The 55,508-nt window shown below is 55.5% G+C and carries 60 protein-coding genes, 2 pseudogenes and 1 riboswitch (2 of these 63 only partly in view); of the genes and pseudogenes, 38 read left to right on the plus strand and 24 right to left on the minus strand.

Translation table 11 applies throughout. The features are described from left to right. Positions 1 to 91: the 5' portion of a TorF family putative porin gene (locus ACXADJ_RS14845; protein WP_028292267.1), read on the minus strand. The gene continues 557 nt to the left of window position 1, outside the view; the window shows 91 of its 648 coding nt (coding positions 1-91); it begins with the start codon at positions 89 to 91; its stop codon lies off the left edge, out of view. 338 nt (positions 92 to 429) lie between these two features. Here ACXADJ_RS14845 and ACXADJ_RS14850 point away from each other — a divergent pair, with 338 nt between their 5' ends. Further along, complete coding sequence (locus tag ACXADJ_RS14850; protein WP_475067314.1) at positions 430 to 660, plus strand: accessory factor UbiK family protein; 231 nt, start codon at positions 430 to 432, stop codon at positions 658 to 660. A 327-nt stretch (positions 661 to 987) separates the two neighbouring features. Here ACXADJ_RS14850 and ACXADJ_RS14855 read toward each other — a convergent pair whose 3' ends face one another. From ACXADJ_RS14855 to ACXADJ_RS14865, 3 genes are all read right to left on the minus strand, one after another. Next, positions 988 to 1,179, minus strand: coding sequence for a hypothetical protein (locus ACXADJ_RS14855; RefSeq protein WP_475067315.1), 192 nt, complete (start codon positions 1,177 to 1,179; stop codon positions 988 to 990). A 97-nt stretch (positions 1,180 to 1,276) separates the two neighbouring features. After that, positions 1,277 to 1,447 (minus strand): hypothetical protein, encoded by a 171-nt coding sequence (locus ACXADJ_RS14860; protein ID WP_169449486.1) that lies wholly within the window; start codon positions 1,445 to 1,447, stop codon positions 1,277 to 1,279. Positions 1,448 to 1,517: 70 nt separating this feature from the next. Next, positions 1,518 to 2,873, minus strand: coding sequence for an ammonium transporter (locus ACXADJ_RS14865; protein ID WP_475067316.1), 1,356 nt, complete (start codon positions 2,871 to 2,873; stop codon positions 1,518 to 1,520). A gap of 549 nt (positions 2,874 to 3,422) precedes the next feature. Between ACXADJ_RS14865 and pyk the strand changes: the two genes are divergently transcribed. The 9 genes from pyk to ACXADJ_RS14910 all read left to right on the plus strand — a co-directional run bounded on the left by pyk (position 3,423) and on the right by ACXADJ_RS14910 (position 10,986). Beyond that, positions 3,423 to 4,859, plus strand: a complete 1,437-nt coding sequence (gene pyk, locus ACXADJ_RS14870; protein WP_475067317.1) for a pyruvate kinase — start codon at positions 3,423 to 3,425, stop codon at positions 4,857 to 4,859. 414 nt (positions 4,860 to 5,273) lie between these two features. After that, a riboswitch (molybdenum cofactor riboswitch) is annotated at positions 5,274 to 5,472 on the plus strand. Then, positions 5,461 to 6,450 carry a GTP 3',8-cyclase MoaA gene (gene moaA / locus ACXADJ_RS14875; protein WP_475067319.1) on the plus strand — a complete coding sequence of 330 codons (990 nt, stop codon included), beginning with the start codon at positions 5,461 to 5,463 and terminating at the stop codon, positions 6,448 to 6,450. (Overlaps the previous riboswitch by 12 nt.) Before the next feature lie 2 nt (positions 6,451 to 6,452). After that, entirely contained in the window at positions 6,453 to 7,124 is a 672-nt protein-coding gene (locus tag ACXADJ_RS14880; protein WP_475067321.1) for a molybdenum cofactor guanylyltransferase, read from the plus strand. 9 nt (positions 7,125 to 7,133) lie between these two features. Next, a complete protein-coding gene (gene moaB / locus ACXADJ_RS14885) occupies positions 7,134 to 7,679 on the plus strand; it encodes a molybdenum cofactor biosynthesis protein B (RefSeq protein WP_475067324.1) in 546 nt (181 codons plus the stop codon). Positions 7,680 to 7,698: 19 nt separating this feature from the next. Continuing rightward, positions 7,699 to 8,229, plus strand: coding sequence for a cyclic pyranopterin monophosphate synthase MoaC (gene moaC, locus ACXADJ_RS14890; RefSeq protein ID WP_475067325.1), 531 nt, complete (start codon positions 7,699 to 7,701; stop codon positions 8,227 to 8,229). After that, positions 8,226 to 8,477 (plus strand): MoaD/ThiS family protein, encoded by a 252-nt coding sequence (locus ACXADJ_RS14895; protein WP_475067327.1) that lies wholly within the window; start codon positions 8,226 to 8,228, stop codon positions 8,475 to 8,477. The genes moaC and ACXADJ_RS14895 overlap by 4 nt, the downstream gene beginning before the upstream one ends. 31 nt (positions 8,478 to 8,508) lie before the next feature. Next, positions 8,509 to 8,997, plus strand: coding sequence for a molybdopterin synthase catalytic subunit MoaE (gene moaE / locus ACXADJ_RS14900; RefSeq protein ID WP_475067330.1), 489 nt, complete (start codon positions 8,509 to 8,511; stop codon positions 8,995 to 8,997). A 310-nt stretch (positions 8,998 to 9,307) separates the two neighbouring features. Beyond that, positions 9,308 to 9,772, plus strand: coding sequence for a methyltransferase family protein (locus ACXADJ_RS14905; protein ID WP_475067332.1), 465 nt, complete (start codon positions 9,308 to 9,310; stop codon positions 9,770 to 9,772). A 383-nt stretch (positions 9,773 to 10,155) separates the two neighbouring features. Next, complete coding sequence (locus ACXADJ_RS14910; RefSeq protein WP_475067334.1) at positions 10,156 to 10,986, plus strand: DODA-type extradiol aromatic ring-opening family dioxygenase; 831 nt, start codon at positions 10,156 to 10,158, stop codon at positions 10,984 to 10,986. A 65-nt stretch (positions 10,987 to 11,051) separates the two neighbouring features. Here ACXADJ_RS14910 and ACXADJ_RS14915 read toward each other — a convergent pair whose 3' ends face one another. Then, the gene (locus ACXADJ_RS14915; protein ID WP_028292255.1) at positions 11,052 to 12,173 is read right to left on the minus strand and encodes a PilT/PilU family type 4a pilus ATPase; all 1,122 of its coding nucleotides are present in this window, start codon (positions 12,171 to 12,173) and stop codon (positions 11,052 to 11,054) included. A gap of 40 nt (positions 12,174 to 12,213) precedes the next feature. Further along, positions 12,214 to 13,248, minus strand: a complete 1,035-nt coding sequence (locus tag ACXADJ_RS14920; protein ID WP_028292254.1) for a type IV pilus twitching motility protein PilT — start codon at positions 13,246 to 13,248, stop codon at positions 12,214 to 12,216. A 151-nt stretch (positions 13,249 to 13,399) separates the two neighbouring features. Here ACXADJ_RS14920 and ACXADJ_RS14925 point away from each other — a divergent pair, with 151 nt between their 5' ends. The 18 genes from ACXADJ_RS14925 to hemW all read left to right on the plus strand — a co-directional run bounded on the left by ACXADJ_RS14925 (position 13,400) and on the right by hemW (position 26,543). Further along, positions 13,400 to 14,104, plus strand: a complete 705-nt coding sequence (locus tag ACXADJ_RS14925; RefSeq protein WP_475067337.1) for a YggS family pyridoxal phosphate-dependent enzyme — start codon at positions 13,400 to 13,402, stop codon at positions 14,102 to 14,104. Between the two features lie 22 nt (positions 14,105 to 14,126). Then, positions 14,127 to 14,942, plus strand: a complete 816-nt coding sequence (gene proC / locus ACXADJ_RS14930) for a pyrroline-5-carboxylate reductase (protein WP_475067339.1) — start codon at positions 14,127 to 14,129, stop codon at positions 14,940 to 14,942. A 379-nt stretch (positions 14,943 to 15,321) separates the two neighbouring features. Next, the gene (locus ACXADJ_RS14935; protein ID WP_475067342.1) at positions 15,322 to 15,909 is read left to right on the plus strand and encodes a YggT family protein; all 588 of its coding nucleotides are present in this window, start codon (positions 15,322 to 15,324) and stop codon (positions 15,907 to 15,909) included. Positions 15,910 to 16,159: 250 nt separating this feature from the next. Next, on the plus strand, positions 16,160 to 16,921 hold the full coding sequence (gene ubiE / locus ACXADJ_RS14940) for a bifunctional demethylmenaquinone methyltransferase/2-methoxy-6-polyprenyl-1,4-benzoquinol methylase UbiE (protein ID WP_475067344.1): 762 nt from the start codon (positions 16,160 to 16,162) through the stop codon (positions 16,919 to 16,921). Beyond that, positions 16,921 to 17,610: a ubiquinone biosynthesis accessory factor UbiJ gene (locus ACXADJ_RS14945; RefSeq protein ID WP_475067346.1), complete on the plus strand. Its 690-nt coding sequence runs from the start codon at positions 16,921 to 16,923 to the stop codon at positions 17,608 to 17,610. Before ubiE ends, ACXADJ_RS14945 begins: the two co-directional genes overlap by 1 nt. 2 nt (positions 17,611 to 17,612) lie before the next feature. Further along, the gene (ubiB, locus tag ACXADJ_RS14950; protein WP_475067348.1) at positions 17,613 to 19,250 is read left to right on the plus strand and encodes a ubiquinone biosynthesis regulatory protein kinase UbiB; all 1,638 of its coding nucleotides are present in this window, start codon (positions 17,613 to 17,615) and stop codon (positions 19,248 to 19,250) included. Positions 19,251 to 19,381: 131 nt separating this feature from the next. After that, positions 19,382 to 19,762, plus strand: a complete 381-nt coding sequence (gene hisI / locus ACXADJ_RS14955; RefSeq protein WP_028292247.1) for a phosphoribosyl-AMP cyclohydrolase — start codon at positions 19,382 to 19,384, stop codon at positions 19,760 to 19,762. 49 nt (positions 19,763 to 19,811) lie between these two features. Then, positions 19,812 to 20,144 carry a phosphoribosyl-ATP diphosphatase gene (locus ACXADJ_RS14960; RefSeq protein WP_028292246.1) on the plus strand — a complete coding sequence of 111 codons (333 nt, stop codon included), beginning with the start codon at positions 19,812 to 19,814 and terminating at the stop codon, positions 20,142 to 20,144. Positions 20,145 to 20,177: 33 nt separating this feature from the next. Next, positions 20,178 to 20,510, plus strand: a complete 333-nt coding sequence (locus tag ACXADJ_RS14965) for a histidine triad nucleotide-binding protein (RefSeq protein WP_475067351.1) — start codon at positions 20,178 to 20,180, stop codon at positions 20,508 to 20,510. Between the two features lie 17 nt (positions 20,511 to 20,527). After that, positions 20,528 to 20,785, plus strand: coding sequence for a Sec-independent protein translocase subunit TatA (tatA, locus tag ACXADJ_RS14970; protein ID WP_475067353.1), 258 nt, complete (start codon positions 20,528 to 20,530; stop codon positions 20,783 to 20,785). Then, positions 20,785 to 21,150, plus strand: a complete 366-nt coding sequence (tatB, locus tag ACXADJ_RS14975) for a Sec-independent protein translocase protein TatB (RefSeq protein WP_475067355.1) — start codon at positions 20,785 to 20,787, stop codon at positions 21,148 to 21,150. The genes tatA and tatB overlap by 1 nt, the downstream gene beginning before the upstream one ends. Further along, positions 21,147 to 21,905 carry a twin-arginine translocase subunit TatC gene (gene tatC, locus ACXADJ_RS14980; RefSeq protein ID WP_475067357.1) on the plus strand — a complete coding sequence of 253 codons (759 nt, stop codon included), beginning with the start codon at positions 21,147 to 21,149 and terminating at the stop codon, positions 21,903 to 21,905. Before tatB ends, tatC begins: the two co-directional genes overlap by 4 nt. 116 nt (positions 21,906 to 22,021) lie before the next feature. Beyond that, positions 22,022 to 23,176, plus strand: a complete 1,155-nt coding sequence (gene metX, locus ACXADJ_RS14985; protein ID WP_475067359.1) for a homoserine O-succinyltransferase MetX — start codon at positions 22,022 to 22,024, stop codon at positions 23,174 to 23,176. Beyond that, positions 23,173 to 23,793 carry a methionine biosynthesis protein MetW gene (metW, locus tag ACXADJ_RS14990; RefSeq protein WP_456090128.1) on the plus strand — a complete coding sequence of 207 codons (621 nt, stop codon included), beginning with the start codon at positions 23,173 to 23,175 and terminating at the stop codon, positions 23,791 to 23,793. Before metX ends, metW begins: the two co-directional genes overlap by 4 nt. Continuing rightward, positions 23,793 to 24,251, plus strand: a complete 459-nt coding sequence (locus ACXADJ_RS14995) for a DUF4426 domain-containing protein (protein WP_475067361.1) — start codon at positions 23,793 to 23,795, stop codon at positions 24,249 to 24,251. Before metW ends, ACXADJ_RS14995 begins: the two co-directional genes overlap by 1 nt. 13 nt (positions 24,252 to 24,264) lie before the next feature. Next, on the plus strand, positions 24,265 to 24,873 hold the full coding sequence (gene rdgB, locus ACXADJ_RS15000) for an RdgB/HAM1 family non-canonical purine NTP pyrophosphatase (RefSeq protein ID WP_475067363.1): 609 nt from the start codon (positions 24,265 to 24,267) through the stop codon (positions 24,871 to 24,873). Between the two features lie 79 nt (positions 24,874 to 24,952). After that, a complete protein-coding gene (locus ACXADJ_RS15005) occupies positions 24,953 to 25,375 on the plus strand; it encodes a hypothetical protein (protein WP_475067365.1) in 423 nt (140 codons plus the stop codon). A 4-nt stretch (positions 25,376 to 25,379) separates the two neighbouring features. Beyond that, positions 25,380 to 26,543, plus strand: a complete 1,164-nt coding sequence (hemW, locus tag ACXADJ_RS15010; RefSeq protein ID WP_475067367.1) for a radical SAM family heme chaperone HemW — start codon at positions 25,380 to 25,382, stop codon at positions 26,541 to 26,543. A 192-nt stretch (positions 26,544 to 26,735) separates the two neighbouring features. Here the strand turns inward: hemW and ACXADJ_RS15015 are convergent, their stop codons facing one another. From ACXADJ_RS15015 to ACXADJ_RS15055, 9 genes are all read right to left on the minus strand, one after another. Beyond that, positions 26,736 to 27,437, minus strand: a complete 702-nt coding sequence (locus ACXADJ_RS15015; RefSeq protein ID WP_475067369.1) for a GntR family transcriptional regulator — start codon at positions 27,435 to 27,437, stop codon at positions 26,736 to 26,738. Positions 27,438 to 27,789: 352 nt separating this feature from the next. Further along, positions 27,790 to 29,619 carry an allophanate hydrolase gene (gene atzF, locus ACXADJ_RS15020; RefSeq protein ID WP_475067371.1) on the minus strand — a complete coding sequence of 610 codons (1,830 nt, stop codon included), beginning with the start codon at positions 29,617 to 29,619 and terminating at the stop codon, positions 27,790 to 27,792. A gap of 72 nt (positions 29,620 to 29,691) precedes the next feature. Then, complete coding sequence (locus ACXADJ_RS15025) at positions 29,692 to 29,958, minus strand: DksA/TraR family C4-type zinc finger protein (RefSeq protein WP_475067374.1); 267 nt, start codon at positions 29,956 to 29,958, stop codon at positions 29,692 to 29,694. A gap of 346 nt (positions 29,959 to 30,304) precedes the next feature. Beyond that, positions 30,305 to 31,105 (minus strand): ABC transporter permease, encoded by an 801-nt coding sequence (locus ACXADJ_RS15030; protein ID WP_475067377.1) that lies wholly within the window; start codon positions 31,103 to 31,105, stop codon positions 30,305 to 30,307. Further along, positions 31,102 to 32,004: an ABC transporter permease gene (locus tag ACXADJ_RS15035; RefSeq protein ID WP_475067379.1), complete on the minus strand. Its 903-nt coding sequence runs from the start codon at positions 32,002 to 32,004 to the stop codon at positions 31,102 to 31,104. Before ACXADJ_RS15035 ends, ACXADJ_RS15030 begins: the two co-directional genes overlap by 4 nt. A gap of 64 nt (positions 32,005 to 32,068) precedes the next feature. Next, the gene (locus ACXADJ_RS15040; protein WP_475067382.1) at positions 32,069 to 33,121 is read right to left on the minus strand and encodes an ABC transporter substrate-binding protein; all 1,053 of its coding nucleotides are present in this window, start codon (positions 33,119 to 33,121) and stop codon (positions 32,069 to 32,071) included. A 44-nt stretch (positions 33,122 to 33,165) separates the two neighbouring features. Then, complete coding sequence (locus ACXADJ_RS15045; protein WP_475067384.1) at positions 33,166 to 34,470, minus strand: NAD(P)/FAD-dependent oxidoreductase; 1,305 nt, start codon at positions 34,468 to 34,470, stop codon at positions 33,166 to 33,168. Between the two features lies 1 nt (position 34,471). Beyond that, the gene (locus ACXADJ_RS15050) at positions 34,472 to 35,173 is read right to left on the minus strand and encodes an HAD-IA family hydrolase (protein ID WP_475067387.1); all 702 of its coding nucleotides are present in this window, start codon (positions 35,171 to 35,173) and stop codon (positions 34,472 to 34,474) included. A gap of 79 nt (positions 35,174 to 35,252) precedes the next feature. After that, entirely contained in the window at positions 35,253 to 36,338 is a 1,086-nt protein-coding gene (locus ACXADJ_RS15055) for an ABC transporter ATP-binding protein (protein WP_475067389.1), read from the minus strand. A gap of 102 nt (positions 36,339 to 36,440) precedes the next feature. On the opposite strand from ACXADJ_RS15055, the gene ACXADJ_RS15060 reads away from it, so the two are divergent. Together ACXADJ_RS15060 and ACXADJ_RS15065 are read left to right on the plus strand one after the other, a co-directional pair. Continuing rightward, a complete protein-coding gene (locus ACXADJ_RS15060) occupies positions 36,441 to 37,397 on the plus strand; it encodes a LysR family transcriptional regulator (RefSeq protein WP_475067390.1) in 957 nt (318 codons plus the stop codon). Between the two features lie 559 nt (positions 37,398 to 37,956). After that, positions 37,957 to 38,811: a GNAT family N-acetyltransferase gene (locus ACXADJ_RS15065; protein ID WP_475067392.1), complete on the plus strand. Its 855-nt coding sequence runs from the start codon at positions 37,957 to 37,959 to the stop codon at positions 38,809 to 38,811. Between the two features lie 12 nt (positions 38,812 to 38,823). On the opposite strand, the gene ACXADJ_RS15070 is transcribed toward ACXADJ_RS15065, so the two are convergent. The 3 genes from ACXADJ_RS15070 to ACXADJ_RS15080 form a co-directional block, all read right to left on the minus strand. After that, entirely contained in the window at positions 38,824 to 39,777 is a 954-nt protein-coding gene (locus ACXADJ_RS15070; protein WP_475067394.1) for a 2-hydroxyacid dehydrogenase, read from the minus strand. 167 nt (positions 39,778 to 39,944) lie between these two features. Further along, positions 39,945 to 41,750, minus strand: coding sequence for a TonB-dependent receptor domain-containing protein (locus ACXADJ_RS15075; RefSeq protein WP_475067396.1), 1,806 nt, complete (start codon positions 41,748 to 41,750; stop codon positions 39,945 to 39,947). Positions 41,751 to 41,755: 5 nt separating this feature from the next. Beyond that, positions 41,756 to 42,913 carry a TonB-dependent receptor plug domain-containing protein gene (locus ACXADJ_RS15080; protein WP_475067397.1) on the minus strand — a complete coding sequence of 386 codons (1,158 nt, stop codon included), beginning with the start codon at positions 42,911 to 42,913 and terminating at the stop codon, positions 41,756 to 41,758. A 542-nt stretch (positions 42,914 to 43,455) separates the two neighbouring features. On the opposite strand from ACXADJ_RS15080, the gene ACXADJ_RS15085 reads away from it, so the two are divergent. Both ACXADJ_RS15085 and gndA read left to right on the plus strand, forming a co-directional pair. After that, on the plus strand, positions 43,456 to 44,802 hold the full coding sequence (locus ACXADJ_RS15085; protein ID WP_475067399.1) for an NAD(P)/FAD-dependent oxidoreductase: 1,347 nt from the start codon (positions 43,456 to 43,458) through the stop codon (positions 44,800 to 44,802). A gap of 320 nt (positions 44,803 to 45,122) precedes the next feature. Continuing rightward, entirely contained in the window at positions 45,123 to 46,664 is a 1,542-nt protein-coding gene (gene gndA / locus ACXADJ_RS15090) for an NADP-dependent phosphogluconate dehydrogenase (protein ID WP_475067401.1), read from the plus strand. A 183-nt stretch (positions 46,665 to 46,847) separates the two neighbouring features. Here the strand turns inward: gndA and ACXADJ_RS15095 are convergent, their stop codons facing one another. Both ACXADJ_RS15095 and ACXADJ_RS15100 read right to left on the minus strand, forming a co-directional pair. Next, positions 46,848 to 48,137, minus strand: coding sequence for a type II toxin-antitoxin system HipA family toxin (locus tag ACXADJ_RS15095; protein ID WP_475067403.1), 1,290 nt, complete (start codon positions 48,135 to 48,137; stop codon positions 46,848 to 46,850). Beyond that, positions 48,127 to 48,423, minus strand: a complete 297-nt coding sequence (locus ACXADJ_RS15100) for a helix-turn-helix domain-containing protein (protein ID WP_475067405.1) — start codon at positions 48,421 to 48,423, stop codon at positions 48,127 to 48,129. Before ACXADJ_RS15100 ends, ACXADJ_RS15095 begins: the two co-directional genes overlap by 11 nt. A gap of 188 nt (positions 48,424 to 48,611) precedes the next feature. On the opposite strand from ACXADJ_RS15100, the gene ACXADJ_RS15105 reads away from it, so the two are divergent. Genes ACXADJ_RS15105 through ACXADJ_RS15115 form a run of 3 tightly spaced genes read left to right on the plus strand, consistent with a single transcriptional unit; the run spans position 48,612 to position 49,995 of the window. Next, on the plus strand, positions 48,612 to 48,845 hold the full coding sequence (locus tag ACXADJ_RS15105; protein WP_475067407.1) for a hypothetical protein: 234 nt from the start codon (positions 48,612 to 48,614) through the stop codon (positions 48,843 to 48,845). Further along, entirely contained in the window at positions 48,833 to 49,597 is a 765-nt protein-coding gene (locus ACXADJ_RS15110) for a hypothetical protein (protein WP_475067409.1), read from the plus strand. Before ACXADJ_RS15105 ends, ACXADJ_RS15110 begins: the two co-directional genes overlap by 13 nt. Next, positions 49,597 to 49,995: a hypothetical protein gene (locus tag ACXADJ_RS15115; RefSeq protein WP_475067410.1), complete on the plus strand. Its 399-nt coding sequence runs from the start codon at positions 49,597 to 49,599 to the stop codon at positions 49,993 to 49,995. The genes ACXADJ_RS15110 and ACXADJ_RS15115 overlap by 1 nt, the downstream gene beginning before the upstream one ends. Positions 49,996 to 50,007: 12 nt before the next feature. On the opposite strand, the gene ACXADJ_RS15120 is transcribed toward ACXADJ_RS15115, so the two are convergent. Next, complete coding sequence (locus ACXADJ_RS15120) at positions 50,008 to 50,154, minus strand: hypothetical protein (RefSeq protein ID WP_475067412.1); 147 nt, start codon at positions 50,152 to 50,154, stop codon at positions 50,008 to 50,010. Between the two features lie 79 nt (positions 50,155 to 50,233). Between ACXADJ_RS15120 and ACXADJ_RS15125 the strand changes: the two genes are divergently transcribed. The 3 genes and pseudogenes from ACXADJ_RS15125 to ACXADJ_RS15135 form a co-directional block, all read left to right on the plus strand. Further along, a complete protein-coding gene (locus tag ACXADJ_RS15125) occupies positions 50,234 to 50,824 on the plus strand; it encodes a transposase (RefSeq protein ID WP_475067414.1) in 591 nt (196 codons plus the stop codon). A gap of 72 nt (positions 50,825 to 50,896) precedes the next feature. Next, positions 50,897 to 51,968, plus strand: a pseudogene (locus ACXADJ_RS15130) (IS3 family transposase). 49 nt (positions 51,969 to 52,017) lie between these two features. Next, positions 52,018 to 52,851: pseudogene (locus tag ACXADJ_RS15135) on the plus strand (transposase); the annotation flags it as partial. A 71-nt stretch (positions 52,852 to 52,922) separates the two neighbouring features. Here ACXADJ_RS15135 and ACXADJ_RS15140 read toward each other — a convergent pair. The 3 genes from ACXADJ_RS15140 to rep all read right to left on the minus strand — a co-directional run. Then, the gene (locus ACXADJ_RS15140) at positions 52,923 to 53,357 is read right to left on the minus strand and encodes a hypothetical protein (RefSeq protein WP_475067416.1); all 435 of its coding nucleotides are present in this window, start codon (positions 53,355 to 53,357) and stop codon (positions 52,923 to 52,925) included. Further along, entirely contained in the window at positions 53,344 to 53,634 is a 291-nt protein-coding gene (locus ACXADJ_RS15145; protein ID WP_475067418.1) for a hypothetical protein, read from the minus strand. Before ACXADJ_RS15145 ends, ACXADJ_RS15140 begins: the two co-directional genes overlap by 14 nt. Positions 53,635 to 53,706: 72 nt before the next feature. Beyond that, on the minus strand, positions 53,707 to 55,508 hold the 3' portion of the coding sequence (rep, locus tag ACXADJ_RS15150) for a DNA helicase Rep (protein ID WP_028292226.1). It continues 226 nt past the right edge of the window; only the last 1,802 of its 2,028 coding nucleotides appear in the window; the start codon falls outside the window, past its right edge — the gene reads right to left on this strand; the stop codon is at positions 53,707 to 53,709.

Raw genomic sequence — 55,508 nt, forward strand, 5'->3', positions numbered from 1 at the left:
AAGCAGAAACTTCGGCCTGGGCAGTGTGTACCGCAGCCAGACCTGCAGTCATGGCGCCAGCTAGAGCAATTACTTGAGACAGCTTTTTCATTGGTATTTCCTTCATCGGTAAACGTAAGTAGTTCATCATTACTTTTTTCGGTGCTTACGAAGGCTATTTACCTTTCTGTGCACACTTATCGTTATGTGATGAGGTTCTTAGCAGCGACCGTGCCAAGTCCGAAAAGCATTGAGTTCACAGGCCTCAAAGCGGTTTTTTGCTACCATCCGAAGGAAAAGCCTAGTTGCTCAGCACATTTTTTGTGCAGACAGAAAGGAATGGGCACTATTTTTGAGCAGCTGCCAAAAGCGCTCTGTTCAATGTTGGTGCTTTCTTTTGTGAAAGCCCAAAACCAGTGCAGGTATATTTGAAAGAAAGGGGAGCCCTTTATGAACAGCGCAGAAATTCGTATGAAAATCGAAGAGTTACTGGCCAAAGCACCGGGAGCTCAGCTGCCATCTGGCATGCACAAAAATCTTGCACAACATTTAACCAGTTGGTTGGGTGACTCTGAATGGGTCACACGGGATGAATACGATCGTTTACAGCACACTCTCGCCACCACAGAGCTGAAGCTGCAAGCGTTGGAACAACGCCTTGAAGCCATCGAGCGCTCCTGAGTCAGGCCAAGCTACAGGGGACATCTATTTAATCCTGCACGGCTCTGCGCGAGTGTTGCCGTTGTTCAGTGCAAGGCGACGAATGCAGCGAAATGACGAACCTGTCCGGTCGAGTCTTTTCAAGTTCGTCAACACCGCACTGGGCGGCGGCAACCCGCGCCCTACGGGGGCTGCTGGATGATCTCGACTCTGTGTCGCCGACTTTTGACTTGACCCGTCAGGCCTGCAACTCGGCATCGTGATTCGAGACCACCCGGTAGCCCAGAGTGAGCACCGGATTAAATAGATGTCCCCTACAGCCGACGGTAATCAGCCCGGGGTTGAGCGTTAACCCCGAGGCGCCTGCTTTTGCTTCCAGATATCGTATCCGTTCACAGCGGCATGAATTGCCAGTGCAGCGGCAGCGGCTGCGCCAATCGCCCCCAATCCCCGAACATCCATCAAAAACAGTCCACTGGATAACATCAGGAAGGTTGGATAAAACAGCGTACGCTTCAGCACCAATTGCAACTTATTCATATCAATTTCCTTGCGTGTCTCTGTTCAAGCAGAGCTTTCAAACCTAAAAAGGGCCGAGGCTGACAACAACCAGCCCGGCCCTGACAAGACTCAATGATCAGTCGCGATGACCGTCAAAGGCATCGTTCTCGTGCTTGATGATGGCGTACATAAAGCCCAGAAAGGCCACAAACGCCAGGCCGCACAGAAAGGCCACCATGCCTGGGCTGTCAGCAAAGGTGAAATAAGCGGCAACGCCTTCCCAGCTATCAATTGGTGCAGAATCCATAAGACTGTCCTCTGGTTAAATTCATCAGGGCGGCGAACCAACGCCACCCGTGCTAGTGAATGATGGGGTATCAGTTACTCAGCGCGCCATTGCCTGGCAGCTGTGCTTCGGTTGGAGCGGTACCTTCAATAATGTCACGTGCAGGTACACGCTCGCCGTATGGCACGGCCGGGATCTCAACCAGGTCCAGACCGGCAATTTCAACCTTCGGCGGTACTCGCAGCATGTCCAGTTTCTTCAGCAGCAGTGACGCCGCATAGCCAGGAATAAAGCCCAGTACACACATGATCACCGCGCCCATCAGCTGGCCACCGAAAGAAATGTCCGGAGCGCCCTCTGGTACGTTCGGGTAACCGGAAGCGAACACGCCCACCAGCACCACACCCAGGAAGCCACACCAGCCGTGTACCGCAACCGCGCCTACCGCGTCATCGATACCGGCTTTTTCAACCAGCTTGCCAACCATTGGCATGGTGATACCGCCAAAGATCGCCAGAATGAACGTCAGGCCCGGGTAGTACAGGTCAAGACCCGCCGCCACAGTGATAATGCCAGCCAGACCGCCAGACATGGTCATAAACGGTTCACGGGAAGACAGGTAAGCGCCAATCACACCACCGGCAAAACCCATCAGGGTGTTGAAGGCAAACGCGGACAGGTTGGTTGGGTTGCCGTAAATGGTGGTCCAGCCAGTGTCGCCACCATTGAAGATGATGCAGCCACCCAGGAAGCCGAAGAAACCAACAATGATCATCATCAGGCCAATCAGCGCCATCGGCAGGTTGTGCGGAATAATGGCCATGGCTTTGCCATCAACAAACTTGCCGACACGAGGCCCAAGGTTGATCAGTACACCCAGCGAGAAGAAACCGGCAATCGCATGAACCACACCAGACGCGCCCAGATCGTGGTAGCCCAGATCCAGCAGCAACCAACCGTCAGGGTGCCAACCCCAGGCACCGGCCAGAATCCATACCACAGAGCCCACCAGCACGGTCAGAATCAGGTAAGCACTGAGGCGAATACGCTCAATTACGGCACCAGACATAATGGAGCCAGTCGTCGCACCGAACATGGCAAAGGCCGCCCAGAAGATACCGGTACCCAGATCGGTTGCGTCCGGGCCCATGGAAGCCGCCCAAGGCAGCGCACCTGATGCGTCAATTGGCACAAAGCCGTTCGGGAAGGCGTTGTAAATCCACCAGCCAAAGAAGTAGAAGGTCGGAATCACCACCGACAGGGTCAGGATGTTTTTCATACCGGAGGCCAGGGCGTTTTTCACCCGCGAGGCACCGATCTCGTAGGCCAGGAAGCCTGCGTGAATCATGAACATGATGGCAGTACACCACCAGTAGAACACCTCGATGTTCATCGCCTGGTGCATCTCAAATGCCGCCTTAAAGGCTTCGAGCTCTTCTGGAGTCATGGGAGTTCCCCTCTCTTTTCATTGATAGTCAATGCGTTCCAGTTCCCCGATCTGGCCTGCCCCCAAACCATACTGACCGGACAAAAATATTCGCGAGAGGAATACTGCATTCACGGTGCCAACCTGAAGTTCAGCGACAACAACCGAAAAGTGGCCGCTTTGGCACTCTGAAACCGCCGCATAGCCACACAAATCACGACCCTTTGTCGGCTATGGCCTATGGGTAAACGCAAGGATCGTGGCTCGGATTCCACGCGACTGCTTCATCTCAGGGAACGCACTGATGCACCGACCCGAAATGCCGCACTAAGCCAGTGCACTAATAGGGCTACTGACAGGACGACTGATAGCGCCAAGCGGCCCTTTGATGAAAAAACCATCGCCACTGCACAGAAGTTGATCAGCCATAGAACAAATTTTCCGTTATGGCCTCAGAATCAGGGCATTTGTTACATGCTTGAAAAGATTCCCCGACAAACTTCGTGGATAATGGATGATCCAAAAGATCAAGAAAGCACATCGACAATCCGCTCGATCAGGAGACCTGACATGCTGAGACGCACCAAAATCGTGGCCACACTAGGCCCGGCTACCAACACCGACGAAAAAATCGAACAACTGATCGACGCGGGTGCCAACGTTTTCCGACTCAACTTCTCTCACGGCGACGCCGACGACCACCGCGACCGCGCGGCATCCGTCCGCCGCGCTGCCAAGAAGCTGGGCAAACACGTGGCCATTCTGGGTGACCTGCAAGGCCCGAAAATCCGTATTTCCCGCTTTGCCGAGCAAAAAGCCTTCCTCGATCGTGGCCAGAGCTTTGTACTGGACGCCACCCTCGACCGCGACGCTGGCAACAAAGAAGTCGTGGGCATCGACTACAAGGCCTTGATTGAAGACGCCAGCGTTGGCGACGTGCTGTTGCTGGACGACGGCCGCGTCGTGCTGAAAGTGACCGAGACCCACCCGCAAAAGCTGGTTACCACGGTTGAAGTCGGCGGCTGGTTGTCGAACAACAAAGGCATCAACCGCCTCGGCGGCGGCCTGTCTGCCAAGGCGCTGACCGACAAGGACAAGGAAGACATCAAACTGGCGGCCGAGCTGCTGGTTGATTACCTGGCGGTATCTTTCCCGCGCGATGGCCGCGACATGGAAGAAGCCCGCGAACTGCTGAAAGCCGCCGGTGGTCATGCTCACCTGGTGTCCAAGATTGAACGCGCCGAATGTGTTGCCAGCCCGGAAGCGCTGGACGACATCATCAGCGCCTCCGACGCTGTCATGGTGGCCCGTGGCGATCTGGCGGTTGAAATTGGCGACGCCGAACTGGTTGGCGTGCAGAAGAAAATCATCGCTCGCTCCCGTCAGCTCAACAAGCCGGTGATCACCGCGACCCAGATGATGGAGTCCATGATCGACAGCCCTATGCCGACCCGTGCGGAAGTATCCGACGTCGCCAACGCCGTGTTCGACTACACCGACGCCGTGATGCTGTCAGCAGAAACCGCCGCAGGCGACTACCCGGTCGAAGCCGTGGCCGCCATGGTGCGTATTATTGAAGGTGCTGAAGCCCACCCGATGGTCAAACGCTCCAAGCACCGTCTGTACGAAGACATGCACGAGATCGACGAAACCATCGCGCTGTCGGCCATGTACGCAGCCAACCACCTGCAAGGTGTGACTGCCATCATCGCCCTGACCGAAACCGGTGCGACGCCGCGCCTGATGTCCCGTCTGCGCTCTCACCTGCCGATCTTCGCCTACTGCCGTCGCGAAGACACCCAGTCCCGCGTGGCACTGTACCGCGGCGTACAAACCGTGCCGTTCTACGCCGACCAGTTGGAGCCAATCACCATCAATGCCAAGGCGGTTGAATTTCTCAAGGAAGCTGGCCACGTGAAATCCGGTGACTACGTAGTGATTACCCGTGGCGACCACCTGAACGCCCAGGGTGGCACCAACACCATGAAGATTGTGAAAGTCGATTAATAAGCGTCCGGAAGTCCTCTTGGGGAGAACTTCTCTCCCCGGCGGGCACCACTCCCTCTGCTTCGCGCTAACGATTCGCTGATCAATTTGCGCTGCGAGTTCGTAACGAACACACCCGGACGCCACATCCCTGTGGCAACCGGGCTATGCGGCCATCCATGGCCACATGTTCTACTCACTCTTGCTTAAATTGGCTCATCTCGACGCGCATAACGTTCACCGAGACACCGAATACCCATGTAGGGTGCGCAATGCGTACCGCCGTGAATGCGTAAACACATGGTGCACGGTGCACACTCCACCCAACTCCCGACAGCAACGATTTATTCACCTGCCTCATCACGACAATCACTGCTTGATTTCAATTAACTCACTGTTCAGCCATTGTTCAACGCCAGCCAGCTACGTACACTGACTTCAAATTGACGCCGAGCTGTTTGCTCTAACGCCTGCGTAAGAAACGGGTCTTTCTTGCGACCAACAGGTTATGAACACTCAGCCGTGGCACAGGCTGGTTTGCCAGTCTGAGGATGCCAATGCATCCCGGCCACCAGGGTTCTGCGGGAAACCGCTGTGCCTCCCGCATTTGGAAAGGTGTGACATGACTCATTTTGAACCTGCACTGCGCGACCGCCACGGCCGCCGGTTCAGTTACTTGCGCCTGTCGATCACCGATGTGTGCAATTTCCGCTGTAATTACTGCCTGCCCGACGGTTATCAGAAAACCGCTGGGCCGGAGCCGTTGCAACTGGCCGAAATCGAACAGGTCATTGGTTCGTTTGCCCGGCTGGGCACCCGCAAAATCCGCATCACCGGCGGTGAACCCAGTGTGCGCCGCGACGTCACCGATGTGATTCGCATTGCCGCCAACACCCCAGGTATTGAACAGGTCGCCATCACCACCAACGGCTACAAGCTGGCGGCATTGGTCGATGACTGGGCGGCGGCCGGTTTGCAGCAAGTCAACCTCAGCATCGACAGCCTTGATGCCCAACGCTTCGAAGACATCACCGGCTACAAACATCTGGATCGCATTCTGGCAGGGCTCGACCGGGCACTGGAGCTGGGGTTGAAGGTCAAAGTGAACGCCGTGTTGTTGAAGGGTTTCCAGCAAAACGAGCTGGGTGAATTTCTCGACTGGGTGAAACACAAACCGGTCGCAGTGCGTTTTATTGAATTGATGCAAACCGGCGATCAGCCGGTGTTCTTCTCGGAAAACCACGTCCGTGCCGAAGCCATTCGCCAGCAGCTGATCGACAGCGGCTGGAGCGAAAAAGCCCGCGGTTTGCACGATGGTCCGGCGCAGGAATTTGAACACCCGCAATACGCCGGTCGCATCGGTCTGATTGCCCCATACAGCAAGGATTTTTGCAGCAGCTGCAACCGACTGCGTATCAGCTCGATGGGCAAATTGCACCTCTGCCTGTTTGGCGATCAGGGGCATGACCTCAGGCCGTTGCTGCAATCACAGGATGACGGCAGCCAGCTGGATCAGGCGCTGCTCTCGTTGCTGGGCATGAAAACCGAAACCCACTACCTGCACGACGGCGACACCGGCGCGACCCGCCACTTCGCCATGCTGGGGGGCTAGCCATGGGCAGTCAGGCCACAACGGTTGTTGGTATCTTATTGGCTGGCGGAGAATCCCGCCGCATGGGGCAAGACAAGGCCAGCTTACCGGCCCATGCCAACAGCCCACATCCAACCCTGTTGGGCCAACAGGTTGCGCTGTTGCAGCAACTGCCGCTAGCACGCTTGTGGATAAGTCGTCATCCAAGCCATCCACCACTGGACCCGGCACTGGCTGAACTGACCGTCAACGACGCCAGCAGCGACAGCCATCTGGGGCCGTTGGCGGGCATACACAGCGCCCTTCAGCACGATCAGCAACAGGCACAGCAGCACAATCAACCCAAAGCCGATGCCGTACTCATCATTCCGGTCGACCTGCCGCTGCTCGACAAAGCCACCGTTAGCCAACTGCTGAACACCGGCGTGCAGTCCGGCCAGGCGTGCTACTTCCTACAAGACTACTTGCCGCTGTATTTGCCGCTGACTAGCCGTTCGGAATCGGACACAAACATCACCGATTACCTAGAGCAGACCCTCAATGCGCCGGAGTCGGAACCCAAAATCCGCCGCTCCATTCGCGGCCTGCTCTCGCTGTGCCAGCCGTTGTCGTTGCAACCGGCCGACGCCAGCAAGCTCACCAATACCAACACCCGGGATGAATGGAACGCCGTTCAATCCCGGCAGGGAAATTAAGGAATCACCATGTCCAAGACATTCACCGACCAGTTTGTACCCCTGAACATCGCCATCCTGACCGTTTCGGATACCCGCACCGAAGACACCGACACCAGTGGTCAGGCGCTGGTCGAACGTCTGACCGCAGCAGGCCACACGCTTGCCGACAAGAAAATCATCCAGGACGACAAGTACCAGCTGCGCGCTCAGGTGTCCCAGTGGATTGCCGACGACAGCACCCAGGTGATCATCACCACCGGTGGCACCGGCTTCACCGAACGCGATACCACACCAGACGCACTGGTACCGCTGTTCGACCAGACCATCGACGGCTTTGGTGAACTGTTCCGCCAGATTTCCTACCAGCAGATCGGCACCTCCACCATTCAGAGCCGCGCCGTTGCCGGTTTGGCCAACAGCACGCTGATCTTCTGTGTACCCGGCTCCACCGGCGCTTGCCGTACCGCCTGGGACGATATCATTTCCAGCCAGCTGGACAGCCGTTTCAAGCCGTGCAACTTCGTACTGCGCCTGAAAAACACCGCCCAACAACTGTGCGACAGCCGCGGCTAACGCCAGACAGGTTCAGACCATGACAGATCAATCCGCCCAGGGCTTCTCCCACGTTAACAGCGCAGGCGAAGCCAATATGGTCGACGTCAGCGCCAAACAGGCCACCGTACGCGAAGCCCGTGCCGAAGGCTTTGTGCTCATGTCAGCCGACACGCTCAACAAGATCATCGAAGGCAACCACCACAAGGGCGATGTCTTTGCCGTCGCTCGTATTGCCGGTATTCAGGCAGCCAAGCAAACCAGCAACCTGATTCCGCTGTGCCATCCGCTGATGCTCAGCAAGGTGGCGGTAGAGTTTGAAGCCGAGCCCGAACACAACCGCATTCGTATCGAAAGCTACTGCAAGCTCACCGGCCAGACCGGCGTCGAGATGGAAGCCCTGACCGCCTGCTCGGTCGCCGCGCTGACGCTGTTCGACATGTGCAAGGCGGTTGACCCATCCATGGTGCTGGACGGCATTCGGGTATTAGAAAAAGTCGGCGGCAAAACCGGCCACTGGCAAGCTGCCGACAGCGCTGATAAAGCTCAAAACGAAGGAGCAGACGCATGATTCAGGTGCTGCTGTTTGCCCGCCTGCGCGATGAACTGGGCACCGGAGTCGTGAATCTGGAGATCCCTTCCCCTGCCAGGGTCAGCGAGATCCGAGCCGCCTTGTGCCAGCAATTTCCACAGCACAGTGCACTGCTGGCAGAGGGCAAGGCACTGGTAGCGATCAACCAGAGCCTGAGCCACGACGAACAGGCCAGCGTCAGCGACCGCGACGAAGTGGCGTTATTTCCTCCGATGACCGGGGGATAACTTCGGTGATAATTTTCCGGACGGCGTAAACATGACTGTGGATAACTGGCAAGACCGTATTCAGGTGCAAACGGCCGACTTCAGCGTTGATGAAGAATACCAGCGCCTGTGCCAAAGCAACGCCGCCGACGGTGCGGTGGTGTTTTTTGTTGGCCGTGTGCGCGACCGCAACCAGGGCGATCAGGTATCACTGCTGGAACTGGAACACTACCCCGGCATGACCGAAAAAGCCCTGCAAGGCATTGTCGACGACGCCCGCAGCCGATGGCAGCTGGGCCGCGTCAGCGTGGTACACCGGGTTGGTCCAATGAACGTTGAAGAGCAAATCGTCTTTGTTGGCGTATCCAGCCCCCACCGAGGCAACGCCTTCGAAGCGGCCGAATACATCATGGACTACCTCAAAAGCCGCGCACCGTTCTGGAAAAAAGAACGTATTCTGGATGCCAACGGCGAACTCTGCGAAGAACGCTGGGTCGACGCCCGCGACAGCGACAGCGCCGCCCTTGAACGCTGGGCTTGAGCTGGTTTTATTCAATACACTGAAGCACTTTTTCATTGCTCGGTTTATCGTCATCAAAGAAATGCGCCTCGAGATGAGCCAATTTGAGCTCAACTGAATAGAACATCAGGCCATGGATGGCCTGATAGCCCGGTTGCTACAGGGAAGTAGTGTCCGGGCGTGTTCGTAATGAGGTTGATGCGAAAATTGAACAGCGAATCGGTAGCGCGAGGCAGAGGGGGATGGCCTGCCGCCTGGGTGATACGGCAGCCGGGAGAAGGTCTCCCCAAGAGGCAACCCCACCGAGTACAGTCACCGCAGGATCAGGTCCATGCTGACATTTCTGGAAAACCGCATTCCCCCACCCATAGTCGGACTCGCCACCGCCGTCCTGATGTGGCAACTGGCAGGTCATATCCCGGCGCTCACCGACATCAGCGCCCTGCAATGGCTCTTGATCGCCGCGATGGCAGGCTGTGGATTAACCCTCGATTTGCTGGCATTGATCGACTTTTTCAAACGTAAAACCACCTTTAACCCTCTGGCCCCTGAGCGAGCCAGCACTCTGGTCACCGGTGGAATGTACCGTTTCAGTCGTAACCCCATGTACCTCGGCATGCTGCTGAATCTGCTGGCCTGGGGCTGCTTCCTTGGCCACTGGGCCGCGCTGCTGCCACCTTGGCTGTTTGTGCTCTTCATCAATCACTTCCAGATTTTGCCGGAAGAGCGCGCATTGCAGCAGCTATTTGGAACAGACTTCACCAACTACCGACGTATCGTCCGGCGCTGGCTCTAGTAAGATTTGGGCAAAGGACCCTCTGAATAACTCTGCACAGCTCTGCGCGTGTCCTGCAGGTTGTCAGAACAAGGCGGCGAATGCAGCGGAATGGCTGGCCCTTTCCAAGTTCGCCAACACCGTTCTGGCGGCCTGCAGGCAGCGCCCTACGGGGATGGCAGGGCCTTGCTGACTCTGTGTCGCTGATTTTTGACTTGACCCGTCAGGCCTGCAAATCATCTTCGTGACTCAGCGTCGCCCTGTCACCCAGAGTGGGCACCGAGCTATTCAGAGGGTCCCTAATAAACCTTTTCAGGGCGAACAACGGACCCAACCGACCATTTAACAGTGGCTCGGCGGCTGAGAGTGACCGTCCGTATCCCTCGCCCCGCAGGAGTCAGCTTATGTCCTCGGCACCCATGCCGACGATTTTCATCCCCCACGGCGGAGGCCCCTGGCCATTCGTTGATCTGGGAAGTCGTTTTGGCGAACAGGAAATGCAACATCTGAAGCAGTTTCTGGAGCAATACCCCAAGACACTGCCGCGCCAGCCCAAAGCCTTACTGGTGATCAGCGCCCATTGGGAAGCCCCGGTGGCGACACTGGGCACGACCGAACAGCCCGATATGTTGTACGACTACTACAACTTTCCCGAAGCGGCCTATCACATTCAATGGCCAGCACCGGGTTGCCCGGAGCTGGCCCCCCGAGTGGCAGAGCTGCTGCACAAGGCCGGCTTTGCCACCGACGCCGACGACCAGCGTGGTTACGACCACGGTACTTTTGTGCCGCTCAAGCTGATGTTTCCCGACGCCCGGATTCCGGTGTTGCAGCTGTCGCTGATGCGTAATCTCGATGCTGCCAAACACATCGAACTGGGTAAGGCCTTGCAGCCGCTGCGCGACGAAGGCGTGCTGATCATTGGCAGTGGCATGTCGTTCCACAACCTCAAACGGCTGCGCCAGCACGATACGCCCGATATCAGCAAACCCTTTGATGAGTGGTTGAAAGAAGTCGTGGCGCTGAAACCGGAGTGCCGACAACGCAAACTGGGTGACTGGATTTGTGCACCGAACGCCCGTATTGCACACCCTCGTGCAGAGCACTTGCTACCACTGATGGTGGTCACCGGAGCCGCCGGTAACGATCATGGCCGGGTGGTGTTCAATGGCCTGTTCGCCAATTCCTGGGTCACCGGGGTGGAATTCTGCCGCGCCTGCCAGCAACTGGTGTAAATACAAAAACGCCCCGCAATGCGGGGCGTGTTGCCGTTGGCCGACCGTCACAACACACGGACAACTCAGTAGTCGCCTTCCAGTTTGAAACCTTTGGCAGTGCCAACCAGATGGTCGGCATCGGCTTCCGATGCCAGCTTGATCATCAAACGCAAATCGTTTGGTGAGTCGGCGTAGGCCAACGCATCCTCGTAGGTAATCTCACCCTGTTCGTACAGGTGATACAAAGCCTGATCGAAGGTCTGCATGCCCAACTCCGTCGATTTTTTCATCAACGCCTTGAGCTCATGCACATTGCCCTTACGGATCATGTCCGACGCCAACGGGGTATTCAGCAACACCTCAATGACCGCCCGACGGCCCTTGCCATCCGGGGTCGGCACCAGCTGCTGGGCAACAATAGCCCGCAGGTTGAGTGACAAATCCATCCAGATCTGACTGTGACGCTCCGGCGGGAAGAAATGCAGTACCCGCTCCAATGCCTGGTTGGCGTTGTTGGCGTGCAGGGTCGCCAGACACAGGTGGCCGGTTTCGGCGAAGGTAATGGCCTTCTCCATGATGTCCGGCGAACGCACCTCACCAATCATGATCACGTCCGGCGCCTGACGCAGGGCGTTTTTCAGCGCCACATCAAAGCTTTCGGTATCCAGGCCCACTTCTCGCTGGGTAATGATGCACTGGTCATGCTGGTGAATGTATTCAATCGGGTCCTCAATGCTGAGGATATGGCCCTTGCTGTTGTGGTTACGGTGGCCAATCATACTCGCCAACGAGGTCGATTTACCGGTACCCGTTGCCCCCACAAACAGGATCAGGCCACGCTTGGCCATCGCCAGGTCCTTGATCACATCCGGCAATCCCAGCGAATCGACCGATGGAATGCGGGTTTCGATGCGACGCAAGACCATCCCGCAGACGTTGCGCTGGTAAAAGGCACTGGCCCGGAAACGGCCGATGCCACGGGCGTTGATGGCAAAGTTAAGCTCTTTGTAACGCTCAAACTCGTCCTGTTGATGGTTATTCATCAGGCCCAGCACAATGTCACGGGTTTGCTCGGCCGCCAGCGGGGTTTTGCTCAGCGGCAGCAGCTGACCGTGTACTTTCATCGAGGGCGCTACGCCTGCGGTAATAAACAGGTCGGATGCCCCTTTTTCCACCATCAGGCGTAAAAACTTGTCCATCGACATGGATCGTATCCTCTGGCCGGATTACGGCGCTAACAATGAATCAGAACTGATCCGGGTTCTTCGATTTTTCACGGGCCGATTCTTTCGACACCAGGCCGCGCTGCACCAATCCTTTCAACGACTGATCCATGGTCACCATGCCGTAGGCGGCACCGGTCTGGATGGCCGAGTACATTTGCGCCACCTTGTCTTCACGAATCAGGTTACGAATCGCCGGAGTACCAATCATGATTTCGTGAGCCGCCACACGACCGCCACCAATGCGCTTCAACAGCGACTGGGAAATTACCCCTTGCAGGGATTCCGACAGCATCGAACGCACCATGCCTTTCTCTTCGGCCGGGAAAACGTCAACGATACGGTCAATGGTTTTGGCCGCTGAGGTGGTGTGCAGGGTGCCGAACACCATGTGGCCGGTTTCCGCCGCGGTCAGTGCCAGACGAATGGTTTCCAGATCTCGCATCTCACCCACCAGAATCACATCCGGGTCTTCACGCAGGGCGGAGCGCAGGGCTTCGTTAAAGCCGAGGGTGTCACGGTGAACTTCACGCTGGTTGATCAGCGATTTTTTCGGCTCGTGAACAAATTCGATCGGGTCTTCGATGGTCAGAATGTGGTCGTGCTTGTTCTCGTTGATGTAGTCGATCATGGCCGCCAGCGTGGTCGACTTACCGGAACCGGTCGGGCCTGTCACCAGACAGATACCCCGTGGCAACGACGCCAGCTCCTTGAACACTTCGCCCATGCCCAGTTGGTCCATGGTCAATACCTTGGACGGAATGGTACGGAACACCGCACCCGGGCCGCGGTTCTGGTTAAAGGCGTTGACACGGAAACGGGCCACACCCGGCACCTCAAACGAGAAGTCGGTCTCAAGGAATTCCTCGTAATCCTTACGCTGCTTGTCATTCATAATGTCATACACCAATGAATGCACTTCCTTATGACCCAGCGCAGGCACGTTGATACGGCGAACATCACCATCGACGCGGATCATCGGCGGCAAGCCTGCTGACAGGTGCAAGTCAGAAGCGCCCTGTTTGGCGCTGAATGCGAGCAGTTCGGTAATGTCCATTGCCTGAATTCCTCCAACGGCATGAATATAGAAAGACTAGATGAGACAGATGCAGACTGACTCACGGTTTTATAAGATTCCCGTAAGCCCGATACATTCTCTGGCCTGCAACCGCCGCCAGAGCCGACTCATCCTAAACAAAGCGTATTGAATGTCTACACTTGCCGAACACTACCAGCAGGTCCAGCAACGCATTAAGCAGGCCTGCCAACAGAGCCAGCGTGATCCCGCCGAGGTTGAACTGCTGGCTGTCAGCAAAACCAAGCCGGCCAGCATGGTGGAGGAATGTTACCAACATGGGCAGCGCCAATTTGGTGAAAATTACCTGCAGGACGCGATGGAAAAGATCCCTGCTCTGGCCGACCTTGCTAACATACAGTGGCACTTTATCGGGCCATTACAATCGAACAAAACCCGTGCAGTGGCAGAGAATTTCGACTGGCTGGCAACACTGGAGCGGGAAAAAATTGCCCGCCGCCTGAGCGAGCAGCGACCATCCGGCAAAGCCCCGCTGAACGTGTTGATTCAGGTCAACATCAGCGGCGAGGCACAAAAGTCCGGCGTTGAGCCTGACGCCATCGCCACTCTGGCCAGCGTCATTGAACAATTGCCGGGGCTGACCCTGCGCGGATTGATGTGTATTCCCGAAGCAACCGATGATGAATCGCATTTGCGCGGCCAATTCCGCCAGATGAAGCTATTATTTGATGAGCTGGCCCAGCAACACCCGCATGTAGACACCCTGTCGATGGGGATGTCCGGCGATCTGGAGCTGGCCATTGCCGAAGGCGCCACCCAGGTGCGCATCGGCACCGACATTTTTGGCGCCCGTAACAGCACGGGCTCCACCCTTTAAAAAACGGTTTAAGGACACCCACATGACACAAATCGCATTTATTGGCGGCGGTAACATGGCTACTGCCATTATTGGTGGCCTGCTGCGCCAGGGCGACGTTTCTGCGCAAATGGTTCAGGTCAGCGATCCGGGTGAACAGCAACGCCAGAAGCTGGAAGCCGATTTCGGCATCCAGACCTTCGCCAATAACCTCGACGCCATTGCCAACGCCGACACCGTCATCATGGCGGTGAAGCCACAAATGATGAAAGAGGTGCTGGCGCCACTGCAAGCCACGCTGGCCACCCGTCAGCCGCTGCTGGTTTCGATTGCGGCTGGCATCAGCATTGAAAACCTCGAAGCCTGGTCCGGCTGCCAATCCGTTGTGCGCTGTATGCCCAACACCCCGGCCCTGGTAGGCGCTGGTGCCAATGGCCTGTTTGCCAACGACGCGGTCACGGTTGACCAGCGCAACGCCGCCGACCGCCTGATGCAAGCCACTGGCGTAACCGTATGGGTCAAGGAAGAAGCAGAACTGGACATCGTCACAGCGCTGTCCGGCAGTGGCCCGGCCTATTACTTCCTGCTGATGGAAGCCATGATCAACACCGCCAAAAGCATGGGCCTGAGTGAAGAAACCGCCACCTCGCTGGCACTGCAAACCGCCTTTGGTGCTGGCAAAATGGCCATTGAAGCTGACGTTGGCCCAGCCGAACTGCGTCGTCGTGTGACCTCGCCGAACGGCACCACCGAACGCGCGATCTTCACGTTTGAAGGGGCCCACCTGCGCGACATCGTCAACGCCGCCATGGAAGCCGCCCGCAAGCGTTCTGAAGAACTGAACAAGGAACTCGGGTAACGCTCAAACGGTCGTTAAAGGAGCAACAGGCGTCTGTTCCCTGTCTCCTTTAACGGGTACTTTACCGGTACACTTGATACCATGGGGACATCCATTTAATCCGGTGCAGACTCTGGGCTACCGGATAATTTCGAGTCACGAAGCCGACTTGCAGACCTGACGGGTCAAGTCAAAAGTCGGCGACACAGAGTCGAGATCATCCGGCAGCCCCCGCAGGGCGCGGGTTGCCGCCGCCCAGTACTGTGTTGACGAACTTGGAAAGGACATGTCATTCCGCTGCGTTCGTCGCCTTGCACTGAACAACGGCAACACTCGCGCAGAGCCGTGCAGGATTGAATAGATGTCCCCATTAGCCCGAACATATCGATACGGAGTTTTCATGTCCCCAATCGCATCCGCAGGACTTCTGCTTATTAACGCCATCGGCGGTCTGGTACTGCTGGTCTTCCTGCTGCGTTTCTTGCTCCAGCTGGTACGTGCCGACTTCTACAATCCGATTTCACAGTTCATCGTCAAGGCATCCAACCCGCTGCTGATTCCGCTACGCCGCGTGATTCCGGGCTTTGGCGGTATGGATATCGCCTCGCTGGTGCTGGCCTACGGCGCCCAGTTGATCACCATGGCGCTGATCATGGTGGTGTCCGGCTACGCCGTGCCGTGGATGAACGTACTGGCCTGGGCCGCTATTGGCGTGCTGGGGCTGCTGCTGAACATCTACTTCTGGGGCGGCATCATTGTGGCCATCGCCTCCTGGATTGCCCCTAACAGCTACAATCCAGCGCTGATTCTGATCAACCAGATTCTGGAACCGGCACTGCGCCCGATCCGTAACAAAATGCCGGACCTTGGCGGCCTCGACCTCAGCCTGTTTGTGCTGCTGATGGCCATTCAGCTGTTCGAGATTCTGATTATTGGCCCACTGGCGGCCACCGCCATGATGCCGCGCGGCTTGGGCATCGGCGTTTAATCGCCAAACCCCGGACGCCAACTCTGTGGGAAGCAGCTTGCTGTCGATGAATGGTTTATCGAGAGCAAGCTCTCTCCCATAACATTATCCAGCCCCTCCCCTGTTCACTGCTAACTTCCAGTTCCCCTACCCCAGCTCCCGAGGCTGCGCGCCCCGCTCACTCCCGACTCCTGAATCACCGAATTCCGGCACAGCGCAAGACATTGATATTCCGCGCGGCTACAATGGCTGCCCTGTTCAGGAGGTGCTCATGTCACAGCAAGAGTCGGATCAAAAGACCACTCACTTCGGCTACCAGACCGTAGCCAGCGAAGACAAACAAGCCATGGTGGCGGATGTATTCCATTCCGTGGCGGCCAAGTACGATGTAATGAACGACCTGATGTCGTTTGGTGTGCATCGCTTGTGGAAACGTTTCACCATCGAAATGAGTGGTGTACGTCCGGGTAACCGGGTGCTGGATCTCGCAGGTGGTACCGGCGACCTGACCAAAAAATTCTCCCGCATCGTTGGCCCACAGGGCAAAGTAGTGCTGGCTGATATCAACTCCTCGATGCTCAACGTCGGCCGCGATCGCCTGACCGACGAAGGCTATGTTGGCAACATCGAATACGTTCAGGCCAACGCCGAGTGTCTGCCGTTTGAAGACAACAGCTTCGACGCCCTCACCATCGCCTTTGGCTTGCGTAACGTTACCGACAAGGACGCCGCGCTGCGTTCGATGACCCGGGTACTGAAGCCCGGTGGTCGTTTGCTGGTACTGGAGTTCTCCAAGCCAACCAACCCGCTGATGAGCAAGGCCTACGACCTGTACTCTTTCTCAGCGCTGCCGTTCATGGGCAAAGTGGTGGCTAACGACGCCGAAAGCTACAAATACCTGGCCGAATCCATTCGTATGCACCCGGATCAGGAAACCCTGAAGGGCATGATGGAAGACGCCGGTCTGGTACGTTGCAGCTACCACAACCTCACCAGCGGCGTGGTTGCGCTGCACCGTGGGATCAAGCCCTGATGAGCTGGTTGCCGGTCGAACTGGGGCAAGCGGCGCTGATTCCTGCCGAAGCTGCCATTAATCATGCCCTGCGGTTTGACCCGGGCAGTCAGGTATTGCTGGCCAAAGCGGCCGGCAAGCTGGTGCACATTCGACTGGCGGGTACTGCCACGGTAGCCATCCGGCTGCTCGACAACTCGATCGTACTGAGCCTGTCGACTGACGAACTCAGCGAAGACGGCCCCTACCCGGACGTTGCCCTGATTGGCACCAGCAGCGACTTTCTGGCGCTGGCCCGAGCCGACAACAAAGCCAGCGCGATGTTGTCCGGCGGCATTCTGGTCGATGGCGATACTGAACTGGCCATTCTGCTGGGCAAACTGGTTGACCAGATGAACATCGACTGGGAAGCCATGATCACCCCCGTCACCGGTGGCATGTTGGCCCATCAGCTGGGTCAGGGACTGCGTGGTTTGATGGGCTGGGGCAAACGCACCGGCAGCACCTTCAAAACCGCCGCCCGCGACTACCTCTACGACGAAGCCCGCATTCTGGTGCACCCGGCCGAGCTGGAAGCCAGCGCCGAGCGCATCGACAGCCTGCGGTTGGCCTCCGACCGTCTGGAAGCCCGTATTCAACAACTGGAAGCCCGCAAGGCCGCCGAACAGCAACCGCCAGCCCAAGACGCTGCGACCGATAAAGAGGACTGAACGTGTCGCGTTTGTGGCGTTTGTGGAAAATCCTGTTCGTATTCACCAAATACCGTCTGGATGGCCTGATTCCCCTGCACTTGCTGCCGCTGAGCGTGCGCATTTTGCTGTGGCTGGCACCGTGGCGTCTGCGCCCGGTACCGGCCAAACTGAGCCGTGGTGCCCGCTTGCGCATGGCGCTGGAAGCCCTCGGCCCCATCTTCATCAAGTTCGGACAAATCCTCTCGACCCGCCCGGATCTGGTGCCGGAAGACATTGTTCAGGAACTGAAGCTGCTGCAAGACAAGGTGCCGCCGTTTCCGGAAGACGAAGCCATTGCGCTGATCGAATCGCAACTCGGCGACACCATTGCCAACCTGTTTGCCGAGTTTTCCAGCACACCACTGGCGTCAGCCTCGATTGCCCAGGTGCATACTGCCAAACTGAATGAGGGCAAGGATGTGGTGGTAAAAGTCGTGCGTCCGGGCATCGAACACACCATTGAACGCGACCTGCAATTGCTGGAAACCATGGCCCGACTGGCCGTGACCTACTCTTCCGAAGCCCGTCGCCTGAAGCCGCTGGAAGTGGTCGAAGACTACCGCCACACCATTTATGGCGAGCTGAACCTGCAAATCGAAGCCTCCAACGCCACCCAGCTGCGCCGCAATTTCTCAGAATCCGGCCATCTTTACGTGCCGGAAGTGTACTGGGAATACACCCGCAGCAAGGTGATGACCAGCGAACGCATTTACGGCATTCCTGTGGCCAACATCGACGAACTGCGGGCCCAAAACACCGATATGAAACTGCTGGCCGAACGCGGGGTGGAAATCTTCTTCACCCAGGTGTTCCGCGACAGCTTTTTCCACGCCGACATGCACCCCGGCAACATTTTTGTGTCACGTGAAAACCCACAGGACCCGGAATACATCGGCATCGACTGTGGCATCGTGGGCAGTTTGACCGAAGAAGACCAACACTATCTGGCGATGAATCTGCTGGCCTTCTTCAATCAGGATTATTATCAGGTGGCGCAACTGCACGTCGACTCCGGTTGGGTGCCTGCGACCACCAAGGTGCACGAACTGGCTGCCGCCATTCGCAGCGTCTGTGAACCGATTTTTGAAAAGCCGCTGGCCGAAATCTCCTTTGGTCAGGTGCTGATCCAACTGTTCAGCACCGCCCGCCGCTTTGATATGGAAGTTCAGCCACAGCTGGTGCTGCTGCAAAAAACCTTGCTCAACATCGAAGGGCTGGGCCGTCAGCTGTACCCACAGCTGGACCTCTGGAGCACCGCCAAGCCGTTTCTGGAACGCTGGATGCGCGAACGCTTTGGCCCCAAGGCGGCGTTTGCCGAACTCAAGCGTCAGCTGCCTACCTGGATTGAAAAAGCGCCGAAAATGCCGGGACTGGTGCACGGTGCCCTGACCCGTCTTAACCACATGGACGAAAATCAGGCCCAGCTGCAACGGGAAATCATGGCACTGCGCAAGGCGCTGGAAGAACAGAACCGTCAGAAGCGCCATCTGACACTGGGCTCGCTGGTGTCGTTGTCGGGTCTGGCACTGTGGTGGCAAGCCATTGCCCTCGGTATTCCCGAGCTGCTGGGCGTTGGCATCGGAGCCTTCGGCCTGCTGTGGATTCTGCTGAAAGCCTGACGCTCAACAAGCGCCACAATGTCGGGTATGCTCGGCAGCTATCAGACAGTTTGAGTCCAGGCATTTAAGCGCCTGCGGCCAACACCAACGATTGAATAAAAACGGCCCCGGGCCGAACAAGTGAGAGAGACATGAGCGACTGGCTGGATGCAGTAAAGTGGGATGACAAGGGTTTGGTACCGGCGATTGCCCAGGACCATCAAACCGGTCGCATCCTGATGATGGCCTGGATGGACCGCGAAGCCCTGACCCTGACTGTGCAGGAAAACCGCGCCATCTATTACTCCCGCTCGCGCCAGAAATTGTGGCGTAAGGGCGAGTCGTCCGGCCATGTGCAGAAGCTCCATGAAGTCCGTCTCGACTGCGACGCCGATGTGATTGTGTTGCAGGTTGAACAAATTGGCGGCATCGCGTGCCATACTGGCCGGGAAAGCTGTTTTTATCAGGTCTGGCAAGACGGTGAATGGGTCGCCGTTGACCCGGTACTGAAAGACCCGAAAGATATTTACTGAGCCTGATTCATCAAGCCTTGCCGTTCCAAGTCATAGAGTTGTTATTTTTATGAGTGATATTCTTGCCGCCCTGGGCGATATTCTTGAAGAGCGCAAAGGCGCTTCTGCGGATTCTTCCTACGTAGCCAGCCTTTACCACAAGGGTCTGAACAAGATTCTGGAAAAGGTCGGCGAAGAAGCCACCGAGACCATTCTGGCGGCCAAAGACGCTGAAACCAGCGGCGACAACAAGGACGTGATCTACGAAACCGCCGATCTGTGGTTCCACAGTCTGGTGGCATTGGCCCAGCTGGGCGAACGTCCGGAAGCGGTGATCAACGAACTGGCACGCCGTTTTGACATGTCCGGGCTGGAAGAAAAGGCCTCACGTCAGCCAAAATAAGCGGCGACGGCAACCAAGGAACGAACAGAGTCCATGTCTGACTGTATTTTTTGCAACATCGTGGCCGGCAACATTCCCGCCAACAAGGTCTTCGAAGACGATGACTTTCTGGCGTTCCACGATATTGCCCCCAAGGCAGATACCCACTTGCTGGTGATCCCGAAGCAGCACATCGTTAACCTTGACGACCTGACTGCCGAGCACGCCGAGCTGATGGGCAAACTGATGCTGACGCTGCCGCAAATTGCCAGCCAGCAAGGCCTCAGCGGCTATCGCACCATTACCAATACAGGCGCGGAAGGCGGACAGGAAGTCTTCCACATGCATTTCCATATTCTGGGCGGCAGCGCGCTGCCCGGATTCTGATTTCTGGAGAACACACTATGCTCGGCGGTATCAGCATTTGGCAGCTGCTCATCATTGCAGTGATCGTTATTCTGATTTTTGGCACCAAGAAACTGCGCAACATGGGCGGTGACCTGGGCGGTGCGATCAAGAACTTCAAGTCCGCCATGAACGACGATGGCGACAAGAAAGACGCAGACTCCGATCCCAAGAGTCTGGCGCAGGATCAGAACAACACCATGAACAAGGACGCTGACTTCAGCGAACAGAAAGACAAGGATCAGAAGCACTCCTGATGTTCGATATCGGCTTCCTTGAACTGGTTGTTGTCGGCGTACTGGGCTTGCTGGTGTTAGGCCCCGAACGACTGCCCAAAGCGGCCCGCACCATTGGTCTGATGATTGGCCGTGTGCGCCGTACCATGAACGGCCTGCAAGACGAACTGGAACGCCAGGTACGTGCCGAAGAACTGAAAGAAAAGCTCAAGGACCCCTACGCCACCTTTCTGGATGACGATGAGCGCAAGCCCCAGGCAGTACTGGAAGCCGAGCGGGCAGCCCGTGGTGAAGCAGCGGCTTCGCCACAGGAAATCGATCCCGACGGTGGTTACCGCATCCAGCCGGATGCGCCTGCGACTCAGGATCAGCAGAACAAGCCATGACCCAGGATTCCGAACAGCCCCTGATTGCCCACCTGGTTGAACTCCGCAACCGCCTGCTGAAAGCCGTGCTGATTGTGCTGCTGCTGTTTCTGGGCATGTTTTACTTCGCCAACGACCTGTACCTGATTCTGGTTGAGCCGCTGTCAGCGCTGCTGCCGGAAACCCAGGGCGGCCAGATGATCGCCACCGGCGTAGCCGCGCCGTTTCTGGTGCCGTTCAAACTGACGCTGGTGCTGTCGGTGCTGATCGCCATGCCGTTTATCCTGCATCAGGCTTGGGCGTTTATCTCGCCGGGGCTGTACCAGCACGAGAAGAAATTCGCGGTGCCGCTGCTGTTGTCGAGCATTGTGCTGTTTTACGCCGGTATCGCCTTTGCCTACTATGTTGTTCTGCCACTGGCATTCGGCTTCTTCACCTTTGCCGCACCGGAAGGCATCTCGGTGATGCCGGACATCTCCAACATCCTCGATTTCATTCTGAAAATATTCTTCGCCTTTGGCATCGCCTTCGAGATCCCGGTGGCCACCTTCCTGATGGTGCTGAGCGGCATTACCACGGTGCAGTCTCTGGGTCAGAAACGACCTTATATATTCCTCGGCTGCTTTGTTGTCGGCATGCTGGTAACGCCGCCGGATGTGATCTCACAAACCATTCTGGCGCTACCCATGTACGCCCTGTTTGAAGGCGGTGTACTGGCCTCACGACTGATCCGAAAGCCAGCTGAAGACACCGACGACGAGGCCCGGTACGACTGATTCTGATCAGTTGTTGTGCGGTTAACGACCAGCGCCACAGGATCTGCTGAAGCCTGTGGCCAATACCTGATACACTCGCCGTTAATTACTCTTCCAAATGCAGGAAATCACCCAAGATGCCGGAAGTTATCCCTGACGACTCTGTCGGTCTGGTTACTCCCCAAACCTTTCATTGTGATACCCCGCTGACCTTACGCAGTGGCCGGGTGCTGTCCCAGTACGATCTGGTGTATGAAACCTACGGTGAACTGAACGCCAGCAAAACCAATGCGATCCTGATCTGCCACGCCCTCAGTGGTGACCAGCATGCCGCTGGCTACAACAGCATGGACGAATCCAAGCCCGGTTGGTGGGACAACGCCATTGGCCCGGGCAAACCGATCGATACCACGCGCTTTTTTGTGGTAGCACTGAACAACCTCGGTGGTTGCAGTGGCTCTACTGGCCCAACCAGCATCAATCCGGACACCGGCAAGCCGTACGGCCCGGACTTCCCGATTGTGGCTGTACGCGACTGGGTATCCAGTCAGGCCGAGCTGGCCGATCATCTCGGCATTCAACGCTGGGCTGCGGTGGTAGGCGGTAGCCTTGGCGGTATGCAGGTACTGCGCTGGTCAATCCAGTTCCCGCAACGCATCGCCAACGCCGTGATGATTGCCTCGGCCCCGAAGCTGTCGGCACAGAACATCGCCTTTAACGAAGTTGCCCGTCAGGCTATTGCCAAAGACCCGGACTTCCACGACGGCAATTACCTGGAACACGGCACCATTCCGAAAGTGGGCCTGACCCAGGCTCGCATGCTGGGCCACCTGACTTACCTGTCGGAAGACGCCATGCGCCAGAAGTTCGGCCGCGACCTGCGCGAAGGCAAGCTCAACTACAGCTTCGCCCCTGAGTTTCAGGTGGAAAGCTACCTGCACTATCAGGGTGAGAAATTCAGCACCCGCTTTGACGCCAACACCTACATGTTGATGACCAAGGCGCTGGACTACTTCGACCCGTCGGCCGATTACGACCACGATCTGGTGAAGTGCCTCAGCAACGCCCAGTGCAAATTCCTGCTGGTGTCATTCACCACCGACTGGCGCTTCTCTCCCGCCCGTTCGAAGGAAATCGTCAACGCCCTGATGGAAGCCGATAAAGACGTCAGCTACGCCTGCATCGACTCCGACGGCGGCCACGACGCCTTCCTGCTCGACAACCCGCGCTATCACGCGGTGCTGTCGGCCTTTATGAACCGCATTGCCAACCGGCTGGAGGCCAAGGCATGAGCCCGACGACCTTGCAGTCACTGCGTCCCGACCTCGCCATCATTCAGGAATGGATTCAGCCCAACAGCCAGGTTCTCGACCTTGGCTGCGGTGAAGGCACCCTGCTGCAATTCCTCAGCGAACACAAAAACGTGCGTGGCTATGGTCTGGAAATCAATCCCGACAAAATCACCGCTGCCATTGCCAATGGCGTCAACGTGGTAGAACAGGACCTCAACAACGGCCTGTACAACTACAAGGACAACAGCATTGATACCGTGGTGATGACCCAGGCCCTGCAAGCGGTACAACGGCCCGACGAACTGCTGGATGAAATGCTGCGCGTTGGCGACGAAGCCATCGTCACCTTTCCGAACTTCGGCCACTGGCGCACGCGCATGTACCTGGCGCTGAAAGGCCGTATGCCGATGTCAGAAACCCTGCCGCACAAGTGGTACGACACGCCAAACATCCATTTGTGTACCGTCAGTGACTTTGAAGAGCTGTGCCAGCAGAAAAATATTCGTATCCTGAGCAAGACGGTGGTCGACGATCATCACCAGGAACACTGGGCGATTCGTTTGTGGCCATCCTTATTAGGCGAAATTGCGGTTTACCACCTGACCCGGAGGTCCTGATGAAACGCTGGCTGAACGCAGCAAGGAACATAACCCTGATGTGCCTGCTAGCCCTGCCCGCCTGGGCAGATCGCGGCGAGCAAAAGCAGGTATTTGGCAATTACGAGGTGCACTACATCGGCCTCACCACCAGTTTCCTGACACCGGAAGTGGCCCGCGCCTACGGCATTGAGCGTTCCGGCCGCATGGGCATGCTGAATATTTCAGTGCTCGACAGCGCCGACAAAAGCGACGTGCCGCAGCCGGTAGAAGCCAAGGTCAGCGGTACCCTGAAAAACCTGATAGGCCAGAGCAAGTCGCTGGAGTTCAAGGAAATCAAGGAAACCAACGCCGTCTACTACGTGGCCACCTTCCGCTTTGACGAAGAAGAGGTCTACCGCATCAACCTGCAGGTACAGCCGGATGGCGTCAGCCGCAGCTTTGATGTGAAGTTCAGCCAACGCTTCTACGAAGAATAACCCCGGAGCCACCATGAAGATCGTCCTCGCCAGTGGCAACGCTGGCAAACTGCGTGAATTCTCACAGCTGTTCGACACCCACTTCGGCGACCAGAACATCGAACTAGTGCCGCAAAAGGAGCTGGGCGTCAGCGACGCCGACGAAACCGGCCTCAGCTTTGTTGAAAATGCCATTCTGAAAGCCCGCCATGCCTGCGCCGCCACCGGCTTGCCAGCGCTGGCGGACGACTCCGGCATTGAAGTCGATGCCCTCAAGGGCCAGCCGGGTATTTATTCCGCCCGCTTTGCCGCCATGCACAACGCGGGTGCAGGCGACGCCGACAACAACAGCCTGCTGCTGCAAAAGCTACAGGGCGTTGCCACAGAACAACGCAGCGCCCGCTTCCAGTGTGTGCTGGTGTACATGCGCCATGCCGACGACCCAACCCCACAGATTTTTCAAGGCAGCTGGGAAGGCACCATTCTGACCAGTGCAGCGGGCAGCAACGGCTTTGGCTACGACCCGCTGTTCTGGGTTGAAAGCGAGCAATGCGCCAGTGCGGAACTCGACAAGGCCCGCAAGAATCAGATCTCTCACAGGGGACAGGCCATCCAGCAGCTGATCCAGCGCTGGCGCCGATAACCCCCGACGCGCCGCGGCGGACAACCGCCGAGGTGCGTAGCAAACCGTATAACGGTTATTTCACTGACCTACCGGATAGATGCACATCGTGGAAATTCTCGAACAACTGCAAAACAAAATCAGCCAGACCATTCAGTCACTGGAAAACCTGCAACTGAGCAACATGGAGCTGCAAGAAGAACTCGATCAGGCACGCAGCCAGCTGAGCGAAACCCAGCAGGCGCTGGAAACTGCCCAGCAGCAAAACGCCGAACTGAGCGAAGAAAAGGCCCAGCTGCAGCAACAGCACAACGACGTGACCGAACAGAAGAACGCCATCGAAGTCCGTGTTCAGTCGCTGCTGCAAACCCTCGACATCGCTGTGTCTGACCTGATGCCAGTGGCAGAATCCAATGACAACACGGATTCCGCTCAGGAAGACCTGAACCTGAACGACAACGCCGACGAGCAGATCGTCCAGCAAGCCAACGACCAACTGGCAAACGTTCAATACGGAAACTGAGATCGTGCCCGTTTTGCCGCCATTAAGTCTGTACATCCACGTGCCCTGGTGCGTGCGTAAATGCCCCTACTGCGACTTCAACTCGCACAAGGCCGACGACCAGATTCCGGAAGATGACTACGTGGCGGCGCTATTGGCCGACTTGCAAACCGAACTGCCGCTTGTCAACGGCCGTTCGGTACAGACCATCTTTATTGGCGGCGGCACCCCCAGCCTGATGAGCGCCGACGGCTACCAACGGCTGTTCGATGGCCTGCGCCAGCAGCTGAACTTTGCCGATGACATAGAAATCACGCTGGAAGCCAACCCCGGCACCTTTGAAGCCGAGCGCTTCAAAGCCTATCGCCAGTTAGGCATCAACCGACTGTCGATGGGCATCCAGAGCTTTAACGACCTGCACCTGCAAAAGCTGGGACGTATTCACGACAGCCAGCAGGCCCAGGCGGCCATTCGGTCGGCTTTCGAAGCCGGTTTCGACAACATCAACATCGACCTGATGCACGGCCTGCCCGGACAGTCGATAGCCGATGCCATGTACGACATCGACACCGCCCTGAGCTTCAACACCCCACACCTGTCGTGGTATCAGCTCACCATCGAGCCCAATACCGAATTCTACAAACGTCCGCCGATATTGCCGGAAGACGAAACCCTGTGGGACATTCAGGAAGCCGGCCAAAAGAAACTGGCCGACGCCGGTTTTCAGCACTACGAAATCTCCGCCTTTGCCCAGCCGGGCAAGCAAGCCCGCCACAACCTCAATTACTGGCGCTTTGGGGATTACCTCTGCATCGGTGCTGGCGCCCACGGCAAAGTCAGCTGGTACGACGACAACGGCAAGTTTCACAGCCAACGCCGCTGGAAAACCCGCGCGCCAAAAGACTACCTCAACCCGGACAAGCAATTTCTGGCTGGCAGCGACAACATCGACGCCGAAGACATGGGCTTTGAATGTCTGATGAACGCCCTGCGCCTGCACGAAGGCATGCCCGTGAGTATGTTTGAACAACGCACTGGCGTAACCCTGGCGCTGGTACAAGAGCCTGTGGATAAAGCTATTTCGATGGGCTTGCTGGAAATCACAGAAACCGGGCTAAGCGAACCCTGGATACGCGCCACCGAACGCGGCCGCTTATACCTGAACGAGCTACTGGGGCTGTTTTTGTAACAGCGTCTGATCGCGTATCAATTCATTGCGTAGGTTGGGCCCCGCCCAACTGATGCATGGCTCTGATGTGTAGGTCTGATGTGTAGGTCTGATAAAGACGCGAAGCGGCTGCCATCAGACACAGCAGCGTTGGATGGCACTCGCTGCGCTTGCTCATCCAACCTACCCGGATTTTCTGTAACAATTCCGGCATCACACCTTGATATTGACGTTATACAAGCTCTTGGCTTCCTGAATACGGTGCAGGGTAATTTCCCGCACGGTGTTCTTGCTCAACTCAATATGACGCTTTAACTCGGCTATCGCCTGCTCACTATTCCGAGCCAGAATCAGCCCCAGAATGCGACGGTGTTCATCGTAGGTCGCCTCAATCCGCCCCGGCTGGGTGAAATCGAGCCGGCGGATGATCTTCAGGCGTTCACAAACGCCCTGATGCAACAAAGCCATTTCCTTATTGCCGGCTGCCACCACCAATTTGTCGTGGAAGGTTTCATCCAGAATCGCCACCGCATCGGAGTCCGACCAGCGGTCTGACTTATCCACCGACCACACGGCCACCAGCTCCGCCAGACGCTCAGCAACATCATCGGCTTCGCACAGCCGTCGTACCGACTCCGACTCCATCAGAATGCGGCAGTCGTACAAATCCTCGAAGTACTTGAAATCAAACGGCCGCACCTGCCAGCCACTGCGGAAATGCACCTGTACGTAACCGTCTCGTTCCAGCCGGTACAACGCTTCCCGAACGGGTGTACGGGAGGCTGCCATGCGTTTGGCGATTTCCGATTCACTGAAACGGTCGCCGGGTAACAGCTGGAAGTCGAAGATGTCTTTCTTCAGCTGTTGATAAATACGCTCGGCGACGTTCACCGGGCGCTTGGTGGTTGCAGTCATTTGTACTTACGAACCTGTTTATTCAACATCGTTTGAAACCGGCTGACCCTTGCCCCTTGGGGAGATCTTATCTCCCCGGCGGCACGCCATCCCCTCTGCTTTGCGCTACCGATTCGCTATTCAATTCTCACTGCGAACGCACAACGAGCACGCCCAGATGCGGCATCCATGCCTTAACTGTGCTAGCCGGCCATCCATGGCCGGGCTGCTCTGTGCATTCTTGTTCAAATTGGCTCATCTCGATGCGCGGTTTCTCTGGGACGCCCGACCGGCCGGGGGATAAGATCCCCCAGGAGGTCAAAATACCCAAGAGGCCATCATGCTAGTATTTGCTTCAGCCCGAGCAGGAAAATCACCCTTTCAAACTCTGGATATACGCACGCCAGCCACCAAATTCACTGATGTGCGTCGCACCTTCCAGACCCGCTGGCTCGCAGATAAAGCCTTTCACCAAACGGCCGTCTTCCAGCTCCAGTGTGCCAATGCCCAGTGGTTGCGGAATCTCTTCCACAAAGGCGCCAAAGGCTTCTTCGGTCACCCGCCACACTTCCACAATCAAGGAGTGGCCTGTTTCCTCAGAGCCTTCCGGCAAACGCACCAGGCCTGGTTTTGGTGGCGTGGTGTTGGCCAGTGCGTACAGTTGGTATTTCGGTGCAGTTTTGGTTTGCTCCAGCAACGCGGCATTGCGACTGGTGAGCTGATGGTTCAGCGGCATGCCGGTCAGGTGAGCGCCAACCACGGCAACGTCGATGGTCTTTTCGCTCTTGCGACCCAGCAATACAGGCGCCTCCGGCAGGTTCAAGGCCGCTTCCCAGCGGCTGGCAAAGTTCAGCAAGGCCATTTCCTGCCACGCTTTGGCAATGATGGTCACGCCGAATGGAAGGCCGTCAGCGCGCAGTTGCGCAGGCACCGCAATAGCCGACAGATCAGACAGGTTTACGAAGTTGGTGTACACGCCGTTGCGGGAGTTTTCCAGTACAGGCTCTGCCTTCAGGGCGGCGTGTGTCGGGAAATGCGGGGAGGTTGGCACAAACAGTGCGTCGATATCGGCGAAGAAGGCGTCGACGGAACGCATCAGTTCCAGACGGCGGTATTCGGCGTTGAAGGCTTGCACTGCAGTCGGTGTTTTACCACCCAACACAATGCCTTTCACAACCGGGTCGAGTCCTGGAAGATCCTGTTCCATGAACTCGCCAACAGCAGCGTAGCGTTCTGCTACCCAAGGACCCTCGTACAACAAGGCCGCTACTTCGAATAGGGGGCCGAAATCCTTTTCGACCAGCTCGAAACCGGTAGATCGAGCCATTAAACATGCTTGTTCAAAGGCTCGTTGTTGTTCCTCATCCCCGAACCACTCCGGGTTGGCGGGTATGGCCAAGCGACGAATCCGCGTCTGTGCAGGTGTTTCATCGTGTCGGGAATACGGGTCGTTTCCGTCAAACCCACCGGCGACACTCAGAACCTGCTCGGCATCCTGGCTGTTCAGCGCAAAGATGGAAACAACGTCCAATGATCTACAAGCAGGAACCACGCCAGAAGTGCTCAACAGGCCTTTGGTGGCCTTCATTCCCACCAAATGGTTAAAGCCCGCGGGCACCCGGCCGGAGCCTGCGGTGTCGGTTCCCAGTGAAAATGCCACCTGACCGCGAGCAACCGTCACGGCAGAACCAGAACTGGAACCGCCGCTGACGTATTCTGGGTCAAAGCTGTTGGCCACTGCACCATAAGGAGACCGAGCCCCCACCAGACCGGTGGCGAACTGGTCCAGATTGCACTTGCCCATCACCACCGCACCGGCCGCTTTCAGCAATTTAACAACGTGGGCATCCTGTTCCGGAGTGAAGGCAAACTCCGGACAGCCCGCTGTGGTTTCAAAGCCCAGTGCATCAATATTGTCTTTTACTGCGAACGGCACACCAAAAAGGGGCATGTCTGCCACCGACTTGCCTTCCAGTGCAGCCAGCTGAGCCGCCAGAGCGTCATCGCTGGCCAATGCAATCCAGCCACTGCCATGGAAGGGTTTATCGCCATCCAGCTCTTCCGCCCGAATGGCTTCCAGCAAGGCTGGCAGCAGCTGTTGCGGGCTGTAGCCCTTGTTGTACGCGTTTTTCCAATCGGACAGATTCCAGCCCAACAGGTTATCTGGCAGGGTTTCGGGTTGAGCTTGAGCGGTAAAAGACATGATGGCTCCAGTTGCACACTAACTTGTATACAAGATAATGTACCAGATCCGTGCCAAGGTATAGAGACCGGGTTAACGAAGCTGACTGTCCTTGCTGCCCCGTCGGTTAATACCCGCGCTGGCTTTGTATTCTTGCTCCAATTCAGACTGACATTGAATGCACAGCCGTACGCCCGGTACCGCCTGTCGACGCGCCTCCGGAATCGGTTTGTCGCACTCCTCACAGAATTCCAGACTGTCACCCACACTCATGCTGCTGCGTGCCTGTGCCACTGCATCTTCTATGGTGGCGTCAATCTGATCCTGTACCGCACCGTCTTTTGCCCAGCCAGATGCCATATATCGCCTCCCTCACAGCCTCATATACCTACTATTACTTGCTACCTGAATGATCATCCATGTTTGCCACACCGCCTATGCGCCAGCCGCCATGTGAGTTACTCGCCACAAGTTGCGGGCAGCCGATGACAGTTATCAAGCATGATGGAGAATACAAAGACGCCCGGCGTGTCAGGACGCGACCTGATCACCACTAACACAGACGATGACGGATGTCTTGTGGTCTTGTTAAAGGGTTTGGCGAAGGCCTACTGGCTGGTCAGGACACAGAAAGGAGAAAAAGACGACAAGGAAAAAGGGCCTGGCAACCCTGAGGAAGTCTGCCAGGCCAAGACTGATTGGTGAATCAGTGAGCTGTTGCGGTTTTGCTGGCGTTACGGCTCATAATCATGAGCAAGACCAGGGCAAATGACGCAGCGGTCAGCATGGTACTGATGGCCGCAATGGTCGGGTCAATTTCATCGCGCAAGGCAGTGAACATGCGCTTGGTGAGGGTCTGGTTTTCACCACCGGCAATAAACAGCGACACCATGGTTTCATCCAGCGCCTGAATAAAGGCGAATACAGCACCGGTCACTACGCTTGGTTTGATCTGTGGCAGGGTCACCGTCATAAAGGCACGCAAGCGGTTCATGCCCAGACTGCGAGCCACCATTTCCTGGGCCGGATCAAAGCCGTGCAAGCCGGCAATCACCGAAGTAATCACATACGGCAGCGCCAGCATAACGTTGGCCAGCACCAGACCCGGCATGGTTGCCAGTAGGCCTGTCAGGGCATAGATAAAGAACACCCCGGCAGCAACAATGATCACAGGTACGATTAATGGCAGCAGCAGCACCATTTTGACGTAACGCACAGACCAGTGGTCGCAGTTATGAATCGCGTAAGCCGCAGACACCCCCAGCGGGGTGGCAATGATGGCTGTAGAAACTGCTACCGTGATACTGGTACCGGCAGCCGACATCCAGGCCAGACTGTCGAAGAAGTCCTCATACCAGCGGAACGAATACGCCGGTGGCGGAAAGCTCATGAAACGACTGTCAGAGAACGACATCGGAATCACAATCAGCACTGGCAGAATCAGAAATACCAGAATAGCGATAACAACCAGCGCGAATACCGGCTTGCTCAGATCGAAGTTCTTCATTTGGCACCTCCGACGATCTTATCCACAGGAACGAATTTGCCGACCACATAGAAGATCAGGCCAACACACAGCAGCAACACCACACTCACCGCACTGGCAGCACCCCAGTCACTGAACAGCTGGATATTGCGACTTACCAGCATCGACGCCATCACAGTGCGACCACCACCCATCAGCTCAGGGGTGATGTAAAAGCCCAGACACAATACGAACACCAGCGTACAACCAGCGACCACACCACTGACGGACAGCGGCACAAATACGCGCCAGAACACCATGAAACGATTGGCGCCGAGGCTGGAAGCAGCCATCAACAGGTCGCCGGGGATTTTCTGCATGGTGGCGTACAGCGGTAGCACCATAAATGGCAGCAGGATATGCACAGTGGCGATGATGGTGCCCAGTTCGTTGTGCACCAGCGACAGACGGCTGTCGATCAGCCCCAGGCCCAGCAGCGAGTCATTAACAATGCCCGAGCGCTGCAGCAGCACCAGCCAGGCATAAGCACGCACCAGCACACTGGTCCAGAAAGGTACGATCACCATCGCCAGTACCAGCATTGACCAGCGACGTGGTAAACGAGTGATGGCATAGGCCACCGGATAGCCCATCAACAGGGCCAGAATGGTTACAATGAAGCTGATTTTGAAGGTCAGCGCAAAGGTATTCCAATAGATGCTTTCGGTAAAAATACGCTCGTAGTGTTCCAGCGTGAAACCATCGGAATAAAACGACTGCAGGAACAACCAGGCCATCGGAACTACCAGCAGCAGCGTGACTACCGCCAGCGCAGGGACCAGCAACAGCATCATCGAGCGCTGCTCTTTCTTTTGCAGCAACACGGAAGGATCAGCGTCTGCTTCGAGCCTTTCGTTGGTTGGAAGGGTTAACGTAGTCACGGAATTCTCCTGTGGCAGATGACATCAGGCAACCACCGGCACAGGGCCAGTGATTGCCTACCGGTTACTTTTGCATGAACTCAAGCCAGCGACGTTCAGCCGCCTCACCCTCTTCAGATGCCCACCATTCGTAAGACATCATGGCCTGCACCTTGGCGTTGGCCGGTGCACTTGGCAGACCCTTGGCAATATCATCAGGGATCTTGCCAGTGGCGAAGGCTGCCGGGTTGCCCGGACCATAGGAGATGTACTGCGGCAGGTTGGCCTGCAGCTCTGGTGAAATAGCAGCGTTAAGGAAAGTTTTGGCTGTTTCAGGGTTTGGAGAGTCCTTGATGATGCACAGGTGAGTAGCCTGCAGAATGCCATCGTTGTAAGTCATCTCGGCGTTGGCACCCGCTTCCTTGGCCGCTTTCACCCGACCGTTCCACATCATCAGCATGTCGACTTCACCGTCGAACAGCAGCTGGGCAGACTGGCCACCAGAGGTCCACCAGGTGGTGATGTAAGGTTTGATTTCCTCCAGCTTGGCGAAGGCACGATCAACATCCAGGGGATACAGCGCATCAGGCTCTACGCCATCGGCCAGCAGAGCCGCTTCCAATGTAGCCAGCGGGTGGTTACGCAGGGCACGCTTGCCCGGGAAGTGTTCAACATCCCAGAACTCAGCCCAGTTACTCGGGTATTTCTTCAGGCCATCCTTGTTGTAGGCCAGTACGCTGGAGTAGAACTCGTAAGCCACGGAATACGGCGTTTTATAAGTATCCGGCATGGCGTCCGCGTTCGGCATTGCAGCGTAATCCAGCTCTTCGATGAAACCGGCGCGACCACCGCGAACACAGTTCAGTGGTGGCGTATCAACCACATCCCATACCGCTTGCCCGGTCGTGCCCTGGGTCTTGATCATCGGCCAGGCATCCGGCGCACTGTCCTGCATTACCTTGATGCCGAGGGTATCGGTAATCGGGTCCAGAATGGCTTTCTCCTGAGCGTCCTGCCAGGCACCGCCCTGGGATACAAAGGTCACCTGACTTTTTGCCGCCCAGGCTGCAGAACCCATCAGGCTGGCTGCAATCACAGCGCAACCGAGCAGTTTTTGTACGTGGTTCTTACTCTTCATCGGTCCAGTCTCCATCATCGTCATTGTTGTGGGCAGGCCATTGATTAGCGGCCTGTGGCATCAAGGAACTGGTACCAACCAGCCACCATCCGGATGCCAATTTCTCTGAATGCGTAAAAAGGTACTGCCTGAAAACGCTGGCTATCCAGCAACGCAACCTGCGGGTTTTGACCCAGTACAAATTGCGCAACCAAACCGCCGAGCATGGTTGACTGTGCAACACCGGCACCATTGAAACCGGCGGCAACACAGGTTCTGTCGTCCAGACGGCCTACATGGGGCAAACCATCCAGCGTCATGGCAACGTGTCCGGACCATTGATAGTCGACCTTGATGCCATTCAATTTCGGGAAGATCTCCACCATCGCCTTGTACAAACCGTCGAACGCCACTTGCGAATCGTTTTTGCCAAAGGCACCACGACCGCCAAACATGAAGCGCCCCTCAGCCTTGCGGAACCAGCGCATCATGCGACGGGTTTCCACATAGCTGCGCTCGTTGGCCAGCAGGGTTTGTTGCAGGTCGTCAGAAAGTACTTCGGTGGCAATCATCGAACTGCGGAAAGGAATCACCCGCTTACGGGTGTACTGGGTGCTTTTGAAAGCATCTGAATAGGCGTTAGTGGCAAACACAATCTGTTTGGCGCGCACCACAATGCCCTCTGGGGTGGTAACACGAACGCCGTCAGCATCGTATTCCACCGAGGCCACCGGGCTGTTTTCAAACACCACATCGCCAAAGGCCTTGTTAATGCCGTGAGCCAGGCCGCGGACATAATTAAGCGGGTGAACAGTGCCAACATCCTGCGCCAGAATGCCGCCGACAAAGCTGTCGGTACCGGTTTCGGCAGCCACTTGTTCGCGATCAATCACGCTCAGTGAGGTATCACCCAGCTCTCGCTGAATCCACCGGGCTTCCTCCGCCGCGTGCTTCATCGAATGATCGTTATGGGCACACTTGAGGTTGCCGGTACGTTTGAAATCGGCCGACTTGATGTCGTAATGACGGGTTAGCTCATCAACCTTGTCGACCGCTTCGTGAGCAATCTGGTGCATGCGCTGGGCGGTGGCCAGATCAAACGATTTGGCCATCTCCGGAAACGTCATACGGTATTTGGCGGTGACCACACCGCCGTTACGGCCACTGCCTCCCCAGCCAATCGGCTGCGCTTCCAGCACCAGCGGTCGCATGCCCGCTGTGGCCAAATGATGCGCCGCCGACAAACCGGTAAATCCACCGCCAACAATAATGACGTCAGCCGTTTGGTCACTGGTCAGTTGCGGAAACGATTCCGGAAAAGCAGACGTTGCCTGCCAGAGAGAATCAACCGGGGAGGACAGTGTGCTCATCTTATTTACCTGCAGCGACGGCGTCAGCGAAGGCTTTCATGGAAGTAAAGTGGAAGTCCGGAGTAGCAAATTCCACCGGGTCAGGAGTGCCACCGTAACCTTCCTGGTCAGCACGACGCTCGATCCAGCAAGTGGCGTAACCCAATGATTGAGCCACACCGATGTCGTGGTACTGGCTCTGGGCCACGTGAAGGATTTCGTTCTGTGGATAACCAAAGGCGAACTGACGGCCCTTGTTGTAGGCAAAGTATTCCGGGTTTGGCTTGGCCACACCGGTTTCATCACAGGTCACGCTGTCGTGGAACGGGTTGCCCAGCGCATGGTTGTAGGCAGTAAACGCAGTACGATCGGCGTTGGTCATGGCCACCAGACGGTAGTGCTTGCGCAGCTCCTTCATGGCTTCCACTGCATCAGCGAAAGGTGCCCAACGCAGTACAGCCATCTGGAAATTGTCGGCTGCCTCATCGGTAGCCGGCAGATCCAGCAGCTTGGCCAGATGCTTGTAAACGTTGGCCATCTCGGTGCTGGAACGACCCGGGAACACATCACGGCCTTCTTTATAGGCTGCAAAGATCTGGTCGTCGGAGTACTGGGCAGCAATCTCGCCACCAATGCTGCGAACGGCATTCAATACACCGGATTCGAAGTCAATCAGGGTGCCAACAACGTCGAAGGTCAGTACTTTAAAATCGGACAGTTCCATTTCGGAAACTCCTGTTCAGGGTCAGTAAAATCGTTGTGTTTGGGGGTTGGTCATTAATCTGGTGGCGCAGCGACTTTGCTCAAGCCACCTGCGGCACCACAATTGTGTCTTCCGGGTGCAGCGCCAGTTGCAAGTCCTGGCCAATCACCGGGATCTGGCGCGCCGCCGAGTAATGGCTTGGTTGGCGCAAGGTCAGATTGACGCCGTTGGCCAGTTGCAGATACACCCGCAAGCTGTCGCCCTGATACACCACATCCATTACCTTGCCGCTCATACGGTTAACGCAGTCCGGCTGGTTACCATCGTCGATCAGCAATTTTTCGGTCTGAACCGACAGGAACAATTCGTCACCGACTGGCAGCGGGCGGGCAGACACCAGCGACTCATTGCCAATCTGGATGCGATCGCCGCCAGCACGGGTGGCAGGCACCAGCGTAGAGTCACCAATAAAGTTGGCCACAAAGGCGTTTTTAGGGTGGTTATGCAGCACTTCCGGAGCATCGATCTGCACCAGTTCGCCGCCAGCCAGGATGGCGACCCGATCACTCATGGTCAGCGCTTCACCCTGATCGTGGGTCACGTAAACGATGGTGGCACCCAGGCGTTTGTGCAGGTTACGCAGCTCAATCTGCATGTTTTCGCGCAGCTGTTTGTCGAGCGCAGACAGTGGCTCATCCATCAGGATCAGATCCGGTTCGAACACCATCGCCCGAGCCAACGCCACACGCTGACGCTGGCCACCAGACAGCGCCGCAATGTTGCGATCCTGATAACCGTCCAGTTCAACCATCTGCAGAGCGGCCTTCACTTTGGCTGGCCATTCGCTTTTTGGAATGCGGCGGGCACGCAGTGGAAAGGCGACGTTTTCGCCCACCGACATGTGTGGGAACAGCGCATAGCTCTGAAACACGATGCCGATGCCGCGCTTGTGTGGTGGCGTAAATGTCATGTCTTCGCCGTTAATCCAGACCGCGCCGGAAGATGGCATAACAAATCCGCCCAGCAACCCGAGCAAGGTGGTTTTACCGGAACCGGACGGCCCCAATAAGGAAACAAACTCACCTTTTTTAATATCGAGGTTAATTGGTTTCAAAGCCTGGGTATTACCGTAGCTTTTACTGGCGCCCCGAATGGATACGCCCATATTTAAATGACTGCTATTCATCACGAATCTCGTTTTGGATTACTAGCGTGTGGCCATATTAGTAACAGCGCTGTCAGGACAAATTCAATTGAAAAATAATTTGAATAGGCATAACCTGAGGTTATGCCTAACTTACGTCGCAAGATTCCCAGTGCCAACGCTCTGTTTGTTTTTGAGTCTGCTGCACGATGTGGAAATTTCACCAGAGCTGCCGAGGAAATGGGCGTTACCCAGCCTGCGGTAAGCCGAATGCTGTCACTTCTGGAGGATCATCTGGAGGTGCGATTATTCGATCGCAAAGCCGGTAAAGCACCTCTGACGGAGTACGGCGAGATACTTTACAAAGGTGTCAAAGAGGGGTTTCTGACCATCGACCAGGCACTACAGGACATCGAAAACCGACGCTGTGGAGACGAAACCGTCACGCTGTCGGTATCGACCGCTTTCACCACTCACTGGCTGATGCCGCGCATGCACAAGTTGCAGGCGGCCTTCCCCGATATCGATATTCGCTTCCAGCTGGTTTCCTCTTCATTGACTGGCCCGGTCGAGGATGTCGATCTCGGAATGCGCTTTATGTCGGGCGAGGATCTCAGTCATGGTGCGGATTTATTGATGCCAGAGCTGTTGATGCTGGTCTGCAATCGTGACTACTACAACGCGCATTTTGACGGCAGTCATAACGATACGCCCGCCACCTACATCAGCCTGACCGATGCCAGAACCAATTGGCGCGAATACTTCGACAGCATCCAGAAGCTTCGTCTGGTCCCCCATAACCTGGAGTTTTCCGACTACGCCATTGTGCTGCAGGCGGCACTGCAGGGTCAGGGATTTGCCGTTGGCTGGCTCAACGTCGTCTCCAACTGGCTATGTACAGGAGCCCTGCTGCCAGTCTCGCACGAGATCGTCAAAACCGGCCGCTTGTGTCATCTGGTGTACTCCCGTCAAAGACCACTGTCTGAAGCAGCGGCTAACGTCAGGGACTGGATCATTCAGGAGACTCATGCGGAAATAAGACAAGTAGATAAACTTTACCCACAACTGGGACTGGCGGCAGAACTTGATAATTTAAGCTGATGGCCAGAGCTCTAAAAAGTTCTTTTCTGGGTCAATCTCGATTAAAAAGCACCAAAATAAAACACTAAAAACGCACCAAAAAAGAACAGAGATATCCTCAATGCTTTCTGATTGAACAACGCTTTGTTTTGTAAGTTTTATATACCGAAGCTATCTTTACACCACTGCCAGAGTGGACAATAAGGTTTATATTAAAATCAAATAATATCAGACAATAATAAAACCCGAATCGGAAATATCTATATGAAAACAATCTTGTATACATGGGGACATCTATTTAATCCGGTGCTCACTCTGGGCTGCTGGATGGTTTCGAATCACGAAGCCGACTTGTAGGCCTGACGGGTCAAGTCAAAAGTCGGCGACACAGAGTCGAGGTCATCCGGCAGCCCCCGCAGGGCGCGGGTTGCCGTCGCCCAGTGCGGTGTTGACGAACTTGGAAAGGACTCGTCATTCCGCTGCATTCGTCGCCTTGCCCTGAACAACGGCAACGCTCGCGCAGAGCCGTGCAGGATTAAATAGATGTCCCCACATGTTTATCCAGAGCCAACTCAATACAATGACTGACTTCATACTTCGCTCGTTCCAATCTTCCGACCTGACAACGCTGGCTCAACTCTCCGCTCAGCAAGGGTGGCCCCATCGGCAACAAGACTGGCAGCTATTTATTGGCCTCGGTGAATGTCTGGTGTTGGAATCCAGCGGTCAGCTCGTCGGCTGTGGCTGCGCGCTCAATCAGGGAGATTTCTGGTCAATCGCTTTGGTGATTGTAGATAACTCATTGCAAGGAAGAGGATTGGGCAAAAAAATCTTTCAAGGCTTGCTGGACCATATTGCCGCGGCCAGCGGCAGCTCTGATACAGCCGTTACCCTTACGGCAACGGCAGCTGGCAGCCCCATGTATCGCAAATTCGGTTTTGAAACCTGCAGTTACCTGCAACAGTGGCAGGGGCGCTGGCAAGCAGCACTCGTGAATGAAGCCCCGCCTTTGTTGGAAGCAGATAAGCTCAGGCAATCGTTGTTGCATGTGGCAGGCATTGAACAGCCGAGCATGCTCGACGCACTGGTGCAGTGTCAGGGGCTGGCTCTGAAGAATGAGAATGGAAGCAGCGACGCTCTGGGGTTGCTACGCGACTTTGGCCGGGGTTCAGTCATTGGGCCAGTCGTCGCGGAAAATCTGCATCGGGCCGAAAAGATCATTCTGGGATTGGCCAGCCATTTGCCCAATGAGCGCCCTTTCCTGCGGCTGGATATCCCTGAAGACTGCGGCCTGCAGCCGCTTCTGAGCGAACAGGGACTGGAGCAAGTCGACCGACTGGAAGTCATGTGGCGCCATAAGCCGCCGCAATCGGATATCCCCCATGGCCGCACCTTCGCCATTTTCAGTCAGGCGACCGGGTTGCCACCCGCCTGATAGCCAGCGCCACTAATAACCGCGCTGGCGATCCACCAGCCCACACAATGGCAAGCCCTGCTGGTGCCTCTGGATGTTATCCAATACTGCGGCCGCCGCAGTCTCTGGCTGGGTTTGACTGGCAATATGCGGTGTCAGCACGATAGCCGGATGGCTCCAGAAGGGATGACCTGGGGGCAGAGGCTCAGGGTGCTGAACATCCAGTACCGCGGCTTTCAGCTGGCCACTTTCCAGTGCCCACAGCAAATCATCTTCAACAAGATGCTCACCGCGGCCAACGTTAATCAGGCTGGCGCTTTTGGGGAGCTGTTCAAACAACTCCCGCTTCAGAATACCTCGGGTCGCATCGGTTAATGGCAGCAAACAAATCAGAATATCCGTATCAGTCAGAAATTCGCCGAGCTGCTGCTCACCCACAAAGACGTCAACTCCGTCGATCATACGCTCAGACCGATTCCAGCCCCGACATTGAAAACCGTTCAACGCCAACCTTGAAGCAACTGCACTGCCTAACTGACCCAGCCCCAGCACACCAACCCGGGTATGGCTGGTCGGCCATACATCAAACACCTGATAGGCCTGCTGTTGTTGCTGCTGAAGATACACAGGCAATTGACGATGAATCGCCAGCGTCATCATCAATACATACTCCTGCATGGTGCTGACGATGCCCGGCTCCTGCATCCGCACCAAGGGGATGTGTGCCGGAATGGCACTGAGATCAAACTGATCAACGCCCGCTCCCAACGAGAAAATCAACTCAACATTGGGGAATTCATCGAGCCGTTGGAGTAATTCCGTATTCCAGACACCGAGATAACGAACTGCCTGTTTGTCGAGGCTGTCGGTGGCATTGTCTGTCACCAGAGCTGGCCAGCTCCAGAACGGCATCTCAGCCGCCTGTTTGGCCAAATACTGCCGCCAACGCCCGGTTCTGCGTGGATCGCCCTGATACAAAAATCCCATAACGTACTCTGGTCCTGATTTCTTTTATTGAGGCTACCGCCAGAAACAGGAAGGAATATGGCAAATCTGCATGTACAGACAGCAGATACTGGCAGCTGCCGGGAGGTTGAAGGCCAGACTCAGAGGCTTGGCTGATGGGCGCTGGTAGCAGGGAGAGAACGGTGTGGTTAATCGTTACCGAAGCGCCAATTCAGACCCAGCTGCACTTCCGTCCCCGTGACGGAGTAGCTGTAAACCCGGTTGCTGCTGTCTACAAATTTGTCGAACGCTTCGTTGGTGAGGTTGTTGGCGTCCAGGCTGAGGGTCAGTTGGCGGTTGAGTTTCCAGCTGGCCCAGGCGCCAACAATGGCCGAGGCGTTGACCCCTTCGCGGTCGTTGCCATTGTTGCCTGGCACCAGCGTCAAGTAGCGGGATCGGGCACGCAGGGTAACGCCCGTTTCAAAATGGCTGCCGCGATACCACAGCGAGCCATTCAGTACATGCCGGGATAACCCCGGTGGCGGCAAGGTAATGCTGCCGTCGTCCAGCGGATAGCGTGTCAGCGCTTTACTGAGCGCGTAGCTGGCATCAAGGCCGAAGCGGTTCCAGACCGGGGGCAGCCAGCTGAACGGCACCTGCATGTTGATTTCCAAACCACTGATGTCGGTGCCCGGACCATTCACCGGCCGACGGTAGTCGTAGCTTCCAGAGCCGCTGTCTTGCGCTTCCCAACCGGGGTTGTAATACGGCAGCTGGTCGAGGGTGACCGTGCGGGATTCGGTAACAATCAGGCTATCGATGCGGGTGTAGAACAGCCCGGCTGCCAGCAAGGCATGGCCCTGGCCGTACCACTCAATGCCCAGATCAAAGGCATGGGCACGACTGGGTTTCAGTTCACTATTGCCACTTTCCACAATGCGGGCGCTGGTGCGCATCAGCAGCGGGGTAGTCAGGGCATCGATGGATGGCCGGGACATTTCGCGGCTATAGCCCATGCGTAGCAGCAGGTCGTCGCGCGGCTGGGCGACCAAATGCAGCGATGGCAGCCAATCACCATAGCGAAAGTGTTCGTTCACCGGTTCAATTTGGCTGCCGTTGCTTGTATCTGTGCCAGTTGCGTCATCACTGTCATCAATCAGCAGACTGCCAATCACCTGCTGGCGGGTAGTGGCATAACGCACACCAACATCACCACGCAGGGGCCACGGCAGTTGCCACAGTTCAAAGGTGCCTTGCCACCAACCGGCCCAGGAGGTTTCCTGCAGCTGGCGTTGCTGGGTTGGGTCTTTTTCCAGCAAGCTGTCATTCAATCCCAGTGCTTTCAGCAGCCCCTGCTGTCCCACTGCCCAGCGGCTCGGCAAGCCAGAGACACCGAGTCCACGGCCAAAATGTCCCGGTGTTGTGTCTATGTATCCCATGGCATCGCCATCGTCACTTTGCCAGGTATAGGAAGCCTGCTGACGCTCGTTAGAGAAGTGCTGATACTTGACGCCCAACCAATGGGTCAGACCAGGATTTTGCTGAAACGCCAGTTCGGTTTCCGCCACCTTGTAGCGATTAACGACTCTGTCTTCGTACAAGGTAACGCGCCAAAGCTCCCACTCAGCCGGGTCTTGTATGTCGAAGCCATAACGATTCACCGAGATACGGTCGTTGCTGCGGAGGTCAAAGCTGAAGTCCTGACCCGGTGCCAGCAGCGAGATATTGTTATGCAGCGGACTGTGGAACACCGAGGCCTGATAGCCCAATGCCGCAGCAACCGACCAACGCTCATCCAGCGCCATCGACCAGTCCAGCTTTAGCTGCCCAAGGCGGGTGCTGTCTTCTTCGTGGTTGTGCTCGGAGCGAATATCAACATCTGAAAATGCGCCGTACACCATACCCTCGGGCCCCAGTTCAAAGTCATTCACCGTAACGTCGCTGAGGTCCTGGGTGCGAATGCCCGCCGACGTAATGTGGTATTCGTGCATGTCCTGCTTGTGGCGGGAACCCATCAGGGTCAGATCCAAATTCCCCCAGGACGGTTACGCCATTGCAAAACGCTGGCGAAACCCAGCGTGGTTAACTGGCGGTTGAGAATGTCATAACGATTGTGGCGCGGATAAAACACGCCGCTGTTCAGCTGCTGTTGCTGGGCTTCAGAAAGCTGACTTTGCTCGCCCCAGTCGGCCTGCTGCCAACGCACGGTGGAATACCCTTGTTCGGAGGTCGTCCGTTTGCGATAACTGACACTGGTGGCCCAACCGAAGTCTCCCGACGGGCTCAACCCCTGAAAACCAGCGCCCAAACTGGCACCACCGGTATCGTTACGAACGTTGGACTCCCCTTGCAGGGTCAGCCACTGCTGGCGTTCGCCTGCCAACAGGCTGCGGTCGTCGAAGGGCCTTGGCGTACTCATATCCACTGAGCCACCAATCGCACCTTCCGCCATCCGGGCGTTACCCGATTTCACAATACTGATGCGGTTGAACAGGCCTTCTGGCAACACATTGAAATCAAAACTGCGGGAGTTATTCACCGAGCCCCTGGCATCAATGCTGGTGCCCGTCGCCAGCATCGGCATGCCATTGATGCTGACGCGGGTAAATTCCGAGCCCAGACCGCGAACACTGATATTTCGGTCGACCCCGGCTTCCTGACTGAAAGTCACCGCCGCCCGGGTTGCCAGCGCTGCCGTGATCCGGCTTTGGCCTCCGAGCTGACCTGCCGTCACGTGGGCCGCTTCTTCGAGGGTATTACTGGCGTAACGTGTGGCAATGGAAGGGGCGCTGTCAAAACGACTGGCGGTGACCAGAACCTCGGGCTGCCACAGGGCATCCGCACCTGGAGCCTCGGGCTTACGATCGTTAGCTGGATAATGAGTTGGATAGAAAGAAAACACCACGCCAGCAGCTGTCATTCGGAACTGCCAATGGGTGTTCTGCACCGCCAACTCCAGAAAGCGCTGCAACGAACAACGCCCCAGTGGCTGGTTTATCCAGCGCCGGGGTTCCGGGGTGGTCTGCTCTGTAGCGGACTGCTGAGGCCGTGCCGACATCACCGCACTGGTGCCATAGTAGCGACTGAGCTGTTCTATCAGGTGTTCTATCGAGGTCTGGCTAACGCCATCAAAGAAACAGCCCTTTTCAGAAATAGGCTCAGGCAGAGAATCTGGCAAGGGCTCAGCAAAGGAAGGCCGGGATAACGCGAAAAGTGTCAAGACTGGCAGCAACAGAGCGTACCAGCCAGAACTCCGCTGCCGGACTGGGCTCAAACTCCATAGATCAAGCATGCCGCTGATATTACCCAAACCTGAAAACCCTGTGCCCGACGGACATTATAGAAGCGTCTGTTCGGTCTGTTGCAGCACACTCAACCGTCAGAAAAGAACAGCCGCTAAAGAAAAACCGAAGGCTGCCAGCACCCGATACGCTACCAAATCGGCCTGCCATTCTAGGTCACAGGGTATGACAGAGGTATGAAGCGGCTTCTTTTGCAATAATGAAGGAAAGGCAACCGTAACGACCCCACAGCATGCTGCTACTAATGATCCGATGGCCACTAATCTGACGCCCGATCATAGCCAGCAAGCACACAGCCCCACAGTCCGCACTGCATACACCAAACGCCGCAGCGCCAACACTGGGCCAAACCATCAGGGACACCGTTCTGCCAACGTTTTAGCAATACCTTTTATCCCTTTAACATTAAGGAAACTCCATGAACGCAGAACAACCTTCCCTTGGCGGTGACCCACACTCCCGTCAGAACATTGTGATTGTGGGCGGCGGCGCCGGCGGCCTCGAGTTGGCCACGCACCTGGGCCACAAACTCGGGCGCAAGCACAAAGCCAAAATCACCCTCATCGACCGCAAACGTACCCACATCTGGAAGCCGCTGCTGCACGAAGTCGCCACAGGCACCCTCGACACAGGTACCGAAAGTGTTTCCTACCACGCCCATGGCGCTCGCCATGGTTACCAGTTTGAACTGGGCGAACTGACCAACCTCGATACCCGCAACAAAACCTACACGCTGGCACCGCGTCTGGACCAGGACGGCAAAGTCCTGATGCCATCCCGCGAGCTGCCGTATGACACCCTGATCATGGCCGTTGGCAGCATCAGCAACGACTTCGGCACACCGGGCGTTCAGGAGCATTGCTACCTGCTCGACTCCACCCGTCAGGCTGACCGCTTCCATACCGCCCTGATCGACCGTTTCACCGACATTCACCAAAACCGACCGGGCGATCGACTGCGCATTGCCATCGTGGGTGCCGGTGCAACCGGCGTAGAACTGTCGGCCGAACTGCACCGGGTAACCGAGCTGCTGCGCTCTTACGGCATGGCCGGCATGTCGCGCCACCAGCTGGAAGTCACTCTGGTTGAAGCCGGACCACGGGTACTGCCAGCGCTGCCGGAACGTATCTCGACCTCGGTAACCCGCGAGCTGATTAACATTGGCGTCAAGGTCAGTACCTCCACTATGGTCAGTTCCGCCGATGAAAACGGCCTGCTGACCAAAGATGGCGAGCGCATCGACGCCGACCTGATGGTATGGGCCGCCGGGGTAAAAGCGCCGGATTTTGTTGGCAAAATTGACGGCCTGTCGCTGAATCGCGGCAACCAGATCGAAACCAACGAATACCTGCAAGCCAAAGACCCTGACGGCAATGTGATTGACGGCCTGTGGGTGATTGGCGACTGCTGCTCGTTCACCATGGAAGACGGCACCCGCGTGCCGCCACGCGCGCAATCTGCCCACCAGATGGCCAGTTGTGTGTTCAAGAACCTGATGAACCAACGCATTGCCAAACCGCTGAAAGGCTTCGCCTATCACGACCATGGCTCACTGGTTAGCCTCAGCCGCTACAGCGCCGTTGGTAGCCTGATGGGGAACCTCAGCAGCAAGTCGATGTTTGTCGAAGGCAAGCTGGCGCGCCTGTTCTACATCTCGCTGTACCGCATGCACCAGATCGCTATTCACGGCAAATTCCGTGGTGCGTTGATCGTGGTGTTGGACTGGCTGACCCGGGTGATCAAACCAAAGATGAAACTTCACTGAGTGGTTTCCCCGAAGAGCGCTTTAGCCGCTCTTCGGGGTCTTTGACTACAAAGAAGGCACTAAGAACCACTATTCGGCTGGTTTTGTCACCCAAACCATTAATGTCAGCTTTCTTGAGGCGAAAATACCGCGTGTTTATCGCGTCACCACTTGCCAAACGGCAAAGAGATCAGCAAGCTGCCGCCCAAAGCGATCAATCCACCGGAATTTCTGCCCATTTGCCTCCTCCAAGCCCCTACAGCGGCCTTGAGCGACAGGCGACCCTACGAATTTCTGGCTAAAGAACGCGTGCCACTAGCGTTGAATACCTAACGAGTAATATGACGAATCAAACAGCAACGACAACAGATGCCAAATGCGATATTGGCTTTATCGGCCTCGGTGTTATGGGCGCCAACCTGACCCTGAACCTGGCCGACCACGGTTACTCAGTAGCCTGTTTTGACCTCGACACCGAAAAGACCCAGGCCATTCTGGAAAAAGATCAGGCCGAGCGTGGCGATCAAGCTGCTCGCCTGGTTGGCTGTGATTCGTTCGCCGACTTGCTCAGCAACATCGCTGCACCGCACATCATCATGCTGTCGGTACCCGCCGGAGCCCCGGTCGACGCTGTTTGCGCCCAGCTGATTGAAGCCGGTTTGCCACGCGACAGCATCGTCATCGACACCGGTAATAGCCTGTGGACCGACTCCGTCGAACGCGAAGCCCGCTTGAGCAAAGACCTGGTGTTCTTCTCTACCGCCGTATCCGGTGGTGAAGTCGGCGCCCGTTTTGGCCCGTCACTGATGCCAGCAGGCAACGCCGACGCCTGGGCACGCATTGAGCCGGTACTCAACGCCATTGCCGCCAAGGTCGACCCTGCTACCGGCCTGCCGCTGGAATCGTTTGAACCGGGTAAACCCGTCACCGAAGGCGAACCTTGCGTCACCTACATTGGCCCAGCCGGTGCTGGCCACTACGTAAAAATGGTGCATAACGGCATCGAATACGCCGACATGCAGCTGATCTGCGAGGCCTACCACGCCATGCGCAGCACCCTTGCGATGACACCGGCCGAAATCGCCGCCGTCTTCAGTGAGTGGAACAAAGGCAAACTGAACAGCTACCTGATGGAAATCAGCGCCGAAGTACTGGCCCAGACCGACGCCACTACCGATGCACCACTGGTGGATATGATTCTGGATCGCGCTGGCCAAAAAGGCACTGGTCTGTGGACCGCCGTTGGCGCACTGGAGCTGGGCAGCCCGGCACAAACCATCGCCTCAGCCGTGTTTGCCCGCAGCCTGTCAGCCTTGAAAGACGAGCGTCGCGTAGCCAGCCAGCAGCTGTCTGGCCCTGTCGCAGCCCCTGTTTCTGACGAAGAAAAAGCCACAGCAATCAGCCAACTGGAGCAAGCACTGTACTGCTCCAAAATCTGCGCCTACGCGCAGGGCTTCCAGCTGATGGCAACGGCCTCCAACACCCATAACTGGAACCTGAACTTCGCCGAAATCGCCAAAATCTGGCGCGCAGGCTGCATCATCCGTGCAGTGTTCCTGCAGTCGATCACCGACGCCTTCGAAAAAGACAGCCAGCTAAGCAACCTGTTGCTGGACCCGTTCTTTAACAAACAAATCGCCGAATACCAAAGCGACTGGCGTCAGGCCATCGCCAAGGCCACCATCGCTGGCGTGCCATGCCCGGCCATGATGTCGGCGCTGAGCTACTACGACAGCTACCGCACCGACGTACTGCCTGCCAACCTGCTACAAGGCCAACGCGACTACTTTGGCGCACACACCTACCAGCGTGTGGATAAACCAGCCGATGAGGCTTACCACACGCAGTGGAGCACGCCGGGACGGCCTGAGGTAAAGGTTTAAGCCTTCCATCAAAAAAGCCCTTAACCGATTTGGATAAGGGCTTTGCTCGTTGCAAGGCTGATACCGCAGGCAACAGCTTCCAAAGCTTCATTCGCATGGGCTACCACGCACAGCGTGGGAGCCAGTTCAGGCTCCCATGTGAAACATGGGAGCTGGCTTGGATTTCCCCCTCTGGAACCCGCTTTAGCCCAATAAAGCCCTGTTGTCGCTCAGTCGCTGATCCAGCGTTATTTGAATAGCCTTGATGGTTGCAGGCTGAACTCCGACGTCTGTTGCAATACTCGTAAACCCCGCCAATACCGCAACGATGTGCTGAATATCCTGCTGCGCCAGATGCCAGCTGGCATAGCCCGCATGGGTTGCCAGTTTCTGTATCGTTTTCAGCGGCGGTTGTTTGCCGTAGCCACCATAAGCCGTTGCATGCTCATTGAATGGATGCGGACTGTAGGTCACGTCATAAAACGGTGCTGGGTGCCATTGCCCGTTATCATGCTGCAGAAATGCCCAGTTTTTACTGTGGTCATCCTGATTGGCGGCAAACAGGTTGAACATGGCGCGTCGGAATTGCAGCTGTCCCACCGCAGGAGATCGACACAACTGCCTGCTGGCTTTAATAAGATCTTCATAGTCGAGGCTGGGCGAGCGGAAATCAGCATCCAGTAACCCGCAAGCACTGTGCATATGCAGTCGACCAGCAGCACCCTCAGTTCGGCTCAACCAATCAAAGCGCTTGATCGCCAGCCAGGACCGCGCACCAGACTGCGGCGCGGCATCCAATAACTGCCATTGCGGTGGATTCAATCCGGCTTGCTCAGCCAATGCCAGATACACCGCTTCGCATAGGCCTTCTTCGTGGCCCAATGGCAAATTCCGCGAAGTAAACTTCACCAGCCAGGCGTCATCACCTTGCTGAGGTATGGTTCGACATTCGCTATGGTCGCTTGCCTTCATGTACACCTGCGCCTTCGGCCGGGCACCACCAGAGCTGCCTGCGGCCACCAAAGCGCTCAGCACTTCTTCCGTCTGGCCATCAAACACCGACTGGGCTTGTAAGCCCAGCGTTGCCAAATCCAGCTGATGCCCTTCGGTCGGGCGATACTCCGACATCGGTGAAAATGACAAAGCACCCATCGCACTTTGGCCAACAAAGGCCAGACGGTCCATGGGAGTCAAATGATGCGGCTGAATGCCGTACTGGCGGAACACCCGATCTTGCAACAGCAACCCCCAGCCATCCGGCAGACTGTCGGCAAAAAGACCGTGCAAACCACCGTGCGGGGCTTTGGGAGCCAATTGAAGGTCTGTTGTCGTTTGCAACGTAAAAGGCGACAACCCGGCATAGCCATCCAGATAGTCCGGGTCGTATTGAAAGAAGGTGCCCTGACGATTCTGCGCCAACACCCCCACTACAATCCGTTGCCCATCAGACAAGGTACGCTCAACAACCAGCTTCTGAATGGGCTTAAAATTCATCGTTAAGCACCTCGTCGATGGAGGTTGGCATACGCTGTCTGCCGGAAGAAGTAGGCTGAGCCAGCTCATACAAACGCTGCAAGTCGTCGAGGCTTTGCCATAGCAGTAATAACTGCCGGAAAGAAATTTGCCCCGTCAACTCGAAGCGTTTGATGGTGGCTGAAGGCACGCTGCTACGTTGCGCCAATGCATCACGAGAAAGCCCCTCAGCCTTGCGCTGCTTGCGAAGATAAGCCGCAAATGCCTGCTGGACATCGGTATCATCGAGCAATCTGAACGAATTCATAATCAGAGCCTTTGGACAACATAGCATCTATTTTAGCCAAATTTTAAGAAAAATAGACAACATAACATCCAAAAAGGATCTTAAATTCTGACACTAGGACTGTATCGTTGCTACGCTCTGGAAGCAACGTGGTAGCAGAGGCGCCCACGCGGAGCGAGGAAACCACTTCAAAGCGGTGGAGTCACTCTTTGGGTCTCGCCTCCAGGCTGCCAGCTGTATCACAATTTTCTAACTCTGCCCGAAAACACATCACAAATAATCACTTCCCTGCTTGGCAAGCTGATTACCCAGAGTTATTGATTGGCTGGATTTTCTACTTTCAGGAAGATGTGATGACCAGGGAAGATTTATCAGACAAAAAACGCTTGAAGCACAGCTTCGAGGCAAGTTTAAAGAAAACGCTCATCTGTTGGAGTTTCTGAGTGCCGAGCAAGTTTTCAAAATATGGAAGGAAAAAGTTGGCCCAACCTCTGCGGAAAAAGCTCTCACAGGCGTAAAAGATTTCGAGGCGGCAAGTAACTATGTCCCTGTCATTTTAGACTCCGTACTACTCGGGAAGATAGCTTCTGACCTTGGCATCAGCGGTAGAATCCAAAGTAAATTTGTTCAAGGTAAACAGTATATAATAGTCAAAGGGAACGCTGGAAACCGATCATTATTGAAAGGCACAAGATATCTAGCAAACAACCTAAAAATCATTAATCTTGCAATCACTCAGAAAGGTATCAACAGCTCTATTATATCAGGTGCCAGACTGACTCTAATCATAGCCATTCCGATTAACGCATTAAAAGCATGCCTTGAGGACGAGGCAAAACTGGCGCACTTCATTGGAGAAACAGCATCGGATGTTGTTAAACTTGGCATTGCTTCAATGATCAGTTCAATAACCGTATGGATTTTATATAGTAACGCCATTGCAGCCGGAGCCAGTATTGTTGCTACAGGGCCGTTTGCAGTAGCTATATTAGCCGGAGTTCTTGCAGTGTTAGGCTTAAACTATCTGGATGAAACTTTCCATATCACAGACAAACTAATAAACGCCTTATCGGAAATTCCTACCAAAATTAAAGAAGCGGACCGTAAAGCAATTAGATTCGTGAACAAATTCAATGAACATTTAGACTGGCAATATGAGACTGATCAGGACGTAGGAAGAGGTATTTTTTACTGATGTTTTATCCTAAGGCCGCATTGATAGTTCTGGATGTTATCGCCATAATTGTAGTTGGACTGGTGATAAATGGATATTCGTCAACACTCACTGAAGTTAGAAATGGCACCGAGATAATAAGCACTTCGAGGCCATTTGGAATATTTTTATCAATAATATCAATTCCACTCTACCATCTGGTGATTGTATTCGGAAACCGGGTCGGAACCACCTTGGCCCACGGCCTATTTTTTCTGGTGATTGGAACTACTATAGTCTCCGGTTTTATGATCGATTACGCGGTTGACTCTTACATTGCCAAAAGTGAATACAAAGAATGTGAGAACCTGAAAAACCGTATAAATATAAGTACATTCAACTACTATTCGCTTTCAGGCAACTGCATCAAACCGGATTAACCTGCCTGGGGATCACAAATCCCCAAACAGGTTCTTCAACCCGGCCAGCGTTTCCTGACCGCGTTTTTTCTGTTCTTCCGCCGAACGTTCAACCTTGCCTTCCCATTCAACGTCATCGGGTGGCAGTTCGTCGAGGAGGCGAGAAAGGGTGGAGTCCAATAGAGGCACCCACGCTGAGAGGCTGTGAAAGTATTCGATGGTATGCTGCCCTCGAATACTTTCCGTTGAAGGTTCTCCGATGACCCGCCGTTACCAGAGTAAGCACAGCCGCGAGCAGCTGGGTTTATTCCCCGAAGCTCTGGATGAGCGCATCAGAGATGACAACCCGGTCAGAGCGATTGATGTCTACGTCGATACGCTAAATCTCGCCGGCCTTGGTTTTACCAATGTAGCCTCGTCATCTAACCGGGGTCAGCCGCCTTTCGATCCGGCCAGTCTGCTCAAGTTATATCTCTACGGCTATATGAATGGTGTTCGCAGTTCCAGAAAACTTGAGAAGGAGTGCCAGCGCAATCTGGAAGTCATCTGGCTGATGGAAAAACAGCAGCCGAGTTATAAAACCATCGCCAACTTCCGCAAGGATAATCCCGAAGCCATGGTCAAAGTGAACCGGGATTTCCTGCTGCTTTGCCGCAGTCTGAATCTGGTCTCGCAGGACCTGGTGGCTATCGATGGCAGCTTCTTTCAAGGTAACGCCAGCCTGAAAAGCATACGGACTCACAAAGGTCTGCAAAGTCAGATTCGAAAGCTGGAAGAGCGCATTCGCCAATACCACGAGTCTCTGGATGCCGAAGATCAGGATGAATCGCAACACAGCACCGATGTGTAACCCTCCCCAAAAACCGAGCCATTCATAACTGGAGATTTTCCGGGATAATCAACGCACTAAGGAGATCGTCTCATGCGTAAATCCCGCTTCACTGAAAGCCAGATCATCACCATCCTCAAAGCCGTCGAAGCCGGTCGAACCGTGAAGGACGTATGCCGTGAACACGGCGTATCCGAAGCCACGTATTACAACTGGAAAAGCAAATACAGCGGTATGGAAGCTTCCGACCCTAGCTTTCCCAGCTCAAGCGCATGTACGCTGACCTAGCCTTGGAAAACCGAGCGCTCAAGGATGTGATCGAAAAAAAGCTCTGACACCCGCAGAGAAGCGCTTATTGGTCGATGCCCTGAAAGGTGAGCATCAACTCAGCGAACGTCGCAGTTGCCGAGCGTTGAATATCGCCCGAAGCGCCTATCACTACCGTCCCGATCCGCATCGGGATGATGCGGTCATTGAGGCTTTGAAACGTGTCTCGGTGAGGTACCCGAGATATGGCTTCCGCAAACTCTTCGTGAAGTTGCGAAAGCTCGGGCATCCGTGGAATCACAAACGGGTGTATCGGATCTATTGCCAGCTCAAGCTGAACCTGCGACGCAAAGGCAAGCAGCGGTTGCCGAACCGGTATCCGCAACCACTGGCTGTGCCTGAAGCCGAGAATCGTAGTTGGTCGATGGATTTTATGAGTGATGCGCTCAAATGCGGACGGCGATTCAGGACGTTCAACGTCGTCGATGACTTCAATCGTGAAATACTCGGGATTGAAATCGATTTGAATCTACCTTCCAGACGAGTCATCCGTACACTGGATAGAATCGCAGAATGGCGAGGCTATCCTGCTCAGATCCGTATGGATAATGGGCCTGAATTTACAGCACTGGTGTTAGCAGAATGGGCTGAAGAGCATGGCGTGAAGCTGGAATTTATTAAGCCGGGTAAACCGACCCAGAATGGCTATGTAGAACGGTTCAACAGAACCTACCGAACAGAAATACTGGATTATTATCTCTTCAGCGACCTGGACGAAGTCAGAGATATTACCAGCCGCTGGATGAGGGAGTACAACGAAGAACGACCACACGAATCACTCGGGGATCTGACACCAAGCGAGTATCGTGAACAAGCAACCACCCCGGAGAACCTCTAGAAAAGAGTGGTACTAATCAGGGGAGGGTTACACCGACACCGACCCTGATGCTCGAAAACTCTTCAAAAATGGCCAGAAAACAGTCGGTTATAACGTTCAGGTGGCTGTGGACGAGGACAACCAACTGATCGTAGCCAGCGACGTCACCAATGATGCCAACGACCAGCGCCAACTTTATTCCATGGCAGCTCAGGCCAAAGACGCATTGGAGATTGATCAACTGACCGTACTGGCTGACGCCGGGTATTTTGAGCAATCCAATATCAAACAATGTCAGGACGACGATATTCTGCCCTACGTTCCAGAGCCCAATAAACAGAGAGTCATCAAGGACGCTGGCCGCTATGGCAGAGAAGATTTTATCTATGACTCAGAGGCTGACCACTATCGCTGCCCAGCCGACAAATTCCTGTCAAAGAACGGTCAGAATCAGAGAAAGAACAACAAACTGCGCAACAAATACACCAGCACGAAAGCGGACTGCGATCAGTGCCCTCTGCGTCAGCACTGTCTGGCTTCGAAGAGTCGTACTCGTCAGATGTACCGATGGGAACACGAAGACCGTCTGGATGAGCATCGCCAGCGTATGGAAGCGGAAGGCCCGGTCAGAATGCGACAGCGAGCCGCGCTGGTTAAACACATCTTTGGCACGCTCAAAACCAGGATGGGGTGGACGCATTTTTTGGTGAGAGGCTTCAGAAAAGTTCGAGGTGAATGGTCATTGGCGGTCGTTGGCTACAACCTGACCAGAGTACTGAATATCCTGGGTACTTCGGTGTTCCTGAGGTTCTGTGAGTATCTGAAAGAACTCATTTTGTATTTATTGTTCTGGATTGGCCGATGTTATCGGCCAATCCCAAATAATCAGCATGTCAGTTGCTGATCGGAGAATACTTTCACAGCCTCAGAGCGTGGGAGCCAGTTCAAAATCCTACTTGTCCCCTTTGTTTTTCATTAGCCATCCCGTTCTTTAAACTTAATCGAAATTGACGTGATCTCCGTATCGTTTTTTGCAGTTGCGGATACCAAATAGGGTCCATCTTCATAAGCGCGGCTGGGTAAAATAGGAGGTCTGCTGGGAATTTTAAGTCCCCGAAATTCTTTAACATAATGGCCGAATAGATTATCCATATCACCATAACTTCTAATTTCAGAATATCTCCCCCGGATGGAATCCGAAGCTGGAAGATAACCGTCTTCTGCAAAGAAATATATTTTACAGCTAGTTATAAAACCAACTCCAGCAGCAGAAGCCAGGAAAAACCCCTTATCTCTGAACTCTAAAAAATCATAACCTTCTACTTTTCTGTAATCTAATTCTTGATCTTCCACTCTCTTCTGAATTAATACTTCCTCAACGTCTAATCCAAGATATTCAATCGCTTCCATAGGGGATTCCTAAATCATTAAATACTTGCTCATTAACATAATGCACTTGATGTCGAACTGTTGCAATTTCGCTATTTGACCAACCATTCTTTCTCCACACACTCTCCCAGACGTCTAAATCAGCATCTGCTGCCATCCTTAAATCCAAACCATCTTGATAAATTTGAGTAATATTATTTCGACCGCCAAATGTTCTTGAAAACTGTTGATGATCACACGTACCAACAACAACACAGGTTGTATTGTTACGAAGAGCTCTTATATCGGCACTACTCAAATTAGCAATATCAACTCCTGATTCTTTAAGAGCAATGACAACTTGGCTCCTGATCTTTACCAGAATCTGAAATCACAAATCCCCAAACAGGTTTTTCAAACCGGCCAGTGTTTCCTGACCACGTTTTTTCTGTTCTTCCGGTGAGCGTTCCACTTTGCCTTCCCATTCGATGTCATCGGGTGGCAGTTCGTCGAGGAAGCGGGAATGGGTAGTGTCCATGGTTTCGCCAAACTGGCGGCGTTTGGCGGCGTAAGTGAGCGTTAACGTACGCTTGGCGCGGGTGATACCCACGTACATCAGGCGGCGTTCTTCTTCGATGGTGTCGGCTTCGATGCTGTTGCGGTGAGGCATCAGCTCTTCTTCCATTCCAATCATGTAGACGTGTGGGTATTCCAGACCCTTGGAGGCGTGCAGGGTCAGCAGTTGCACCTGGTCGGATTCGTCTTCTTCGGCTTGCTGTTCCAGCATGTCGCGCAGGATGAGTTTGCCGATGGCGTCTTCGATGGTCATTTCATCGCCCACTTCGTCGGCTTTTTCGATCATTTTCGAGATCGAGTCGACCAGGAACCAGACGTTTTTCATGCGCCGTTCGGCCTGATTGGGGGTGCCTGAGTTTTGCATCAGGTAGCCTTCGTAGTCGATGTCGTTGAGCATCTCCTTGATGGCGGCAATCGGGTCGTCGGTGTAAGCGTTGCGGGTGATGGTATCGAGCCAGTGGCCAAAGCGGCGCAGGCGGTCGACGGCTTTCGGGGTCAGCAGCTGCTCCAGTCCCATTTCAGTGGTGGCGCTGAGCAGTCCGGTGCCCCGGGTCGCGGCGTATTCACTGAGCTTTTCGATGGTGGTCGGGCCAATTTCACGGCGAGGGGTGTTCACCACACGCAGGAAGGCGGCGTCGTCGGCCGGGTTCACGATCAGCCGCAGGTAACCCATGATGTCCTTGATCTCGTTGCGGCCAAAGAACGACTGGCCACCGCTGAGTTTGTAGGGCACCTGGTAGGCTTGCAGCTTCATTTCGATCATGCGGGCCTGGTGGTTACCGCGATACAGCACCGCAAAGTCCTTGTAGCCGCAGCCATAACGCAGGCGGCGTTCGACGATTTCAGAAGCCACCCGTTCGGCTTCAATTTCGTCGTTTTTGCACTTCAGGATGCGAATCGGGTCGCCGTAGCCCATGTCGGACCAGAGCCGTTTGTCGAACTCGTGGGGGTTGTTGTCGATCACCCGGTTGGCGGCGTTCAGAATCAGGCCGGTGGAACGGTAGTTTTGCTCCAGTTTCACCAGCTTCAGATTCGGGAAGTCTTTTTTCAGCAGCGACAGGTTTTCCGGCTTGGCACCCCGCCAGGCGTAAATCGACTGGTCGTCGTCCCCTACCACGGTCAAACCGCCACGGTAGCCCACCAGCAGTTTCACCATTTCGTACTGCGAGGTGTTGGTGTCCTGATATTCGTCCACCAGCAGGTAACGAATTTTCTTCTGCCAGCGGGTCAGGGCTTCGGGGTCGTTCATAAACAGCAGCGTCGGCCCCATGATGAGGTCGTCAAAGTCGACCGCGTTATAGGCCTTCAGCATGCGCTGATACACGGAGTAGGTCTGGGCGATCATCATTTCCTGCGGGCTGGCCGCCTGATTGATGGCCAGATCCGGGGTGATCAGGTCGTTCTTGAGGTTGGAAATGGTGTTCTGTACCAGGTCGATCATGTCGCCGTCATCGCCATGTTCGCGCTGCATGACGTCGCGGATGATGTTCTTGCAGTCGTCCTGGTCGAGGATCGAAAAGCCGGCCTTGTAGCCGGTGGCTTTCAGCTCCTGACGAATGATGTTGAGGCCGAGGTTGTGAAAGGTCGATACCGTCAGGCCACGGGCACCGCCCTTGC

Source organism: Oceanobacter sp. ABM4_470, from assembly GCF_056158645.1.

Excerpts from the sequence above, each read along its gene's own strand:
- atzF (WP_475067371.1), bottom strand. The coding sequence starts at position 29,619 with ATGTCTTTTACCGCTCAAGCTCAACCCGAAACCCTGCCAGATAACCTG.
- ACXADJ_RS15125 (WP_475067414.1), top strand. The coding sequence starts at position 50,234 with ATGACCCGCCGTTACCAGAGTAAGCACAGCCGCGAGCAGCTGGGTTTA.
- ACXADJ_RS14995 (WP_475067361.1), top strand. The coding sequence starts at position 23,793 with ATGAAACGCTGGCTGAACGCAGCAAGGAACATAACCCTGATGTGCCTG.
- ACXADJ_RS15140 (WP_475067416.1), bottom strand. The coding sequence starts at position 53,357 with ATGGAAGCGATTGAATATCTTGGATTAGACGTTGAGGAAGTATTAATT.
- ACXADJ_RS14850 (WP_475067314.1), top strand. The coding sequence starts at position 430 with ATGAACAGCGCAGAAATTCGTATGAAAATCGAAGAGTTACTGGCCAAA.
- ACXADJ_RS15040 (WP_475067382.1), bottom strand. The coding sequence starts at position 33,121 with ATGAAGAGTAAGAACCACGTACAAAAACTGCTCGGTTGCGCTGTGATT.
- tatB (WP_475067355.1), top strand. The coding sequence starts at position 20,785 with ATGTTCGATATCGGCTTCCTTGAACTGGTTGTTGTCGGCGTACTGGGC.
- ACXADJ_RS15075 (WP_475067396.1), bottom strand. The coding sequence starts at position 41,750 with ATGGGTTCCCGCCACAAGCAGGACATGCACGAATACCACATTACGTCG.
- moaC (WP_475067325.1), top strand. The coding sequence starts at position 7,699 with ATGACAGATCAATCCGCCCAGGGCTTCTCCCACGTTAACAGCGCAGGC.
- ubiE (WP_475067344.1), top strand. The coding sequence starts at position 16,160 with ATGTCACAGCAAGAGTCGGATCAAAAGACCACTCACTTCGGCTACCAG.
- ACXADJ_RS15060 (WP_475067390.1), top strand. The coding sequence starts at position 36,441 with ATGCCTAACTTACGTCGCAAGATTCCCAGTGCCAACGCTCTGTTTGTT.
- proC (WP_475067339.1), top strand. The coding sequence starts at position 14,127 with ATGACACAAATCGCATTTATTGGCGGCGGTAACATGGCTACTGCCATT.
- gndA (WP_475067401.1), top strand. The coding sequence starts at position 45,123 with ATGACGAATCAAACAGCAACGACAACAGATGCCAAATGCGATATTGGC.
- ACXADJ_RS14935 (WP_475067342.1), top strand. The coding sequence starts at position 15,322 with ATGTCCCCAATCGCATCCGCAGGACTTCTGCTTATTAACGCCATCGGC.
- ACXADJ_RS14965 (WP_475067351.1), top strand. The coding sequence starts at position 20,178 with ATGTCTGACTGTATTTTTTGCAACATCGTGGCCGGCAACATTCCCGCC.
- ACXADJ_RS14920 (WP_028292254.1), bottom strand. The coding sequence starts at position 13,248 with ATGGACATTACCGAACTGCTCGCATTCAGCGCCAAACAGGGCGCTTCT.
- ACXADJ_RS14895 (WP_475067327.1), top strand. The coding sequence starts at position 8,226 with ATGATTCAGGTGCTGCTGTTTGCCCGCCTGCGCGATGAACTGGGCACC.
- moaE (WP_475067330.1), top strand. The coding sequence starts at position 8,509 with ATGACTGTGGATAACTGGCAAGACCGTATTCAGGTGCAAACGGCCGAC.
- ACXADJ_RS15025 (WP_475067374.1), bottom strand. The coding sequence starts at position 29,958 with ATGGCATCTGGCTGGGCAAAAGACGGTGCGGTACAGGATCAGATTGAC.
- ACXADJ_RS15005 (WP_475067365.1), top strand. The coding sequence starts at position 24,953 with ATGCACATCGTGGAAATTCTCGAACAACTGCAAAACAAAATCAGCCAG.
- ACXADJ_RS14855 (WP_475067315.1), bottom strand. The coding sequence starts at position 1,179 with ATGAATAAGTTGCAATTGGTGCTGAAGCGTACGCTGTTTTATCCAACC.
- rdgB (WP_475067363.1), top strand. The coding sequence starts at position 24,265 with ATGAAGATCGTCCTCGCCAGTGGCAACGCTGGCAAACTGCGTGAATTC.
- ACXADJ_RS15115 (WP_475067410.1), top strand. The coding sequence starts at position 49,597 with ATGTTTTATCCTAAGGCCGCATTGATAGTTCTGGATGTTATCGCCATA.
- moaB (WP_475067324.1), top strand. The coding sequence starts at position 7,134 with ATGTCCAAGACATTCACCGACCAGTTTGTACCCCTGAACATCGCCATC.
- ACXADJ_RS15015 (WP_475067369.1), bottom strand. The coding sequence starts at position 27,437 with ATGACTGCAACCACCAAGCGCCCGGTGAACGTCGCCGAGCGTATTTAT.
- ACXADJ_RS15045 (WP_475067384.1), bottom strand. The coding sequence starts at position 34,470 with ATGAGCACACTGTCCTCCCCGGTTGATTCTCTCTGGCAGGCAACGTCT.
- moaA (WP_475067319.1), top strand. The coding sequence starts at position 5,461 with ATGACTCATTTTGAACCTGCACTGCGCGACCGCCACGGCCGCCGGTTC.
- ACXADJ_RS14960 (WP_028292246.1), top strand. The coding sequence starts at position 19,812 with ATGAGTGATATTCTTGCCGCCCTGGGCGATATTCTTGAAGAGCGCAAA.
- ACXADJ_RS15065 (WP_475067392.1), top strand. The coding sequence starts at position 37,957 with ATGACTGACTTCATACTTCGCTCGTTCCAATCTTCCGACCTGACAACG.
- ACXADJ_RS14945 (WP_475067346.1), top strand. The coding sequence starts at position 16,921 with ATGAGCTGGTTGCCGGTCGAACTGGGGCAAGCGGCGCTGATTCCTGCC.
- ACXADJ_RS14910 (WP_475067334.1), top strand. The coding sequence starts at position 10,156 with ATGTCCTCGGCACCCATGCCGACGATTTTCATCCCCCACGGCGGAGGC.
- tatC (WP_475067357.1), top strand. The coding sequence starts at position 21,147 with ATGACCCAGGATTCCGAACAGCCCCTGATTGCCCACCTGGTTGAACTC.
- ACXADJ_RS15095 (WP_475067403.1), bottom strand. The coding sequence starts at position 48,137 with ATGAATTTTAAGCCCATTCAGAAGCTGGTTGTTGAGCGTACCTTGTCT.
- ACXADJ_RS14865 (WP_475067316.1), bottom strand. The coding sequence starts at position 2,873 with ATGACTCCAGAAGAGCTCGAAGCCTTTAAGGCGGCATTTGAGATGCAC.
- ACXADJ_RS14905 (WP_475067332.1), top strand. The coding sequence starts at position 9,308 with ATGCTGACATTTCTGGAAAACCGCATTCCCCCACCCATAGTCGGACTC.
- ACXADJ_RS14860 (WP_169449486.1), bottom strand. The coding sequence starts at position 1,447 with ATGGATTCTGCACCAATTGATAGCTGGGAAGGCGTTGCCGCTTATTTC.
- pyk (WP_475067317.1), top strand. The coding sequence starts at position 3,423 with ATGCTGAGACGCACCAAAATCGTGGCCACACTAGGCCCGGCTACCAAC.
- hisI (WP_028292247.1), top strand. The coding sequence starts at position 19,382 with ATGAGCGACTGGCTGGATGCAGTAAAGTGGGATGACAAGGGTTTGGTA.
- ACXADJ_RS14880 (WP_475067321.1), top strand. The coding sequence starts at position 6,453 with ATGGGCAGTCAGGCCACAACGGTTGTTGGTATCTTATTGGCTGGCGGA.
- metX (WP_475067359.1), top strand. The coding sequence starts at position 22,022 with ATGCCGGAAGTTATCCCTGACGACTCTGTCGGTCTGGTTACTCCCCAA.
- ACXADJ_RS15100 (WP_475067405.1), bottom strand. The coding sequence starts at position 48,423 with ATGAATTCGTTCAGATTGCTCGATGATACCGATGTCCAGCAGGCATTT.
- ACXADJ_RS15070 (WP_475067394.1), bottom strand. The coding sequence starts at position 39,777 with ATGGGATTTTTGTATCAGGGCGATCCACGCAGAACCGGGCGTTGGCGG.
- ACXADJ_RS14925 (WP_475067337.1), top strand. The coding sequence starts at position 13,400 with ATGTCTACACTTGCCGAACACTACCAGCAGGTCCAGCAACGCATTAAG.
- tatA (WP_475067353.1), top strand. The coding sequence starts at position 20,528 with ATGCTCGGCGGTATCAGCATTTGGCAGCTGCTCATCATTGCAGTGATC.
- ACXADJ_RS15085 (WP_475067399.1), top strand. The coding sequence starts at position 43,456 with ATGAACGCAGAACAACCTTCCCTTGGCGGTGACCCACACTCCCGTCAG.
- ACXADJ_RS14915 (WP_028292255.1), bottom strand. The coding sequence starts at position 12,173 with ATGTCGATGGACAAGTTTTTACGCCTGATGGTGGAAAAAGGGGCATCC.
- ACXADJ_RS15050 (WP_475067387.1), bottom strand. The coding sequence starts at position 35,173 with ATGGAACTGTCCGATTTTAAAGTACTGACCTTCGACGTTGTTGGCACC.
- metW (WP_456090128.1), top strand. The coding sequence starts at position 23,173 with ATGAGCCCGACGACCTTGCAGTCACTGCGTCCCGACCTCGCCATCATT.
- ACXADJ_RS15030 (WP_475067377.1), bottom strand. The coding sequence starts at position 31,105 with ATGAAGAACTTCGATCTGAGCAAGCCGGTATTCGCGCTGGTTGTTATC.
- ACXADJ_RS15055 (WP_475067389.1), bottom strand. The coding sequence starts at position 36,338 with ATGAATAGCAGTCATTTAAATATGGGCGTATCCATTCGGGGCGCCAGT.